The 53,125-nt window shown below is 71.5% G+C and carries 71 protein-coding genes and 1 tRNA gene (1 of these 72 cut by a window edge); 58 read left to right on the forward strand and 14 right to left on the reverse strand.

Going from position 1 to position 53,125, the window contains the following annotated elements; translation table 11 throughout:
• Window positions 1-223: 223 nt before the first annotated feature.
• Window positions 224-928, reverse strand: coding sequence for a dienelactone hydrolase family protein (locus P3X83_RS38575; protein WP_277310342.1), 705 nt, complete (start codon window positions 926-928; stop codon window positions 224-226).
• A gap of 126 nt (window positions 929-1,054) precedes the next feature.
• On the opposite strand from P3X83_RS38575, the gene P3X83_RS38580 reads away from it, so the two are divergent.
• The 5 genes from P3X83_RS38580 to kynU are packed head-to-tail and all read left to right on the forward strand — an operon-like array spanning window position 1,055 to window position 5,613.
• A complete protein-coding gene (locus P3X83_RS38580; protein WP_277310343.1) occupies window positions 1,055-2,473 on the forward strand; it encodes an aldehyde dehydrogenase family protein in 1,419 nt (472 codons plus the stop codon).
• Complete coding sequence (locus P3X83_RS38585) at window positions 2,466-2,894, forward strand: RidA family protein (RefSeq protein ID WP_277310344.1); 429 nt, start codon at window positions 2,466-2,468, stop codon at window positions 2,892-2,894. Before P3X83_RS38580 ends, P3X83_RS38585 begins: the two co-directional genes overlap by 8 nt.
• The gene (locus P3X83_RS38590) at window positions 2,891-3,406 is read left to right on the forward strand and encodes a 3-hydroxyanthranilate 3,4-dioxygenase (RefSeq protein ID WP_277310345.1); all 516 of its coding nucleotides are present in this window, start codon (window positions 2,891-2,893) and stop codon (window positions 3,404-3,406) included. The genes P3X83_RS38585 and P3X83_RS38590 overlap by 4 nt, the downstream gene beginning before the upstream one ends.
• A gap of 8 nt (window positions 3,407-3,414) precedes the next feature.
• Complete coding sequence (locus P3X83_RS38595) at window positions 3,415-4,404, forward strand: amidohydrolase family protein (RefSeq protein ID WP_277310346.1); 990 nt, start codon at window positions 3,415-3,417, stop codon at window positions 4,402-4,404.
• A gap of 3 nt (window positions 4,405-4,407) precedes the next feature.
• The gene (kynU, locus tag P3X83_RS38600) at window positions 4,408-5,613 is read left to right on the forward strand and encodes a kynureninase (protein ID WP_277310347.1); all 1,206 of its coding nucleotides are present in this window, start codon (window positions 4,408-4,410) and stop codon (window positions 5,611-5,613) included.
• 24 nt (window positions 5,614-5,637) lie between these two features.
• Here the strand turns inward: kynU and P3X83_RS38605 are convergent, their stop codons facing one another.
• The 4 genes from P3X83_RS38605 to P3X83_RS38620 all read right to left on the reverse strand — a co-directional run bounded on the left by P3X83_RS38605 (window position 5,638) and on the right by P3X83_RS38620 (window position 9,184).
• Entirely contained in the window at window positions 5,638-6,018 is a 381-nt protein-coding gene (locus P3X83_RS38605; RefSeq protein ID WP_277310348.1) for an MmcQ/YjbR family DNA-binding protein, read from the reverse strand.
• Between the two features lie 29 nt (window positions 6,019-6,047).
• Entirely contained in the window at window positions 6,048-7,709 is a 1,662-nt protein-coding gene (locus tag P3X83_RS38610; protein WP_277310349.1) for a serine/threonine-protein kinase, read from the reverse strand.
• Window positions 7,710-7,790: 81 nt separating this feature from the next.
• Window positions 7,791-8,897 (reverse strand): ATP-binding protein, encoded by a 1,107-nt coding sequence (locus tag P3X83_RS38615; RefSeq protein WP_277310350.1) that lies wholly within the window; start codon window positions 8,895-8,897, stop codon window positions 7,791-7,793.
• Window positions 8,898-9,010: 113 nt separating this feature from the next.
• Entirely contained in the window at window positions 9,011-9,184 is a 174-nt protein-coding gene (locus P3X83_RS38620) for a hypothetical protein (protein WP_277310351.1), read from the reverse strand.
• A gap of 93 nt (window positions 9,185-9,277) precedes the next feature.
• Between P3X83_RS38620 and P3X83_RS38625 the strand changes: the two genes are divergently transcribed.
• Entirely contained in the window at window positions 9,278-10,243 is a 966-nt protein-coding gene (locus P3X83_RS38625; protein ID WP_277310352.1) for a D-glycerate dehydrogenase, read from the forward strand.
• Between the two features lie 44 nt (window positions 10,244-10,287).
• The gene (locus P3X83_RS38630; RefSeq protein ID WP_277310353.1) at window positions 10,288-10,440 is read left to right on the forward strand and encodes a hypothetical protein; all 153 of its coding nucleotides are present in this window, start codon (window positions 10,288-10,290) and stop codon (window positions 10,438-10,440) included.
• Window positions 10,441-10,465: 25 nt separating this feature from the next.
• Here the strand turns inward: P3X83_RS38630 and P3X83_RS38635 are convergent, their stop codons facing one another.
• Entirely contained in the window at window positions 10,466-11,068 is a 603-nt protein-coding gene (locus P3X83_RS38635) for a hypothetical protein (protein WP_277310354.1), read from the reverse strand.
• A gap of 680 nt (window positions 11,069-11,748) precedes the next feature.
• On the opposite strand from P3X83_RS38635, the gene P3X83_RS38640 reads away from it, so the two are divergent.
• Genes P3X83_RS38640 through ispH form a run of 5 tightly spaced genes read left to right on the forward strand, consistent with a single transcriptional unit; the run spans window position 11,749 to window position 19,226 of the window.
• On the forward strand, window positions 11,749-13,182 hold the full coding sequence (locus P3X83_RS38640; protein WP_277310355.1) for a family 2B encapsulin nanocompartment shell protein: 1,434 nt from the start codon (window positions 11,749-11,751) through the stop codon (window positions 13,180-13,182).
• 12 nt (window positions 13,183-13,194) lie between these two features.
• A complete protein-coding gene (locus P3X83_RS38645; RefSeq protein ID WP_277310356.1) occupies window positions 13,195-15,435 on the forward strand; it encodes a germacradienol/geosmin synthase in 2,241 nt (746 codons plus the stop codon).
• Window positions 15,436-15,485: 50 nt separating this feature from the next.
• A complete protein-coding gene (locus P3X83_RS38650; RefSeq protein WP_277310357.1) occupies window positions 15,486-16,883 on the forward strand; it encodes a family 2B encapsulin nanocompartment shell protein in 1,398 nt (465 codons plus the stop codon).
• Window positions 16,884-16,914: 31 nt separating this feature from the next.
• On the forward strand, window positions 16,915-17,961 hold the full coding sequence (locus tag P3X83_RS38655; RefSeq protein WP_277310358.1) for a family 2 encapsulin nanocompartment cargo protein polyprenyl transferase: 1,047 nt from the start codon (window positions 16,915-16,917) through the stop codon (window positions 17,959-17,961).
• A 23-nt stretch (window positions 17,962-17,984) separates the two neighbouring features.
• A complete protein-coding gene (ispH, locus tag P3X83_RS38660; RefSeq protein WP_277310359.1) occupies window positions 17,985-19,226 on the forward strand; it encodes a 4-hydroxy-3-methylbut-2-enyl diphosphate reductase in 1,242 nt (413 codons plus the stop codon).
• Between the two features lie 5 nt (window positions 19,227-19,231).
• On the opposite strand, the gene P3X83_RS38665 is transcribed toward ispH, so the two are convergent.
• From P3X83_RS38665 to P3X83_RS38680, 4 genes are all read right to left on the reverse strand, one after another.
• Window positions 19,232-20,281 (reverse strand): polysaccharide deacetylase family protein, encoded by a 1,050-nt coding sequence (locus P3X83_RS38665; protein ID WP_277310360.1) that lies wholly within the window; start codon window positions 20,279-20,281, stop codon window positions 19,232-19,234.
• A gap of 112 nt (window positions 20,282-20,393) precedes the next feature.
• Complete coding sequence (locus P3X83_RS38670) at window positions 20,394-20,618, reverse strand: hypothetical protein (protein WP_277310361.1); 225 nt, start codon at window positions 20,616-20,618, stop codon at window positions 20,394-20,396.
• A gap of 108 nt (window positions 20,619-20,726) precedes the next feature.
• Window positions 20,727-21,899 carry a cytochrome P450 gene (locus P3X83_RS38675; RefSeq protein WP_277310362.1) on the reverse strand — a complete coding sequence of 391 codons (1,173 nt, stop codon included), beginning with the start codon at window positions 21,897-21,899 and terminating at the stop codon, window positions 20,727-20,729.
• A 153-nt stretch (window positions 21,900-22,052) separates the two neighbouring features.
• Complete coding sequence (locus P3X83_RS38680) at window positions 22,053-22,409, reverse strand: STAS domain-containing protein (protein WP_277310363.1); 357 nt, start codon at window positions 22,407-22,409, stop codon at window positions 22,053-22,055.
• Between the two features lie 215 nt (window positions 22,410-22,624).
• Here P3X83_RS38680 and P3X83_RS38685 point away from each other — a divergent pair, with 215 nt between their 5' ends.
• The 3 genes from P3X83_RS38685 to folP all read left to right on the forward strand — a co-directional run bounded on the left by P3X83_RS38685 (window position 22,625) and on the right by folP (window position 25,177).
• Window positions 22,625-23,266, forward strand: coding sequence for a helix-turn-helix domain-containing protein (locus P3X83_RS38685; RefSeq protein WP_277310364.1), 642 nt, complete (start codon window positions 22,625-22,627; stop codon window positions 23,264-23,266).
• Window positions 23,267-23,853: 587 nt separating this feature from the next.
• Window positions 23,854-24,018 carry a DUF3073 family protein gene (locus tag P3X83_RS38690; protein WP_277310365.1) on the forward strand — a complete coding sequence of 55 codons (165 nt, stop codon included), beginning with the start codon at window positions 23,854-23,856 and terminating at the stop codon, window positions 24,016-24,018.
• 250 nt (window positions 24,019-24,268) lie between these two features.
• The gene (gene folP / locus P3X83_RS38695) at window positions 24,269-25,177 is read left to right on the forward strand and encodes a dihydropteroate synthase (RefSeq protein WP_277310366.1); all 909 of its coding nucleotides are present in this window, start codon (window positions 24,269-24,271) and stop codon (window positions 25,175-25,177) included.
• Between the two features lie 8 nt (window positions 25,178-25,185).
• Here the strand turns inward: folP and P3X83_RS38700 are convergent, their stop codons facing one another.
• Complete coding sequence (locus P3X83_RS38700) at window positions 25,186-26,442, reverse strand: sigma-70 family RNA polymerase sigma factor (protein ID WP_277310367.1); 1,257 nt, start codon at window positions 26,440-26,442, stop codon at window positions 25,186-25,188.
• Between the two features lie 244 nt (window positions 26,443-26,686).
• Between P3X83_RS38700 and P3X83_RS38705 the strand changes: the two genes are divergently transcribed.
• From P3X83_RS38705 to P3X83_RS38720, 4 genes are all read left to right on the forward strand, one after another.
• Window positions 26,687-27,376, forward strand: coding sequence for a hypothetical protein (locus P3X83_RS38705; RefSeq protein WP_277310368.1), 690 nt, complete (start codon window positions 26,687-26,689; stop codon window positions 27,374-27,376).
• Window positions 27,377-27,417: 41 nt separating this feature from the next.
• Window positions 27,418-30,570, forward strand: coding sequence for a BTAD domain-containing putative transcriptional regulator (locus P3X83_RS38710; RefSeq protein ID WP_277310369.1), 3,153 nt, complete (start codon window positions 27,418-27,420; stop codon window positions 30,568-30,570).
• A 24-nt stretch (window positions 30,571-30,594) separates the two neighbouring features.
• On the forward strand, window positions 30,595-31,794 hold the full coding sequence (locus tag P3X83_RS38715) for an FAD-dependent monooxygenase (protein ID WP_277310370.1): 1,200 nt from the start codon (window positions 30,595-30,597) through the stop codon (window positions 31,792-31,794).
• 107 nt (window positions 31,795-31,901) lie between these two features.
• Window positions 31,902-31,976 (forward strand) — tRNA-Lys (locus P3X83_RS38720).
• 81 nt (window positions 31,977-32,057) lie between these two features.
• Here the strand turns inward: P3X83_RS38720 and P3X83_RS38725 are convergent.
• The 3 genes from P3X83_RS38725 to P3X83_RS38735 form a co-directional block, all read right to left on the reverse strand.
• Entirely contained in the window at window positions 32,058-33,458 is a 1,401-nt protein-coding gene (locus P3X83_RS38725) for a site-specific integrase (RefSeq protein WP_277310371.1), read from the reverse strand.
• The gene (locus P3X83_RS38730; RefSeq protein WP_277310372.1) at window positions 33,421-33,888 is read right to left on the reverse strand and encodes a hypothetical protein; all 468 of its coding nucleotides are present in this window, start codon (window positions 33,886-33,888) and stop codon (window positions 33,421-33,423) included. Before P3X83_RS38730 ends, P3X83_RS38725 begins: the two co-directional genes overlap by 38 nt.
• Before the next feature lie 86 nt (window positions 33,889-33,974).
• Window positions 33,975-34,367, reverse strand: a complete 393-nt coding sequence (locus P3X83_RS38735; protein WP_277310373.1) for a hypothetical protein — start codon at window positions 34,365-34,367, stop codon at window positions 33,975-33,977.
• A 533-nt stretch (window positions 34,368-34,900) separates the two neighbouring features.
• Between P3X83_RS38735 and P3X83_RS38740 the strand changes: the two genes are divergently transcribed.
• The 39 genes from P3X83_RS38740 to P3X83_RS38930 all read left to right on the forward strand — a co-directional run.
• Complete coding sequence (locus P3X83_RS38740) at window positions 34,901-35,098, forward strand: helix-turn-helix domain-containing protein (RefSeq protein WP_277310374.1); 198 nt, start codon at window positions 34,901-34,903, stop codon at window positions 35,096-35,098.
• A 93-nt stretch (window positions 35,099-35,191) separates the two neighbouring features.
• Window positions 35,192-35,893: a hypothetical protein gene (locus tag P3X83_RS38745; RefSeq protein WP_277310375.1), complete on the forward strand. Its 702-nt coding sequence runs from the start codon at window positions 35,192-35,194 to the stop codon at window positions 35,891-35,893.
• Entirely contained in the window at window positions 35,893-36,186 is a 294-nt protein-coding gene (locus tag P3X83_RS38750) for a hypothetical protein (RefSeq protein WP_277310376.1), read from the forward strand. Before P3X83_RS38745 ends, P3X83_RS38750 begins: the two co-directional genes overlap by 1 nt.
• Window positions 36,183-36,512, forward strand: coding sequence for a hypothetical protein (locus P3X83_RS38755; RefSeq protein WP_277310377.1), 330 nt, complete (start codon window positions 36,183-36,185; stop codon window positions 36,510-36,512). The genes P3X83_RS38750 and P3X83_RS38755 overlap by 4 nt, the downstream gene beginning before the upstream one ends.
• Complete coding sequence (locus P3X83_RS38760) at window positions 36,509-37,525, forward strand: lambda-exonuclease family protein (RefSeq protein ID WP_277310378.1); 1,017 nt, start codon at window positions 36,509-36,511, stop codon at window positions 37,523-37,525. The genes P3X83_RS38755 and P3X83_RS38760 overlap by 4 nt, the downstream gene beginning before the upstream one ends.
• Complete coding sequence (gene recT, locus P3X83_RS38765; protein WP_277310379.1) at window positions 37,525-38,484, forward strand: recombination protein RecT; 960 nt, start codon at window positions 37,525-37,527, stop codon at window positions 38,482-38,484. The genes P3X83_RS38760 and recT overlap by 1 nt, the downstream gene beginning before the upstream one ends.
• Window positions 38,484-38,768 (forward strand): hypothetical protein, encoded by a 285-nt coding sequence (locus P3X83_RS38770; RefSeq protein WP_277310380.1) that lies wholly within the window; start codon window positions 38,484-38,486, stop codon window positions 38,766-38,768. Before recT ends, P3X83_RS38770 begins: the two co-directional genes overlap by 1 nt.
• Window positions 38,769-38,851: 83 nt before the next feature.
• Window positions 38,852-39,031 (forward strand): hypothetical protein, encoded by a 180-nt coding sequence (locus tag P3X83_RS38775; protein ID WP_277310381.1) that lies wholly within the window; start codon window positions 38,852-38,854, stop codon window positions 39,029-39,031.
• Window positions 39,028-39,180 carry a hypothetical protein gene (locus P3X83_RS38780; protein ID WP_277310382.1) on the forward strand — a complete coding sequence of 51 codons (153 nt, stop codon included), beginning with the start codon at window positions 39,028-39,030 and terminating at the stop codon, window positions 39,178-39,180. The genes P3X83_RS38775 and P3X83_RS38780 overlap by 4 nt, the downstream gene beginning before the upstream one ends.
• The gene (locus P3X83_RS38785; protein WP_277310383.1) at window positions 39,177-39,551 is read left to right on the forward strand and encodes a hypothetical protein; all 375 of its coding nucleotides are present in this window, start codon (window positions 39,177-39,179) and stop codon (window positions 39,549-39,551) included. The genes P3X83_RS38780 and P3X83_RS38785 overlap by 4 nt, the downstream gene beginning before the upstream one ends.
• A complete protein-coding gene (locus P3X83_RS38790) occupies window positions 39,548-40,660 on the forward strand; it encodes a phage Gp37/Gp68 family protein (protein ID WP_277310384.1) in 1,113 nt (370 codons plus the stop codon). Before P3X83_RS38785 ends, P3X83_RS38790 begins: the two co-directional genes overlap by 4 nt.
• The gene (locus P3X83_RS38795; RefSeq protein ID WP_277310385.1) at window positions 40,653-41,060 is read left to right on the forward strand and encodes a hypothetical protein; all 408 of its coding nucleotides are present in this window, start codon (window positions 40,653-40,655) and stop codon (window positions 41,058-41,060) included. The genes P3X83_RS38790 and P3X83_RS38795 overlap by 8 nt, the downstream gene beginning before the upstream one ends.
• 80 nt (window positions 41,061-41,140) lie before the next feature.
• Window positions 41,141-41,668, forward strand: coding sequence for a hypothetical protein (locus tag P3X83_RS38800; RefSeq protein ID WP_277310386.1), 528 nt, complete (start codon window positions 41,141-41,143; stop codon window positions 41,666-41,668).
• Window positions 41,665-41,844: a hypothetical protein gene (locus tag P3X83_RS38805; RefSeq protein ID WP_277310387.1), complete on the forward strand. Its 180-nt coding sequence runs from the start codon at window positions 41,665-41,667 to the stop codon at window positions 41,842-41,844. Before P3X83_RS38800 ends, P3X83_RS38805 begins: the two co-directional genes overlap by 4 nt.
• Window positions 41,841-42,104 (forward strand): hypothetical protein, encoded by a 264-nt coding sequence (locus tag P3X83_RS38810; RefSeq protein ID WP_277310388.1) that lies wholly within the window; start codon window positions 41,841-41,843, stop codon window positions 42,102-42,104. Before P3X83_RS38805 ends, P3X83_RS38810 begins: the two co-directional genes overlap by 4 nt.
• Entirely contained in the window at window positions 42,101-42,385 is a 285-nt protein-coding gene (locus P3X83_RS38815) for a hypothetical protein (RefSeq protein WP_277310389.1), read from the forward strand. The genes P3X83_RS38810 and P3X83_RS38815 overlap by 4 nt, the downstream gene beginning before the upstream one ends.
• A gap of 67 nt (window positions 42,386-42,452) precedes the next feature.
• Entirely contained in the window at window positions 42,453-42,935 is a 483-nt protein-coding gene (locus P3X83_RS38820) for a hypothetical protein (protein ID WP_277310390.1), read from the forward strand.
• On the forward strand, window positions 42,932-43,294 hold the full coding sequence (locus tag P3X83_RS38825) for a hypothetical protein (RefSeq protein WP_277310391.1): 363 nt from the start codon (window positions 42,932-42,934) through the stop codon (window positions 43,292-43,294). The genes P3X83_RS38820 and P3X83_RS38825 overlap by 4 nt, the downstream gene beginning before the upstream one ends.
• Window positions 43,287-43,952 (forward strand): hypothetical protein, encoded by a 666-nt coding sequence (locus tag P3X83_RS38830; RefSeq protein WP_277310392.1) that lies wholly within the window; start codon window positions 43,287-43,289, stop codon window positions 43,950-43,952. Before P3X83_RS38825 ends, P3X83_RS38830 begins: the two co-directional genes overlap by 8 nt.
• Entirely contained in the window at window positions 43,945-44,280 is a 336-nt protein-coding gene (locus tag P3X83_RS38835) for a hypothetical protein (protein WP_277310393.1), read from the forward strand. Before P3X83_RS38830 ends, P3X83_RS38835 begins: the two co-directional genes overlap by 8 nt.
• Complete coding sequence (locus P3X83_RS38840) at window positions 44,273-44,494, forward strand: hypothetical protein (RefSeq protein ID WP_277310394.1); 222 nt, start codon at window positions 44,273-44,275, stop codon at window positions 44,492-44,494. Before P3X83_RS38835 ends, P3X83_RS38840 begins: the two co-directional genes overlap by 8 nt.
• Entirely contained in the window at window positions 44,491-44,886 is a 396-nt protein-coding gene (locus P3X83_RS38845) for a hypothetical protein (protein ID WP_277310395.1), read from the forward strand. Before P3X83_RS38840 ends, P3X83_RS38845 begins: the two co-directional genes overlap by 4 nt.
• Window positions 44,883-45,086, forward strand: coding sequence for a hypothetical protein (locus P3X83_RS38850; RefSeq protein WP_277310396.1), 204 nt, complete (start codon window positions 44,883-44,885; stop codon window positions 45,084-45,086). The genes P3X83_RS38845 and P3X83_RS38850 overlap by 4 nt, the downstream gene beginning before the upstream one ends.
• A gap of 32 nt (window positions 45,087-45,118) precedes the next feature.
• On the forward strand, window positions 45,119-46,006 hold the full coding sequence (locus P3X83_RS38855) for a hypothetical protein (RefSeq protein WP_277310397.1): 888 nt from the start codon (window positions 45,119-45,121) through the stop codon (window positions 46,004-46,006).
• Complete coding sequence (locus P3X83_RS38860; RefSeq protein WP_277310398.1) at window positions 46,003-46,992, forward strand: DciA family protein; 990 nt, start codon at window positions 46,003-46,005, stop codon at window positions 46,990-46,992. Before P3X83_RS38855 ends, P3X83_RS38860 begins: the two co-directional genes overlap by 4 nt.
• The gene (locus P3X83_RS38865) at window positions 46,989-47,294 is read left to right on the forward strand and encodes a hypothetical protein (RefSeq protein WP_277310399.1); all 306 of its coding nucleotides are present in this window, start codon (window positions 46,989-46,991) and stop codon (window positions 47,292-47,294) included. The genes P3X83_RS38860 and P3X83_RS38865 overlap by 4 nt, the downstream gene beginning before the upstream one ends.
• On the forward strand, window positions 47,294-47,605 hold the full coding sequence (locus P3X83_RS38870) for a hypothetical protein (RefSeq protein ID WP_277310400.1): 312 nt from the start codon (window positions 47,294-47,296) through the stop codon (window positions 47,603-47,605). The genes P3X83_RS38865 and P3X83_RS38870 overlap by 1 nt, the downstream gene beginning before the upstream one ends.
• Window positions 47,602-48,477, forward strand: coding sequence for a hypothetical protein (locus tag P3X83_RS38875; RefSeq protein WP_277310401.1), 876 nt, complete (start codon window positions 47,602-47,604; stop codon window positions 48,475-48,477). Before P3X83_RS38870 ends, P3X83_RS38875 begins: the two co-directional genes overlap by 4 nt.
• Window positions 48,474-48,932, forward strand: coding sequence for a DUF6248 family natural product biosynthesis protein (locus P3X83_RS38880; RefSeq protein WP_277310402.1), 459 nt, complete (start codon window positions 48,474-48,476; stop codon window positions 48,930-48,932). Before P3X83_RS38875 ends, P3X83_RS38880 begins: the two co-directional genes overlap by 4 nt.
• Window positions 48,929-49,195 carry a hypothetical protein gene (locus tag P3X83_RS38885; protein WP_277310403.1) on the forward strand — a complete coding sequence of 89 codons (267 nt, stop codon included), beginning with the start codon at window positions 48,929-48,931 and terminating at the stop codon, window positions 49,193-49,195. The genes P3X83_RS38880 and P3X83_RS38885 overlap by 4 nt, the downstream gene beginning before the upstream one ends.
• Before the next feature lie 103 nt (window positions 49,196-49,298).
• Window positions 49,299-49,970 carry a hypothetical protein gene (locus P3X83_RS38890; RefSeq protein WP_277310404.1) on the forward strand — a complete coding sequence of 224 codons (672 nt, stop codon included), beginning with the start codon at window positions 49,299-49,301 and terminating at the stop codon, window positions 49,968-49,970.
• Entirely contained in the window at window positions 49,963-50,283 is a 321-nt protein-coding gene (locus P3X83_RS38895) for a DUF4326 domain-containing protein (protein ID WP_277310405.1), read from the forward strand. Before P3X83_RS38890 ends, P3X83_RS38895 begins: the two co-directional genes overlap by 8 nt.
• Window positions 50,280-50,582, forward strand: coding sequence for a hypothetical protein (locus P3X83_RS38900; protein ID WP_277310406.1), 303 nt, complete (start codon window positions 50,280-50,282; stop codon window positions 50,580-50,582). Before P3X83_RS38895 ends, P3X83_RS38900 begins: the two co-directional genes overlap by 4 nt.
• A 286-nt stretch (window positions 50,583-50,868) precedes the next feature.
• Window positions 50,869-51,423: a hypothetical protein gene (locus tag P3X83_RS38905; RefSeq protein ID WP_277310407.1), complete on the forward strand. Its 555-nt coding sequence runs from the start codon at window positions 50,869-50,871 to the stop codon at window positions 51,421-51,423.
• The gene (locus tag P3X83_RS38910) at window positions 51,420-51,677 is read left to right on the forward strand and encodes a hypothetical protein (RefSeq protein ID WP_277310408.1); all 258 of its coding nucleotides are present in this window, start codon (window positions 51,420-51,422) and stop codon (window positions 51,675-51,677) included. Before P3X83_RS38905 ends, P3X83_RS38910 begins: the two co-directional genes overlap by 4 nt.
• Window positions 51,674-51,862, forward strand: a complete 189-nt coding sequence (locus tag P3X83_RS38915; protein WP_277310409.1) for a hypothetical protein — start codon at window positions 51,674-51,676, stop codon at window positions 51,860-51,862. Before P3X83_RS38910 ends, P3X83_RS38915 begins: the two co-directional genes overlap by 4 nt.
• A complete protein-coding gene (locus tag P3X83_RS38920; RefSeq protein WP_277310410.1) occupies window positions 51,859-52,185 on the forward strand; it encodes a hypothetical protein in 327 nt (108 codons plus the stop codon). The genes P3X83_RS38915 and P3X83_RS38920 overlap by 4 nt, the downstream gene beginning before the upstream one ends.
• A complete protein-coding gene (locus P3X83_RS38925; protein ID WP_277310411.1) occupies window positions 52,182-52,877 on the forward strand; it encodes a hypothetical protein in 696 nt (231 codons plus the stop codon). Before P3X83_RS38920 ends, P3X83_RS38925 begins: the two co-directional genes overlap by 4 nt.
• A protein-coding gene (locus tag P3X83_RS38930) for a hypothetical protein (protein WP_277310412.1) crosses the window boundary here: on the forward strand, window positions 52,874-53,125 show its beginning. Its footprint extends 462 nt past the window's final position; the window shows 252 of its 714 coding nt (coding positions 1-252); it begins with the start codon at window positions 52,874-52,876; the stop codon falls past the right edge of the window. The genes P3X83_RS38925 and P3X83_RS38930 overlap by 4 nt, the downstream gene beginning before the upstream one ends.

Raw genomic sequence — 53,125 nt, forward strand, 5'->3', positions numbered from 1 at the left:
CCGCGGAATCTCTACGAATCGTGAACGCACGTATTCACCCAGCCCTTTGGCCTGCGGATCGGGACGCGTCGTCGCGGGGGGGGCGGCGGGGGGCCCCCCCCCCCCCCCGCGACCGCCGCCGCGCCAGGGCCACGACGGCGAGCGCGGCGAGCGGAATGGCCACCGCGACGGTGACGATCACGTGACCCCAGAGGAGCCAGACCTGACTCATCAGAGAGGGGGATCAGGGTACGGGAAGGTGGCGGGAAAGAAAGGTCGTGGAGAGGTCCCAGAGGACCGGCCCGGCCTCCGGATCGTGGAAGCGCGGCGCGAACCGGTTGTGGAACGCGTGACCCGCCTCCTCGAAGACGCGGACCTCGACTCCGGGACGCCCCTCTGCCGCCCGCTCGACCTCGGCCACCCGATCGCGCGGGATGTAGGAGTCGCGGCCCCCGAAGGCGCACAGGAGCGGCGTGGAGATCGAGTCCAGCCGATCGGTGAGGTCGGGCACGGCCGAGCCGTACCAGGACACCACGGCCTCGGGCGCGTCCCGCGCCGCCAGCAGGAAGCCGATCGAGCCGCCCAGGCAGATGCCGAAGACGCCCGCCCCGCCGGTGACCTCCGGCAGGCCGCGCAGGCGGGCCAGGGCCGCCGAGGCGTCGGCGACGCCCTGCTTGAAGTCGAACCGCCCGACCAGTTCGATCGACCTGGCCAGCCCCTCGTCGTCGTGGTCGGCCTGCCAGTGCGGCTGGAGCCGCCAGAACAGGTCGGGAGCGCCCACGACGTAGCCGAGCGCGGCGAGATCGGCGGCCACATCACGGATGTAGGGGCCGACGCCCCAGACCTCCTGGAGCAGCAGGAGCGCGGGCCCGCGGCCCGCCTCCGGCAGCCACAGGGGCATGTCCATCGACCCGCCCGTCAGGGGCACCGTCTCGTCTCGCGTGTCCATGACGATCCAGGATGGCACGCGCGCCGAAGATCGCCAATCGGTCTGGCGCGCGCCGCCGTCCGGAGAGACGATGCGGGGGACATTAAGGGAGATGTGTTGTCCGAGAGTCACGAAAGCCAGCAAAGAGTGATACGTCACTTCATTGACGGCGAGTGGGTCGCCGAGGGCGAAACCTTCCCGGGATACGACCCGCGTACCGGCGCGGAGAACGCCCGCGTCCACGAGGCGGGCCCCGGCGTCGTGGACCGGGCCGTCACGGCCGCCAGACGCGCGCTGCCGGGCTGGGCGGGCCTTCCGGTGGCAGAGCGCTCGGCGTGGCTCCGCAGGCTCGCCGACGCCATGGAGGAGCGTTTCGAGGACCTTGTGGACGCCGAGGTGGCCGACACCGGCAAACCCCGCGCCCAGGCCCGCACCCTCGACATCCCGCGCGGCGCCGCCAACTTCCGCACCTTCGCCGACATCGCCGCCCAGCGGCCGGACAACGCCTACCACCTGCCGGGCACGCTGAGCTACACCGTGCGCCGCCCGCTGGGGGTGGTGGCGGTGGTCGTGCCGTGGAACCTGCCGTTCCTCCTGACCACCTGGAAGGTCGGCGCGGCGCTGGTGGCGGGCAACGCGGTGGTGCTCAAGCCGTCGGAGCTGACGCCGGGGTCGGCGGCGGTGCTCGCGGACATCGCGGCGCGGGCGGGCCTGCCGTCCGGGGTGCTCAACGTGGTCAACGGCTTCGGCGCGGGGTCGGCGGGGGAGTTCCTGACCACGCATCCGGGCGTGGACGGTGTCACGTTCACCGGCGAGAGCCGTACCGGGTCGGCGATCATGCGCGGGGTGGCCGACCGGGTCAAGCCGGTCTCCTTCGAGCTGGGCGGCAAGAACGCCGGGCTGGTGTTCGCCGACGCCGACCTTGACGCGGCCGTGGCGGGCGCGGTCCGCTCGGTGTTCACCAACGGCGGCCAGGTGTGCCTGTGCACCGAGCGGCTCTACGTGCAGCGGCCGGTGTTCGAGGAGTTCGCCGGACGGCTGGCCAAGCGGGCCGCCGAACTGGCCCACGACGGCGACCTGATGCCGATGATCTCCGCGGAGCACCGCGACAAGGTGCTCTCCTACTACCGCCTCGCCCTCTCTGAGGGGGCCACGGTGCTCGCGGGCGGGGGAGTGCCGTCCGGCCGTGGGAAGGGGTACCACGTGGAGCCGACCGTGCTCACCGGGCTGCCGCACTCCTCGCGGGTGAACCGCGAGGAGATGTTCGGCCCGGTCTGCCACATCGCGCCCTTCGACACCGAGGCCGAGGCGGTCTCGCTGGCCAACGACAGCGAGTACGGCCTGGCCGCCACGCTGTGGACCCGCGACCTGTCCCGCGCCCACCGGGTGGCGGGGGCGATCGAGGCCGGGCTCGTCTGGGTCAACACCTGGTTCCTGCGCGACCTGCGCACGCCGTTCGGCGGGCTGCGACTGTCCGGGATCGGCCGGGAGGGCGGGGTCCACTCGCTGGACTTCTACTCCGAGCCGACCACCGTCACGATCAGCCTGGAGCCCGCGAGTGAATGACCGCGACGGCGGCACACCGTCCGATGACAACGGGGTGCTGGCCGCGGGGAAGGCGCCCCCGCTGGGCCGTTATCCGCACGCCCGCCGCGCGGGCGGCTTCGTCTTCGTGTCCGGCACCAGCGCCCGCAGGCCCGATGGCGTCGTCGAGGGCGGGGCCGACATCCGCCTCCAGACCGCCGCCGTGATCGAGAACGTCCGCGACATCCTCGCCGCCGCCGGAGGCGGCCTGCGGGATCTCGTCCAGGTCACCGTCTACCTGACCGATATGGCCGACTTCGGTGGGTACAACGAGGTCTACGCCCGCTACTTCGATCAGGAGACCGGCCCGGCCCGCACCACCGTCGAGGTCTCCCGGCTGCCCCACCCCGGCCTGCTCATCGAGATGCAGGCCGTGGCCCACCCCCGAGCGGAGGAACCATGATCCCGCCCATCGACTTCACCAAGTGGATCGACGAGCACGCCCACCTGCTCAAGCCTCCGGTGGGCAACAAAGTGATCTTCGAGGGCGCCGACGACCTGATCGTGATGGTCGTCGGCGGGCCGAACGCCCGCACCGACTACCACGTGGACCCCTACGAGGAGCTGTTCTACCAGGTGCGCGGCAACATGCACGTCAACGTGATCACCCCGGACGGCCCCGACACCGTGCACATCCGCGAAGGGCAGATGTGGCTGCTGCCGCGCGGCCTGCCGCACTCCCCGCAGCGCCCCGAGCCCGGGTCGATCGGCTTCCTGGTGGAGCGGGTCAGGCCCGAGGGCACCCTGGAGCGGTTCCAGTGGTACTGCCCGGACTGCTCGGCCCTGGTCTACGAAGTGGAGTTGCAGGTCCGCGACATCGTGCTGGACCTGCCGCCGGTGTTCGAGGCGTTCTACGCCGACGAGAAGGCCCGCACCTGCGACTCCTGCGGGGCGCTTCACCCCGGAAAGGGCTGATCGCGCCGATGGCGGCGGTCATCGACGTCCACACCCACCAGGTGCCGCGCGGCTGGCCCGGCCTCGGCTGGCCGGGTGCGCCCCGGCTGCGGATCGAGTCCGAGCGGGAGGCGATGATCCTGCTCGGCGACCGCGAGTTCCGGCGGATCACCGACGAGTGCTGGAACCCGGACAGACGCCTGGCGATCATGGACGAGGAGGGCGTGGACGTCCAGGTGGTGTCGCCGACGCCGGTGTTCTTCGGGTACGACCGGCCGGCGGCGCAGGCCGTACGGGTGTGCGAGGTGTTCAACGACCTGGCCCTGACGATCTGCCGGGGGGAACGGCTGGTGCCGTTCTGCCAGGTGCCGCTGCAGGACCCGGACCTCGCCTGCGCCGAGCTGGACCGCTGCCTGGCCGCCGGGCACGCCGGGGTCGAGATCGGCAACCACGTGGGCGACCGCGACCTCGACGACGCGGGCGTGGTCCAGTTCCTCGCGCACTGCGCGTCGGCCGGGGCGCCGGTGTTCGTCCACCCGTGGGACCTGCCGGGCGGGCCCCGGATCGAGCGCTGGATGGCGCAGTGGCTGGTCGGCATGCCCGCCGAGACCCACCTGTCGGTGCTGGCGCTGATCCTGGGCGGCGCGTTCGACCGGCTCCCGCGCTCGCTGCGGCTGTGCTTCGCGCACGGCGGCGGGTCGTTCGCGTTCTGGCTGGGCCGGTTCGAGAACGCCTGGCACCGCCGTCGCGACGTGGTAGGGGTGTCCGAGCATCCGCCGTCCCACTACCTCGACCGGTTCAGCGTGGACTCCGTGGTGTTCGACGAGCGCGCGCTGCGCCTGCTCGTGGACACCCTCGGCGAGGACCGCGTGCTGCTCGGCTCCGACTTCCCCTACCCGCTCGGCGAGTCGCCGGTGGGCGGGGTCATCCGTGACGCGGGCTTCCTTTCGGAGACGGCCCGCGCCAAGCTCCTCGGCGGCAACGCCGCCGCGTTCCTCGCCGGCCCCCACGGAGGATGACCGATGCCGACCACCCGCGACGACTGCCTGGCCATGGACGCCGCCGACCCGCTCGCCCGGTTCCGGGACGAGTTCGACCTCCCCGGCGACCGCATCTACCTGGCGGGCAACTCGCTGGGCGCCCCACCGAGGACGGCCGCCGACCGGGTGTCGCGCACGGTGCGGGCCGAGTGGGGCGGTGAGCTGGTCGGCGGGTGGAACACCGCGGGCTGGTTCGAGCTGCCGTTCCGGACGGGAGACCGGATCGCCCCGCTGATCGGCGCGGACCCCGGCCAGGTGGTCGTCGGCAACAGCACCTCCGTCGTGATCTTCCAGGCCCTCGCCGCCGCGCTCGGGCTGCGCCCCGGCCGCCGGGTGGTCGTCGCCGACCCGGGGGAGTTCCCCACCGACCGCTACGTGGCGCAGGGCCTCGCCGCGCTGCTGCCGGGCGCCGAGGTGCGCGACGGCACGCACGGCGGCGACGACGTCGCCGCCGTGCTCTTGTCACAGGTTCACTACCGCACCGGCGAGCGCCGCGACGTGGCCGAGGTGACCCGGCGGGTCCAGGAGTCGGGCGCGCTGATGATCTGGGACCTGTGCCACAGCGTGGGCGCGCTCCAGGTGGACGTCTCGGCGGCCGACTTCGCGGTCGGCTGCACCTACAAGTACCTCAACGGCGGGCCGGGCGCCCCGGCCTTCCTCTACGTGAACCCGCGCCACCACCGCGCCGCCCGCAACCCGCTGTCCGGCTGGTACGCCCACGCCGAGCCGTTCGCCTTCGAGCCGGGCTTCCGCCCCGCCGACGGCGTCCGCCGCTTCGCCGTGAGCACCCCTCACGTGCTGTCGTTCGCCGGGCTTGAGGCCGCGCTGGACATCTGGGAGCGCGTGGACCTCGCCCAGGTGCGGGCCAAGAGCGTGGCGATGACCGAGCTGTTCGTCGAGCTGGCCGAGGCGTCCTGCCCGGACCTGAGCCTGGTCACCCCGCGCGATCCGGAGCGGCGGGGCAGCCAGGTGAGCTTCCGCCACCCGCACGGCTACCCGGTGGTGCGCGCGCTGGCCGAGCGCGGCGTGCAGGGCGACTTCCGCGCGCCGGACGTGCTCCGCTTCGGGTTCGCCCCGCTCTACCTGCGCTACCAGGACGTGTTCGACGCCGTGGCCGTCCTCGCCGAGGTCATGGCGGCCGAGCCGTGGCGCGACGAGCGGTACACCCGCCGCCTCGCGGTGACCTGAACCCGCGGGCTCAGTCTGTTCCGCTCAATCCGGTGGGCGCTCGGCGTCGAGCCTGGCCACCAGCCGCTTGGGCGCGACCGCGCGGTAGCTCTCCTCCACCCAGTCGGTCAGCACGTCGATCTCGGGCAGCTCGGTCTCGAACGGCACCCGCACCCACCCGGACCTGCCCAGGTTGTAGCCCGCGAGCGCGGCCCCCGGCACCGAGAGCGCGTGATCACCCGACAGCGGGAGCTTCACGGTGAGCCCGGGGGACCACTTCTCGGTCGGCTCGGGTATGCCCAGGAAGACGAAGACCTTCTTGCCGACCTTGATCACACAGTCGCCCCACGGGAAGTCCTCCCACGCCTCGGGGAGGGCGAGGCCGAAGTCGCGCACCTGCGCGCGCACCGCGCGCCAGTCGTCCATGGCCCCATTCTCCCCATGGCGGGCCGGGATCACCACCGCAGGCTGGTGGACTGCGCCCCGCCGTTGAAGTCGCCGCTTCCGGTCAGCCGCCAGCGCTGCCTGGACTGGTACAGCGCGCCGTCCGGTGGGTCCACCCGGAACCAGCCGCAGGTCTTGATCTCGCCGTCGCGGGTGAACCGCAGCCCGTTGCACACGAACGGACCGGCCATGGTGCCGACGCCCGGCCGCCACAGCTCGACGCTGGCGTCGGCGTTGACGCCCTTGTTGCCGCGCACCTCGCCGACCACGGCGAGCACGCCGTCCTTGATCCGGATGCAGGGACGCATCGCGATGCCGGTCTTGCCGACCACCAGCCACGGCTGGCGGCACCGGATGGCGTCCGGCAGGGGTGGCGGCTGCTGGATGACCGACGGTTTGCCGCTGGGCTCGACCTTGGGCTTGGTCGGCTTCGGCGTGGGGGCGGGCTTCTTGGCCGCGGGCTTCCTGGTCGGCTCGGACGTCGAGGCGGGGTTCGACGTGGCCGGGTTCTTGGCCGAAGGGGTTTTTACCGGCTTGCGCGTTGTCGCGGAGGGGGCCTCGGTCGGCTCCGCGTCCACCACCTGCGGCGTGAGCGTGGCCAGCGGGTGCCTGGTGGGCTTCGGGGTGGGCGTGATCGACTGCTCGGCCGCCGCGTTGACCGGCCCCGTGGGGTCGCCCGTCCGGGCGAGCTGCACCGCGATCAGGGCCAGGACGGTGGCCGCGGCGGCGCTGGTCACCGCGATGACCGCCCGGCGCCCTCGTCCCCTGGGCCGCGCCACGGGCCGCGCGGCCTGGGAGACCGGCACGGCGGTGATCGTCAGTGGCGCGTCGCGGTGCACCGGGGTGATCGGCGGAGCAGCCGCGAGGGCGGGCAGGGCGGCCTGCAGCCGCGCCGCGAGCTCGGGCACGGCCGGGCGCTTCGCGGGGTCCTTGGCCGTGGCGTCCTTGATGATCGACCACACGTCGTCGGTCATGCCGGCCAGCCGCCGGGGCTCGCTGTTGAAGGCGCAGTTCAGCGCGGTCAGGTGGTTGCCCGCCGCGAACGGCGCGCGTCCGGCCAGCAGCTCGTAGAGGACCATGCCGAGCGCGTACGCGTCGGCGGCCGGGGCGGCGCTGGCCCCCTCGATCGCCTCCGGCGCCATGTAGATCGGCGTACCGACGACGGCGGTCGCGGCGGCGGCCGGGCCCTGCAGGATGCGGGCCACGCCGAAGTCGGTCAGCATCGCGGTACGGCCGAGCAGCACGTTCGCGGGCTTGACGTCGCGGTGGACCACTCCGGCGGCGTGGGCGACGGTCAGCGCCCCCGCCAGCTCGATGGCGATGCCAACGGCCTGGGCGGGCGGGAGCGTGCCCCGCTCGCGCAGATGGCGGCCGAGGTCGCTGCCCTCGATCAGGTCCATCACGATCGCGACGCGTGAGCCTTCGATCACGAAGTCGCGGATGGCCACGATTCCGGGATGGCGCAGGCGCAGCAGGACATTGCGCTCCTGTACGAAGCGCCCGACGATATCGGGGTCGTCAAGGAGCCGGCCGTGCAACAGCTTGGCGGCGACGTGTTCCCCCGTCCGCCGGTCCACGGCGCGCCATACGGCGCCCATGGCCCCTTCCCCGATCTTGTCGAGGAGCCGGTAGTTGCTGCCGAGCGAGTCGTGCTGGTGGTCTCCCGGTGGCATAGCGTGATGATCCTACCGGTATCGGGCATGGTGCGGATGAGAAATGCGCGATTTGTGTGATTAGTGAGCCCTGTTCGGGTTTTAGCGACTCGCCCGGCGGCGGGTTCCGGGCTCACGCGCGGTCTCCTCATCGGGCAGCGCCCGGGGCGAGGGCGGCGAGGGCGGGGCCATCGGCAGGCGCAGCACCATCCGCGTTCCGCTGCCGCGCGGCGGGTCCTCGACGCGCAGTCGTCCGCCGTGCGCCGTGGCGATGTCCCTGGCGATGGACAGCCCGAGCCCGGTGCCGCCCATGGACCGGCTGCGGGCGGTGTCCAGGCGGGTGAAGCGCTGGAAGACCCGCTCCCGGTCGGCGGGCGGGATGCCGCCGCCGTCGTCGCTGACCTCCAGGACGGCCCGGCCGTCCGAGGCGGTGACGGAGACCGCCACCTCGCTGTTCGCGTGCCGGTCGGCGTTGGTCAGCAGGTTGGACACGAGCTGCTTGAGCTGCTCCGCCTCGCCGGGGACGGGCACGCTGCGCCCGAGGTCGGCCGACACCCGCATCTTGAGCGACGTCTCCGTCAGCACCGCGCGGGTCAGCGCGGCCAGGTCCACCCGGCTCTTGTGCGGACGGTATCCCGAGTCCATCCGCGAAAGGGTGTGCAGGTCCTCCACGATCGCCTGGATCCGGTCGGCGTCGCCCAGGACCTCCCTGAGCGTCTGCCAGGGGTCGGTGTCCTCCTGGTCGGCGAGCGCGAACTCGATGCGGGTGCGCAGACCGGTCAGCGGCGTGCGCAGCTCGTGCGACGCGTCGGAGGCGAACTGACGCTCGTGCTCCACCGCGCGCTCCAGCCGGTCGAGCGTGCGGTTGACGGTCTCGGCCAGGCGATCCACCTCGTTGGAGGGCTCGCCTTCGGCGGGCACCGGCATCCTGCGAGTGAGATCCGAAGCCGTGATCTCCGTCATCTCCCTTCTGATCCGTTCGATGGAGGCGAGCGAGTGACCCACCGCGCGCCAGATGCTCCAGCCCGCGAGCGCGATCAGCACGACGGCGAGGACCATGAGCCCGATCTCGGGTCCCAGAGTCCCGGTGGGGACGGGGGTCCGTGTCGCCGCGTGCACCACGAGGTAGCTGATCAGCTCCACGGCGATCAGCAGCACGCCGAACACCAGCAGTGCCGTGATCGTTATCCGCGCGCGAAGGGATCGCATGCCAGGTGATCTCTTGATGGCCATCGCTCCCCCGGTGGTCCGCCCGATGTCCCAATTAGGGCTATCTGCCCATGTATAGGCGACGGCGCCTCACGGGAGGGCAAACCGGTGTTCTATACCTGCACCAGATCGGCCAGGTTCACGTGCCGTGCCACGTCGCGGACGTCCGCGTAGTAGCCGATGAGGGTACGGCGGTCGTCGCGCCAGCGGCAGATGCGCAGGCACGGCCTATCGTTCACGACGACGACCTTGACCTCGGTCCCGTCGGATGCACGCCAGGTACTCATGGCCTCGACGCTACGAGAGGCACCGTAACGGGCGAGTAACCGCAATCTAGACATTTGCCGTGCGTTACGGCGGCTGCGCCAAAATGAGGGAACATGAGCATGCCTTACATCTATGTGACCCGCACGCTGACGGACTCGGCCATGGCCGACGTTCGCGGGTTGGGGCGGCCCGTCGTCACCGGCGGTGACGAACCGCCGGGGCGCGACGATCTGCTGCGGCACGCCCAGGGGGCGGTGGCGGTCGTCTGCACGCTCACCGAGCGGATCGACGCGGAGTTCCTCGACGCCGCCGGGCCCGGGCTCCGGATCGTCGCCAACACCGCCGTCGGGTACGACAACATCGACGTGCCCGCCGCCACCGAGCGCGGCGTACGGGTGACCAACACCCCCGGCGTCCTGGACGGCGCGACCGCCGACCTCACCATGGCGCTGATCCTCGCCGCCGCCCGCAGGGTGCTGGACGGCGACCGGCTCATCCGCGAGCGCACGCCATGGATCTGGGGCCCGAGGATGATGCTCGGCCTCGACCTCAGCGCGGGCGCGACGCTCGGCATCGTCGGATACGGCAGGATCGGCAGGGCCGTCGCCCGGCGTGCCCGGGCCTTCGACATGCCGATCCTGGCCACGCCCACCTCCACGCCCCTCACCGGCGACGACGGCCAGGGCGTCACCTTCGTGGAGCTTCCCGAACTGCTCTCCCGCAGCGACGTCGTCACCCTGCACTGCCCGCTCACGCCCGCCACGCGCCACCTGATCGACGCCCAGGCGCTGGCGCGGATGAAGTCGACCGCCGTCCTGGTCAACACCGCCAGGGGCGGCATCGTGGACGAGTCCGCCCTGGTCGAGGCGCTGCGGTCAGGTGGCATCGCGAGCGCGGCGCTCGACGTCTTCGAGGGGGAGCCGCGGGTCGATCCGGCACTGGCCGACCTCCCCAACACCGTGCTGACCCCGCACATCGGCAGCGCGGGCACCGCGACGCGCGAGCGGATGTGCGGCCTCTCGGTCGCCAACGTGGCCGAGGTGCTCGCCGGGCGAGACCCGGTCACGCCGGTGAATTGAGCACCGGTGCGGGGTAGGGGTCCGGGTGACCCAAGGAGGAGATCATGGCATCGCTGGTAGACAAGCTCCGCCGCTACCTCAGCAGCCCGAAGGGGCGCCAGGTCGTGGACAAGGCCAAGCGCGCCGCCAACGACCCCCGCAACCAGCGCAAGGCCCGCGAGCTGCTCGACCGCCTGCGTTCGCGAGGCCGGCGGTAGGGGCCGGTCGGCGGCCGGGCGGGGCTCAGACCAGGCCGACCATGAACCCCTCGTCGCGGATCCCCTGATAGACCGCCGGGCAGAATCTCCCCATGGCGCCCTCGATGATCGGGATGTAGCCGGGCGAGTCGCCGAGGGGCAGGCGGTAGCCGTTCTTGACCGTGTGGAACTCCCACAGGTGCTCCATCTCCGGGTGCCGGCTCCGGAAGCCGGGGTCGGCCGGATGGAGGTCGAGGCGGACCATCACCTTGCGCATGATGTAGTCGGCGAGCTTGACGCGGCGCTGCTTGGTCCGTGAGATCACCACTGCCGACAGCTCCCGCCACGGCACGGCCCAGGGCTTGCCCTGCGGGTCGTCCCAGCGCACGCCGTCGGCGTCGAAGATCAGCTTGCGCGGGCGCGACAGCTTGCCCCAGGTGAGGACCGGCAGCAGGCCGATCGCCAGGAAGACCAGGCCGAACACGAACCCCACGATGGTCGCCCCGGTGCCGCCCGTCACCCCGCCGGTGAGCGACGACACCACGGCGATCAGGCCGACGGCCCCGGCGACGGCTCCGCCGATGATCGCCTTGGTCTTGGCCCGCGTGGCCACGTCGATCACCACGGGCGGGGGAGGCTGGTGCGGCATGTGCCCGGGCGGAGGGTAAGCAGGGGGAGGGTAACCGGGCTGCTGGTAGGCCGGCGGCTGGGGCGGCTGGGGCGGCTGGGGCGCCTGCTGTACGCCGTACGGCGGCTGGTGGTGACCGGGTGGCCGGTAGTGGCCGTTCGCTTGGGGGTTCGGTGGGGGGCCTTGGTGCTGAGGCGCGCCGTACGTCATAGGCGGCCAGGCTACTGGGCGCTACTGGGCCTTCCTCCCATTTCATCCCATTGCGAAGTGTCAGTCCGGTCTCGACAACTCGGGCAAATGCTGACAAATGCCTGCAATTAAGGATTGATGCCGTAGTATATGAAATGTGGGGTGCGGCGAGAATTTTCATGAAGGCAATATTTAGTATGAGAATCCGGTAATTCTCGTTGCGCTAAGTGACGGATTGACTTCAGAATGGCGCGGAAGCATACTGGTGAGGTCCAGCAAAATCAGTGTGAATCCGGAGGTGATTCACCCGTAGGCCCCGGTATGGTAAACGCCCGTTCGATTCGCCATGGTCAACCGCGTGTACACGTGATAGCCCGGCGGTCCTGAAATCCCCCCGTATTCCCCCCTTATCACACCTGGCCGCGCGCGGGCCGCCGTACTGACGTGCCCTAATTTCCGGTGGTTTCCGCCTGGCCGCTCCATTCTGACCAGCTCTGTATTCCATCCCCCCGATGGAGATTGGTGGTGCCATCGTGACCGAGACGGTGGAGAACATCCCGGTTGCCGACGAGCCGGAATCCTCCCAGTTGAGCCTGAGCACGGCCGCCGCGCGCAATCTCGCGACGACGACCAAGTCCGTGCCGCAGATGCAGGGCATCACCTCGCGGTGGCTCCTGCGCGTGCTTCCCTGGGTTCAGGTCAACGGCGGCACCTACCGGGTCAACCGTCGCCTGAGTTACGCCGTGGGTGACGGGCGGGTCAGTTTCAGTACCACCGGTGCCGAGATCAGGGTCATCCCCGCCGAGCTGACCGAACTCGCGGTGCTGCGTGGGTTCGACGACGCCGAGGTGCTGACGGCCCTGGCCGGGCGCTTCGAGCAACGCGAGTTCGCGCCGGGCGACGTGCTGGTCACCACGGGGGCCCCGGTCGACGAGCTGTACGTGATCGCACACGGCAAGGTCAACAAGATCGGCGCCGGCCAGTACGGCGACGACACCGTCCTCGGCGTGCTGGCCGACGGCGACTACTTCGGCGACCACGAGGTCGTCGAGCCGCAGGGCGACTGGGACTATACGATCCGGGCGATCACCGCCGGCACCGTCCTGGTGCTGCCCCGCGCGGCCTTTCAGGAGCACATCGACCAGTCCGACGCGCTGCGCTCGCACGTCGCCCGCTTCCTGGCCGCCCCCGGCAAGCCGCAGAACACCCACGGCGAGTCGGCCATCGAGCTGTCCTCCGGCCACGACGGCGAGCCCGTGCTGCCCGGCACCTTCGTCGACTACGAGCTCGCCCCGCGCGAGTACCAGCTCAGCGTCGCGCAGACCGTCCTGCGGGTGCACACCCGCGTGGCCGACCTGTACAACCAGCCGATGAACCAGGTCGAGCAGCAGCTCCGGCTGACCATCGAGGCGCTGCGCGAGCGCCAGGAACACGAGATGATCAACAACCGCGAGTTCGGCCTGCTGCACAACGCCGACCTCAAGCAGCGCATCCACACCCGCACCGGCCCGCCCACCCCGGACGACTTCGACGAACTGCTCGCCCTGGTCTGGAAGGAGCCCGCGATCTTCCTGGCCCACCCCCAGGCCATCGCCGCCTTCGGCCGCGAGTGCAGCAGGCGCGGCGTCTACCCCGACAGCGTCGACATCGCCGGTCACAAGGTGCCCGCCTGGCGCGGCGTCCCGGTGCTGCCCTGCGACAAGCTCCCGATCAGCAAGGCGCGCACCACCTCCGTCATGCTGATGCGCACCGGCGAGGCGAGCCAGGGCGTCGTCGGCCTGCACCAGACCGGCCTCCCCGACGAGTACCAGCCCAGCCTCTCCGTCAGGTTCATGGGCATCAACGAGCAGGCCGTGATGTCTTACCTGGTCAGCGCCTACTACTCGGCGGCCGTACTGGTCCCCGACGCGCTGGCCATCCTGGACAACGCCGAGATCGGTCACTGAGAAGGTCCAGCCGTGCCACCCTTTCGGCTGCCCGAGTTCTATGTTCCCCACCCGGCGAGGCTGAGTCCCCATCTCGACACGACGCGGGCCCACACCAAGGAGTGGTCCCGCGCCATGGGCATCCTCGCCGGGGGGCGGGGCGGCGGTCCATCCGGCGAGTCGCCCATTTGGGCAGAAGCCGACTTCGACGCGATGGACTACGCCCTGCTCACCGCCTACACCCACCCCGACGCCTCAGCCACCCGGCTCGACGTCGTCACCGACTGGTACGTGTGGGTGTTCGCCTTCGACGACAAATTCCTCGACGCCTACAAACGCACCCGTGACACCGCGGGGGCCGAACGCCACCTGGCCAGGCTCCGCGCCTTCATGCCGCTCCACCCCGGCACGCCCGTGCCGGAACCGGCCGACCCGGTCGAGCGGGGGCTGGCCGACCTCTGGGCCCGCACCACGCCCGACATGTCGGCCGCCTGGCGGCTCCGCTTCACCGAGCGCACCAGGGCGCTGCTCGAAGAGTCGCTCTGGGAACTCGACAACATCCGCCGCGACCGCGTGCCCAACCCGGTGGAGTACATCCAGATGCGCCGCAAGGTCGGCGGCGCCCCCTGGTCGGCCAACCTGGTCGAATACTCCCTCGGGCTGGAGATCCCGCCGTCCGTGGCCGCCACCCGGCCGCTACGCGTGCTCGAAGACACCTTCTCCGACGGCGTCCACCTGCGCAATGACCTGTTCTCCTACCAGCGCGAGACCGAGCAGGAGGGCGAGGTCAACAACAGCGTGCTGGTCATGGAGCGGTTCTTCGGCCACGACCCGCAGCGGGCCGCCGACATGGTCAACGACCTGCTCTGCTCCCGGCTCGACCAGTTCGAGAACACCGCGCTGGCCGAACTGCCCACGCTCTGCGCGGAGCACGGCCTCGGCCCCGCCGAGCAACTCGCCCTGTTCGGCTACGTCAAGGGCCTGGCCGACTGGCAGTCCGGCGGCCACGAGTGGCACCTTCGCTCCAGCCGCTACATGAAGGACGAAAGCGGCGGGCGGGCGTATACACCGCTCGGCGGTCCGGCGGGCCCGGCCGTGCTCGGGCACCAATGGCTCGGGCCGGGCGGCCTCGGCACCTCGGGCGTCCACGTGGCCCCGGGCCACCTGGCCGGCAAGGTCCGGCGAGGCGCCGCCCACCTCCCGGCCGCCGCGGTGCCGGTGGAAGCGGAGTTCGGCGTGCCGTACCAGGTGCGTCCCAATCCGCAGCGGGAGGCGGTGCGGGCCCACACCGGGCGGTGGGCGCGGGAGATGGGCATCGTCTCGCCGTACGGCGGGCCGCCCGGCTGGACTCCCGCCGCGTTCGACGCCGCCGACTACCCCGGGTTCGCCGCCCTCACCCACCCCGATGTCCCCGCCGACCGGCTCGCCGTGCTGTCCGACTGGCACACCTGGGGCTTCTACTACGACGACCTCTTCCATCACGTCCACAAACGCGCCCGCGACCTCGCCGGGGCCAGGGCACAGACCGACCGGCTGGCCGCCATCGTGTCGCCCGCCCCCGGCGTCGCGCCGCTCCCGGCCAACCCGCTGGAACGAGGGCTGCGCGACCTGTGGCGGCGCACCGCCGCCACGATGCCGCCGGCCGTCCGTGACCGGTTCGCCGAAGGGCTGGCCGACCTCTCCCGGAGCCGGCTCTGGGAGCTGGGCAACATCGTCCAGGGACGCCTGCCCGATCCGGTCGACTACGTTGAGATGCGCAGGAAGACCTCCGGCGCCGACTTCTCCACGGCCCTGCTCGGCCACGCGATCGGCGTCGAACTCCCCGACGAGGTGCTGTGGTCGGCGCCGGTCAGGGCGCTGACCGAGTGCTTCGCCGACGTCGTGGGCCTGGGCAACGACCTGGTGTCCTACCGCAAGGAGATCACCGAGGAGGGGGAGTTCCACAACGGTGTGGTGATCGCCGGGCGGTTCTTCGACTGCGGCCCCGGTCCGGCCGCGGCCGTCGTCGCCGACCTCGCCGCCGCCCGGCTCGCGCAGTTCGAGCGGATCGCGGCCGACGACCTGCCGCCGCTGTCCGACCGGCTCGGCCTCGACGCGCGGGCCCGCGCCGGGCTGGCGGCGTTCACCGAGGCACTGCGGCGGTGGATGGCGGGCGAGCGCGTCTGGTCGCGCACCACCGCCCGCTACCACCCGCGCGGGCGGGCGGCGCCGTACACCCTCGGCCGGCCGTCCCTGGCCGCCCAGTCCGCCCAGTCCGCACTGGCCGTGAGATGAACCAGACCCCCCTCCGCGATACGCACACGAACGAACGGAAACGGTGAATCGTGACGGAGACGCTGCAGGAGGCGCCGGATGACGTGGCGAGGCTCAGCCTCGGCACGGCGGCCGCGCGCAACCTCGCGACCACGACCAAGTCCGAGCCGCAGGCGCAGGGCATCACCCCGCGCTGGCTGCTGCGGGCGCTGCCCTGGGTGGAGGCCGTGGGCGGGGCCTACCGGGTCAACCGGCGGCTGACCTACGCCGTCGGCGACGGCCGGGTCAGCTTCATCACGGCGGCCGGGCGGGTCTCGGTGATCCCGCCCGAGTTGCGCGAGCTGCCGCTGCTGCGCGGCCTCGCCGATGACGCCGTGCTGGCCGAACTGGCCGAACGCTTCGAACAGCGCGAGTTCGAGGCGGGCGCCGAGATCGCCGCCGCGGGCGAGCCCGCCGAGGGCCTGTACCTGGTCGCGCACGGCAAGCTGCGCCGCACCACAGCCGGCCCGTACGGCGAGCCCGCCGAGACCGGCATGCTCGCCGACGGCGACCACTTCGGCGACGAGGCGCTGACCCGCGCCGACCCCACCTGGGACGCCTCGGTGACGGCCGTGACCGGCACGACCGTGCTCGTCCTGCCGAGGTCCGCCTTCGACGCGCTGGCGACGCGCGCGCCCGCGCTGCGCGAGCACGTGGACCGCTACCTGGCCACCCCCGAGCGGGCCACCGACAAGCACGGCGAGGCCGCCGTCGCGCTGTCGTCCGGCCACACGGGCGAGCCGGCGCTGCCGGGCACGTTCGTCGACTACGAGCTGTCACCCCGCGAGTACGAATTGAGCGTGGCGCAGACGCTGCTTCGGGTTCACACTCGGGTGACCGACCTGTTCAACGATCCGATGGACCAGCTCGGGCAGCAGCTTCGGCTGACCGTCGAGGCGCTGCGCGAGCGCCAGGAACACGAAATGATCAACAACCCCGGGTTCGGCCTGTTGCACAACGCCGACCTGCGCCAGCGGGTGCAGACCCGCACCGGTCCTCCCACCCCCGACGACCTCGACGCCATCCTGTGCCGCCGCAGGAAGTCCCGCTTCTTCCTGGCCCACCCGCGCGCCATCGCGGCCTTCCGCCGCGAGTGCACCCGCCTGGGCGTCTACCCCGAGCACGCCGACCACGAGGGCACCCGGATCACCACGTGGCGCGGGGTCCCGCTGCTGCCCTCCGACAAGATCCCGATCACTCGATCCGGCACCACCTCCATCCTGGTCATGCGGACCGGCGTGGACGACGAGGGGGTGGTCGGCCTGCGCGAGACCGGCCTGCCCGACGAGCACCAGCCCGGTCTCACGGTCCGGTTCACCGGTATCGACGAGCGGGCGGTGGCCTCGTATCTGGTGAGCGCCTATTACTCCGTGGCCGTACTGGTTCCCGACGCCCTCGGCGTGCTGGAGAACGTGGAGATCGCGCGCTGACCGTGGGGCAGGAGCCGATAGGGAGGACACCATGTCCACTGTCCAGGAGATGACCCAGCCCAGACCAGCCACGGAGGTGCTCGCCTGGGGGCGTGGCGTGACCGAACCCGCCATGCGTGAGGCCGTGGACACGCTGCCCGACACCGTGCGGCGCATCGTGGGCTACCACTTCGGGTGGCTCGACGAGCGCGGCGAGCCCGTCCACGCCAACGCGGGCAAGGCGATCCGCCCGGTGATCGCCCTGCTGGCGGCCGAGGCCGTCGGCGGAACCCTCGCCGAGGCGGTCCCGGCGGCCGTCGCCGTCGAGCTGACCCACAACTTCTCGCTGCTGCACGACGACGTGATGGACGGCGACGCCACCCGCCGGCACCGTCCCACCGCCTGGGCCGTCTTCGGGCGCGGCCCGGCGATCCTCGCGGGCGACGCGCTGATGACCCTGGCCTTCGACGTGCTCGCCGCCGCCGGGCGTCCCGCCGCCCGGCGGGCCGCGCGGATCCTCGGCTCGGCGGTGCTGGAACTGATCGACGGCCAGTACGCCGACGTCGCCTTCGAGGCGCGTCACGACGTCGGCCTGGCCGAGTGCCGCCGGATGTCGGAGGCCAAGACCGGCGCGCTGCTCGGCGGGGCGTGCGCCATCGGCGCCCTGTACGGCGGCGGCACCGACGAGGACGTCGAACGCCTGACCGCCTTCGGACGCCGGATCGGCCTGGCCTTCCAACACGTGGACGACCTGCTCGGCATCTGGGGCGACCCCGCGACGACCGGCAAGCCCGTCCACTCCGACCTGCGCAACCGCAAGAAGTCGCTGCCAGTGGTGTTCGCGCTGAACTCGGGCACGCCCGCCGGTCACGAGCTGGCCGCGCTCTACGCCGCGGACGGGCCGCTGACCGGCCCCGACCTCGCCCGCGCCGCCGAACTGGTGGAACTTGCGGACGGCCGGGCGTGGAGCCAGGCCGAGGCCGACGCCCTGCTGGCCGGGGCGCTGCGCGAACTGGCCGGCACGCGTCCGGGCGTCCCGTCGCGGGCCGTGGCCGAACTGGAGGGCCTGGCCCGCCTGGTCACCCGTCGAGACCACTGAACCACCGGCACCCGGAGGATCCAATGCCGCAGGACGACAACGCCGTGTCACCGGCTCGGGGCACCGTGCTCGTCGCCGACGAGCTGATCATTCCTGGTGGGACGGCGGTGGCCTGCCCCGCGGCCGACGTCGTCGCCGGTGAGCTGCGCAGGAAGGGCGTGCCCGCCGTCCGCGGGCCGCTCGCCTCCGGCGACGGGCTCGACTTCCTCGCCGTCACCCTCTCCGGGGCCGGCGGGCCGTCCGGGCTCGGCGTCGGGGCCGTCCGCGGCGACCACGACACCTGGCCCGCCGCCCGCGACGCCCTCGGGGCGTGCCTGGCCGTGGTCCGGCCCCGCAGGGTGCTGCTCGCCGCGCCGCGTTCGTTCTGCGCCGGCGTGGAACGGGCCATCGAGGTCGTCGAGGAGGTGCTGCGGCAGCGCGGTGGCCCGATCTACGTTCGCAAACAGATCGTGCACAACGCCCACGTGGTGGCGGACCTGGCGGACCGGGGCGCGGTGTTCGTGGAGGAACTCGACGAGGTCCCCGCCGGGGCGACGGTCGTGTTCTCGGCGCACGGGGTGTCGCCCGCCGTGCGCGAGGAGGCCGAACGGCGGGAGATGGAGGTGATCGACGCCACCTGCCCACTGGTCACCAAGGTGCACGCCGAGGCCCGCAGGTTCGCGGCCAGGGGCGACACGGTGCTGCTGATCGGGCACGAGGGCCACGAGGAGGTCGAGGGCACCCTCGGCGAGGCCCCGGACGCGACGCTCCTGGTGGCCGACGCCGCCGAGGCCGCACGAGTGCGGGTGCCCGACCCCGCCAGGGTGTCCTACCTGACGCAGACCACGCTGGCCGTGGACGAGACCCGCGACGTCATCGACACCCTGCGCGCCCGGTTCCCCGACCTGCGCGGGCCGGGGTCCGACGACATCTGCTACGCCACCACCAACCGCCAGGAGGCGGTGAGCGCCATCGCGCTGGAGGCCGACGTGGTCCTCGTGGTCGGCTCGGCCAACTCCTCCAACTCGATGCGGATGGTGGAGCTGGCCCGCCGTCACGACACGCCGAGCCATCTGATCGACGACGCGGGCGACATCCGCCCCGAGTGGCTGGCCGGGGCGGCGGTGGTCGGCCTGAGCGCCGGGGCCTCCGCCCCGCCGTGGCTGGTCAACGGGGTGATCGCCGCTCTGTCCGGGCTGGGCGGGGTGGCGGTCGAGGAGCGGAGGGTCACCGACGAGACCATCCGCTTCACCCTGCCCTCAGCGCTCAGACATCGGGATCAGTAGGACGATCAGTAGGACAGGGCGTACGCCGAGTACCGCTTGGCGCCGAAGGCCGCCTTGAACTTCGGATAGGCCACGGTCCTGATGTCGCCGTCGGAGGTGAACCGCTCGTCCGGGTGCGCCTTGAGCCAGTCGAGCCATGCCGTCGAGCAGAACTTCACGCAGTCGCCCTTCTTCTCCTGCGACTTGATCCGCGGGATGCCCATCGGGTCGAAGTCCGTGGAGAACGGCGAGGCGGCGGGCGTGTACCCGGCGAGGAAGACCCCGCCGTAGCTGTAGCGGGTGCCGTTCGCGGCCCCGCGCAGCGCCCACGCCTTGGTGTTCGGCTGGTTGCCGTACGGCAGGGCGAGGGTCACCGGGTCGAACGGGATCCGCCCCTTGACCACCTGGTGTCCGGCCGCGATCTCCTTGTTCACCTGTTCCTTGGACTTCCCGCGCAGGTTGAGGTGATCGCGGGTGTGGTTGCCGAGGTCGAAGCCGTGCTCGTGCAGCCAGGTCATGATCTGCGTCTGCTCGTCCGGGCGTTCCTTGCCGAACATGTCCCCGGTGACGTAGAACGTGGCGACCGGTCGGAAGCCGGGCTTCTTGGCGGCCACGTCGAGCAGGATCCCCAGCGCGGTGTCCGGAGCCGGGACGCCCATGCCGTCCAGGGTCACCTGGGAGGGGGAGGAGTCGTCGAAGGTGAGCACCACCGGGTGCTTGCCCGCCGGGATGCCGATCTTGCCGGTGGCGTACTCCGCGGCGGTGATGGGAACGTAGTCCTCACTTGCGAGGCGCTCCAGTTCGGCGCGGAACTGGGCGGGGGTGCGGTCGTCGCTGGTTTCCGGCTTGGGCACGACGCGGTGGTACATGAGCACCGGGACCTGGCCCAGTTCGTTGGCCTTCACCTTGGCCGCGGCGGCGGCCTTGGCCTGCTTCGCCTCCTGGGGCGACACGGCCTTCACCGCGCCCTTGGGAGCGGCGACCTTGGCGGTGTCCTCGCCGCTCGACATGCACCCGGCCAGGGCCAGCACGCTCAGTGCGGCGGCCCCCGTCCGGCAAACCCCGAAGCCCCCCATTGGGCCCTCCAGACAGATGAGAAAAGATAGTGATCTCCTCCCCCTCGGTCTGGCAGGGAATACGGCGCTACCGGCAAAGAGTCGCCCTAGGTAACGTCGCGGGCGTGTCGCGTCACCGGCCGGGTACGGAGGTGCGGCCACCAGCCCGGTACGGCCGCGCTGTATTCGTCGTAGGCCGCGCCGAACCTGCGGCGCGGCACCGGTTCCTCGCGCAGCCGGCCGGCAGCGGGTCGGCGAACCGCCAGTGGGTCATCAGCCACGGCAGCAGGTCCGCCACCACGCCGGGACCGATCGCGAAGAAGGTGGCACTGCCCATCGCGGCTGGGGTTCTGCGCATCGAGCCACGCTCTCTCGGTTTAATTCCTCCCTTGTTGAGTTCAGGATGCCGGCGGTGGAGTGACAACGACGGACAGGAGATGGGGGGCGGTTACCGGGGGAGGGGCGCTTACCAGGCGACGGGCAGCGCGTCCACGCCGTAGACGATCGAGATGCCCCGGTAGGGGATCTCGCTCTCGGGCACCGCCAGCCGCAGCCCCGGGAAGCGGCGCAGCAGCGCCGGGTAAGCGATCTTCATCTCCATCCGGGCCAGCGGGGCGCCGATGCAGTGGTGGATGCCGTGCCCGAAGGCCAGGTGCGGGGCGACCTCGCGGCCGGGCCGTACCGTGTCCATCTCCTCGCCGAGCGCCGCGTCGCGGTTGGCCGCCGCCAGCGAGCAGAGCACCATCTCGCCCTTGGCGATCGACTGGCCGCCCAGAATGAGATCCTCCTTGGCGAACCGGGGGAAGGCCACCTGCACCACGGTCAGGTAGCGCAGCAGCTCCTCCACCACCAGCGTCACGTAACCCTCTTCGTCACGGACCCTGGCCGGCTCCTCCGGGTGCTGCAGCAGCCACAGCGTGCCCAGCGCGAACATGCTGGTGCTGGTGTCGTGCCCGCCGGTCAGCAGGCCGTCGGCGAGGCTCGCCAGCTCCCGGTCGGCGATCTCGTCGCCGTGCTCGCGCAGCAGCATGCCGAGCAGCCCGTCGCCCGGGTCGGCACGTTCCCTGGCCACCAGCTCGGTGAGGTACGCCATGGCGTCGTTGATCGCCTTCAGCGACGCCTCGGGGCCTGCGGAGAAGTCGAAGCGGTCGGCGCCCAGCCGTACGAAGTCGGCCTGGTCCTGTCGTGGCACGCCCAGCAGCTCGCCCACCACCAGGGAGGGGATGGGCAGCGCGAACTTCTCCACGAAGTCGACCGGGGAGCCCGCCTGCTCCATGCCGTCGAGGTGCTCGGCCACGATCGCGTGGATGCGCGGCTCCAGCCTGCGCAGCCGCCGCATGGTGAACTCCGGGGTCAGCAGGCGGCGCAGCCTGGTGTGCTCCGGCGGGTCGCGGAACCCGAGACCGCCCGGGTCCTCCTGCTGCACGGCCCCCGACACGTTGGCGAAGTCGTTGCTGAACCGCCCGGCGTCGCCGAGCACGGCGCGGACGTCCTCGTAGCGGGTCACCAGCCACACGGTGGAGCCGTCGGGGACCTTGAGTGGGAATATCGGCTGCTCGGCGCGTATCCGCGCCATCTCGGCAACCGGATCCAGCCCATCGCGCATGAACTGCACGAGGGGGAAGTCGGTATCGGACATCTGTCGTGTTCCTCGTCCTAAGTCGGGAGTTGCCATGTTTTCGGACATGGCATGGAGGCACTGCGGACGCGCCAGTTCAATATTGGCGAACAAGGCGGCGCGCGCGTGGCCGACCCCCCGCATTCCTCCTGGTGACGATGGCCTTACCGGGAGCTAGAACAGGTCGTCCGGACGCCCCGTGATCAAGGTCAGCAGCCGGCGGACGAACGGCGGCACGTTGCGGACCCGCACGGCCGGCATCGGCCCCTCGCAGGGCACCAGTTCGAGCACCCGCAGGCCGGAGAGGTCGATGAACGACAGATCGGTCAGATCGACCAGCACGACGCCACCCGGCGACAGCGCGTCGGCCATGATCGCGCCGAGGCGTTCGCTGTTGCTCAGGTCGATCTCGCCGCAGAGCAGCAGAGCGGACTCGCCGTTGCGGATGACGCGAAGGCGGCCGTCGTCGAACAGAACACGCCGCGCCTCCACCCGGCCGCCCCCGATGGGAGGACCCTCACGCGCGGGCAACGCCTGATCACCGCAACGATCGTGGCCGCGTAGGCAGGACGTTGGTCATGATTCCACCCATCCTTCGATGCGAGCCGTGCCGGCCATCTGTAGAGATGCCGATCGATTCCTCAGCGTGCTCCGCGCCGACAATACCTGTCAACTGATGCACGAAAGAATATTCGTCCTTGGGGGTGCCGGGCTTGACCCGGCGTTCACGAACGTATGATGCGGAGATGGCGCGGGGTTCAGACGACGGTGCGAAGGCCGGTCGCTGGACGTTCCTTACCAACCACGCCCGCGTGCTCGTCGGGATCGCCCGCAACCCCGAAGTGCGGCTGCGCGACGTCGCCGTGACGGCCGGCATAACCGAACGCGCGGCCCAGGCCATCGTCTCCGACCTGGTCTCCGCCGGCTACCTCAACCGCACCCGCGTCGGCCGCCGCAACCACTACACGATCAACGACGACCAGGGCTTCCGCCACCCCGCCGAAGCCGACCAGAACCTCACCGAATTCCTCACCCTCTTCACCGGCCGCTCCCCAACCCCACCCCCCACTCCCTCTCCGACCAAGCCGCCTTCCACCGCGCCCCGCGCCCCGGCAGACGCCTCCCCGGCGATTCCCCGCCCGCCCACCTCCGCTTCGCCGGCCTCAGCGGGAGCGATCGGCTCGGCCTCGTCCGCCGAGGCGGCGTCGGGTCCGCCTTCTTCTGTGGCCGTCACCGTTAGCGGGGTGCCTCCTGCCGGTCCCGCCGCGATCTCCATCGATCCGGCCGCCGAATCCGGGGAGCCTGCGGTCCCGGAGCCCACTCTCACCATCGTGGGCAATCTGGACCCACCGCCCGAAGCCGAGGAGACCGAACCGGCAGAGGGGTAGCCGCGCCGGGCCGTACAGCCTCGCGGCCTGTGGCCCACGCGAGGCCGATCCCGCCCCAGAGGGGGGACGGCGTGCGTCCCCTCGCCTCGCCGTGGCCGTGAGGGCGCAGCGGTGGGTGGGGCCTGCCGCCTGGGGCCCTTCGCGGGCGTGCGACTTCCGCCGGCCGAGGCCGCCTGTGGGGCCGCACCGCCGTCCGAACCTCGTTTCAGAGTCGGCGGATGGTGATCGGTATCACGGTGTCCTGGCGGGGGTTGGGGGTGACCCGGGCGGCGGGGGAGTGGGGTGGGGTGTCAGAGTGGGGGGCCGGAGGGGCGGCGCAGGGGGTCTGACCAGGGAATCTGGCGGGCCGCGGCTGCATGTCGCGAAATCGGGAACCACGACCTTGTCCAGCGGATCGGCGGCCGGATTGGATGCTACGCACGAGACCAGGGGTTGCCGGGAGCCCTCCAGCGGTACCTTTGCGTTCCCGGGTGATACCGGTTCGCCGTACTTGGCGCGGGAGGTTAGCGCGTCATGGCACTTGCATATTTTCGCAAATAGTAAGGTTGATAGGGAGATGCCGGGACAGGGCGAGGGAGTGGAGCCCCATGGGAAGAGGCCGCGCCAAGGCGAAGCAGAAGAAGGTCGCACGGCAGCTCAAGTACCGCACTCACAGCATGGACATCGACCGCCTGCGCGCCGAGCTGGCCGGTGTCGAGGATGATGAGCGCGACGATGACACGGCGCAGGAGACGGATCCCGCCGCCGGCTAGCCCGGCGGCGGTGATCCGCCAAGTCGTTCCGGCCGTCCCGGTCGCGCCCGCTCATCCGCGCGCGTCCGGGCCTGTCCGGGCTTTCCGCGTTGGTCGGTGCCGATCCGCACCGATCCGCACCGATCCGCACCGATCCGCACCGATCCGCACCGACCCGTGCCGCCTTCGTGCAGTGCTCCCCGTCCATGCCCGCCCGGTCGCGGGTAGGCTCGAACCTCGGTAAGGACATCACCGGGAGGACGCGAGCGCCGTGGTCGGTGGGGGCAAGGGCAACTTCCTGCCGGAGATCATCTCTCCGGTGCGGAGGATCGGACGCAGGGAGTTCGATTTCTCCCGCCAAGTCGCGGTGATGGCGATCGTCAACCGCACCCCCAACTCCATGCACGACCGGGGGCGTACCTTCGCGCTTGAGTCGGCGGTCGAGGCGGCCGAGCGCGCCGTCGCCGACGGCGCGGACTGGGTCGACATCGGTGGGCTCGCGTTCCGGGCCGATCAGGCCGATCTGGGCATCGACGCCGAGATCGAGCGGGTGGCGCCGGTCATCGAGGCGGTGCGGGCGCGCACCGACGTGGTCATCTCGGTCGATACCCACCGCGCCGAGGTGGCGCGGGCCGCCCTCGCGGCGGGCGCCGACGTGGTCAACGACACGAACGGCATTCGCGATCCGGCCATGGCCAAGGCAGTCGTGGAGGCGGGCGCGGGCGTGGTGATCACGCACAGCGTCGGCGGGCCGCGCAAGGTGATAGAGCGCCCGCAGTACCAGGACGTCGTGACGGAGGTGGCCGCCTTCTTGCGCGAGCGGGTACGGCACGCGCTGGACTCCGGCGTCGCCCCCGAGCAGATCATCATCGACCCCGGCCACGACCTTAACAAGAACACCTACCACTCGCTGGAGCTGACCCGCCGGTTGGGCGAGATCGCCGAGATCGGCTACCCGACCCTGGCGGCGGTGTCCAACAAGGACTTCATCGGCGAGACCCTCGACCTGCCGCAGAACGCCCGGGTGGAGGGCACGATCGTGGCCAACGTGGTGTGCGTGCTGCAGGGCGCGAGGATCCTGCGCGTCCACGACGTGCGCCAGGCGGTGACGGCGGTGCGGATGACCGAGGCCATCCTCGGCTGGCGCGCCCCGCTCACCCCTCGCCACAACCTCGTCTGACCCGCGAACTACTCCGGCCGGAGCCGTGTTGCGCGGGCCTCCAGGTAGCGCTGTTCGGGCAGGCTGGTCGTGCGCCGCGCCGCCGTCCGGTAACTGTCGCGCGCGGCCTCAAGGTCGCCCGCCATCTCCAGCAGGTGCGCCCGCACCGCGTGCAGGCGGTGGTGCCCCGCCATCCGGTCGTCGGAGTCGAGTTCGGCGAGCATGTCGAGCCCGGCCCTCGGCCCCTCGACCATGGCGACGGCGACCGCGTGGTTGAGCGTGACCATCGGGTTGGGCGAGATCCGCTCCAGCAGCCGGTAGAGCGCGAGGATCTGCTTCCAGTCGGTGTCCTCGTCGCGCGCGGCCTCGTCGTGGACGGCGGCGATGGCGGCTTGGAGCTGGTACGACCCGATCGGCGCCCAGGAGAGCGTGTCGCTGATCAGCTCGACGCCCTCCTTGATGTGGGCGGCGTTCCACAGCGCGCGGTCCTGCTCGGCCAGCGGCACCAGCGAGCCGTCCGGACGGGTGCGGGCGGGCCGCCGGGCGTCGGTGAGCAGCATCAGCGCGAGCAGCCCGGCCACCTCTCCCTCGCGCGGCAGCAGCCGGTGGACCTCGCGGACGAGCCGGATCGCCTCGGCGGTCAGCTCCGCCTGGTGCAGGTCGGGGCCGGAGGTGGCGGTGTAGCCCTCGTTGAAGATCAGGTAGAGCACATGCAGGACCACCCGGAGCCGGTCGGACCGCTCCCGCTCGGGGGGCATGGCGAACGTGGCTCCGGTGGACTTGATCCGCTGCTTCGCCCGGCTGATCCGCTGCGCCATGGTCGCCTCGGGGACCATGAAGGCGTGGGCGATCTGCGCCGTCGTGAGGCCGCCGACGGCCCGCAGCGTCAGCGCGACCTGCGACGGCTCAGACAGCCCCGGGTGGCAGCACATGAACAGCAGGGTGAGCGTGTCGTCGTGCTCGGCCGCGCCGCTCTCCTCGCCGGGCGGGGCGGCGACGAGCTCGTCGGACGGGGCCTGCGTGGCGGCCGTGACCTCTCGGCGTCTGCGGGCCGACTCACTGCGGATCTGGTCGGTCAGCCGGCGTGACGCGACGGTGATCAGCCAGGCCCTGGCGTTGCCGGGCACGCCCTCCTGCGGCCACTGCAGGCTGGCCGCGAGCAGCGCCTCCTGGACGGCGTCCTCGCAGGCGTCGAACGCGCCGTAGCGACGGATCAGCGCGCCGAGCACCTGCGGCGCGAGCTGGCGCAGCAGGTCGTCGAAACCTGCGCCGGTGGCAGCGGACATGGCCATTTCCCCCGGTCTGAAGGAGCGGAGCGGGTGAATCTCACGCTACCCGGCCGCCCCGACATCTCCGGCCCTCTCGGGCCGGTGGCCGGAGACCGACGCGAACGGCAGGCGTGGTATCGCCGGTGATTGGACAATAAGAAATAGGGGTGTCCCGGAAGAAAGGATGGCCGTGAGAGCGCTGCGACGGATATTCCGGGACCTGAGAGCTCGCCGAAACCTCGACGCATATGTGGTCAGTCTCGTGGCCTGCGCATTCGCCGTGATCACGGTCGTCGGAGACGTCGTCGCGCCCAATCTGAAATGGGCCGCGCTGCTGGCCGGAGTGGGTCTGCTGGTGTACCGGATCACGCTTCCCACCGAGATTCCGGCGCGGGCCGACACCGGGTTGCCCGCCGATCGGGCCGCGCTCGACGCGGTGCCGGTGGCCGACGTGTTCGCGGGCGCGCAGGACATCCGGATCTTCGCGCCGTCGGCCGTCAACCTGCTGTCCGCCACGGCGTGTGAGGCGCTGCGCACGGGAGTGCTGAGCCGCAAGGGGGGCTCGGTCCGGGTGGCCGTGCTGGATCCCGGCCAGTCCGACGGCATCCGGATCGCCTCGCGTCAGCTCGACGAGGCGGTCGCCTTTCACGTGCAGAGCCTGGCCATCGACCTCGCGGTGATGTCCAAGCGGCTGGAATCGATGCGGCAATGGCCGAGCTCGGGGGAATTCGAGTATCGGTTATTTCCCTATAATCCGGGATTCAGCCTGGTCCTTATCGACCCCGACACCGCGCACGGCCGGATCATCGTGGAAATACACGGCGTCAGCAACCAGTCCACGTTCTCCCGCATGCACGTGGAGCTGACCCGGCAGTACAACGAGCGGTGGTACACCTACTGGATCGCCCAGTTCGAGCAGATCTGGCGGGGAGCGGTCACCCAGAGCCCCTGACTCCCGCGCCCGGCCCGCCCGCACGATGGAGAATGTCCGCTATGCGGTTCGGGATCCTGGGCGCCACACGGGCTTGGCGGGACGGCGGCGGCGAGGTGCCGCTCGGCGGTCCCGCCCGGCGAGCCCTGCTCGCCCTGCTGCTGGTCGAACCGGGCGTGACGGTGACCGTCGATCGCCTCATCGAGGCCCTGTACGGCGAAGCGGGCGGCTCCGCCCACGCCCTCCAGTCCCAGGTCTCCCGCCTCCGCCGGATCCTCGGCCCCGAAGCCCCGATCGAGCGCGTGGCCACCGGCTACCGCATCACCGCCGGCCCCGACGACGTGGACGCGGGGCGGTTCGAACGCCTGGCCGTGGCGGGCGGGCGGGCACTGCGCGACGGCGATCCGCACCAGGCGGGCTCGCTGCTGCGCGCCGCGCTGGAACTGTGGCGGGGGCCGGCCCTGGCCGACGTCGCCGACCTGGCGGGGGCGGAGGCGGCGCGGGCGCGGGGGGAGCGGCTGGAGGAGCGGCGGCTCGCCGTCCTGGAGGACCGGGCCGAGGCCGACCTGCTGCTCGGCGAATCCCGGACGGTCGCCGCCGAACTACGCGAACTGGTCACCGCCCACCCGCTCAGAGAACGCGCCCACGGCCTGCTCATGCGCGCGCTGGCGGCCGACGGCAGGCAGGCGGAGGCGCTGACCGCCTTCGAACGGGCCCGCCGCCACCTGGCCGACGAACTGGGCGCCGACCCCTCGCCGGAACTGGCGGCGATCCACACGGGGCTGCTGCGCGGCGATCCCGGCCCGGCGGCGCCGGTCGCCACCGGACCGCCCGCGCAGCTCACCACCTTCGTCGGCCGCGAGGGCGATGTCGCGGGGATCACCACGCTCCTCCGCACCGCCCGCCTGGTCACCCTGCACGGCCCTGGCGGCGTCGGCAAGACCCGCCTCTCTGTCGAGGCCGCCACCACCGTGGACGCCGTGTCGCACTCGGACGAGGTCTTCTTCGTACGGCTCGCCCCGGTACGTGACGGGGCCGATGTGGCCCAGGCCGTCGCGGGCGCGCTCGGCCTCCGCGAGACCGGCCTGTCCGCCGCCCCGGCGCTACCGCCGGCCGCCCGCCTGACCGCCGCGCTGACCGATCGCTCCACCCTGCTCGTCCTCGACAACTGCGAGCACGTCATCGACGGCGTCGCCGCGCTGGCCGAGCACCTGCTCGCCGCCTGCCCCCGGCTGCGCGTGCTGGCCACCAGCCGCGAGCCGCTCGGCCTGCCAGGCGAGCACCTGTGGCAGGTCCGCCCGCTGGCCGACGGCGACGCGGCGCGCATGTTCGCCGACCGGGCCGCCGCCGCGCGCCGGGGCTTCACCCTCGACGACGTCAGCGCCGCCGACGTGGCCCGGATCTGCGCCGCCCTGGACGGCCTGCCGCTGGCCATCGAACTCGCCGCCGCCCGCCTGCGCACCCACGACCTCGCCGACCTCGCCGCCCGCCTGGCCGGGCCCTTCCGGCTCCCCGCATGGGCCAGCCGCACGACCGAGGTGCGGCACCAGACCCTGCGCGCCGTGGTCGCCTGGAGCTGGGACCTGCTGCCCGCCGCCGAGCAGGAGATCGCCCGGCGTTTCACGGTCTTCGCCGGTGGAGCGACCGCCGAGTCGGTGGCCCAAGTCTGTGGCGGCACCACGCGCGAAGCGGTGGACACGGTGCTCGACTCACTCACGGACAAGTCGCTGATCGAGTTTTCGGGCGGCCGATACCGGATGCTGGAGACCATCCGCGCCTACGGGGCCGAGCGCCTGGAGGCCGCGGGCGAGGCCGACGCCGTACGGCGCGCGCACGCCGCGCACCTCCTCGGCCTCGCGCGGACCGCCGACTCGGCCGTGCGGGGCGTCGGGCAGCTCGACTGGCTGCGGGTGTTCGGCGACGAGCACGAGAACCTGCGCGCGGCGCTGCGCCGGGCGATCGCCGTCCGGGATCTGCCGACGGCCTTCGGGCTGCTCGGCGCGATGTGCGTGTTCCTGTGGATACGCGGGCTGCGGCCATCCGTCGAGGCGCAGGCGGTCGCGCTGCTCGACCTGGTCGAGCCCGGGCGCGTGCCGTCCGAGGTGGAGGCCGACTACCCGCTCTGCGTCCTGCTCGCCGGGGACGGCGGAGCCCGGCATCACGAGGCCGCGCAGCGGGCCGCGACCAGCGCGCACCGCCACTCGGCCGCCGCCTTCCTGTGGCTGCTGACGGGGGCTTCCACGATGGAGCCCGAGGCCGCGCTGGCGCTGGTCGCCGAGACCCGCGCCAGTCCCGACCCATGGGAACGCGCCGGAAGCGACCTGATCTGGGGGTATTCGGAGTACGGCGGCGGCGACCACGCCCAGGCCGAAGCACGGTACGCCGCCGCGGTGGACGGGTTCCGGACGCTCGGCGACCGGTGGGGCACCGCGCTCGCCCTGGACGCCCAGGCGTGGCTGGCGGGGGCGCGCGGCGACCACGAGCGGGCGATCGAGCTGACCGATCAGGCGCTGCGGCTCACCGAACAGCTCGGCGCGACCGAGGACATCGCCGACCTGCTGTGCAACCGCGGCGACTACCGGCAGAGCACCGACCGGGCCGCCGCCCGCGCCGACTATGAGCAGGCGTCGGCCCTCGCCCGGCACTCGGGCAGCCCGACGTACCAGGCGGCGGCCCTGCGCGGGCTCGCCGACGTCGCCTACCTCGACGGCGACCTGGAGACGGCCGAACGCCACTACCTGGACGCGCTCGACCGCTTCGACCTTCAGGCGATCCGGAGCGTGGGCAGCCTGGCGCGGGCCCTCGTCGGCCTCGGACGCATCGCCGAGCGCCGTGGCGACCTGGCCGCCGCCCGTGAGCACCACCGCCAGGCGGCGGAGGCCACCGTGGCCAGGGGCGCCGTACCGGAGTGCGCGCGCCCCATGGAGGCCCTGGCGGGAATCGCCTTGGGGGAGGGCGACCCGGAGACGGCCGCCGTCCTGCTGGGTGCGGCACGCACCCTCCGGGGCCGCGCGGCACCTCCCGATTCGGACGGGCCGGAACTGGCTGAGCGCGCCCGGCAGGCACTGGGCGCCGCCCCCTATGACGAGGCCCACGCCCGGGGCGCGGCGCTGAGCCGGGCCGAGGCGCTGTTCCGGGTGGGGGTGCCGAGCGAGATCATCCTGGCCTCACCGCTGCACACCATGTTCGGTGAGTCGCCGGTGAGTGAGCGGTGAGCGGTTCCTCGGATGCTCGGGGACATGACACAGACGAAGATTCTCATCTCGGGGGCGTCCGTGGCGGGCCCGGCCCTGGCGTACTGGCTGCACCGGTACGGCTACCGCGTGACGGTGGTCGAGAAGGCCCCTGACCTGCGTGGGGGTGGCTACGCCGTCGACTTCCGGGGCGACGTTCACATGACCATGCTGCGGCGGATGGGAGTGCTCGCCGACATCGAACGGCTGCGCACCCGCATGGGCGCGACCTGGTACGTCAACAGCGCGGGCAAGCGCCTGGTGAAGATGCCGGACGACCTCTTCGCCGGCGATGTCGAGATCCTGCGCGGCGACCTGGCCCAGGTCCTCTACCAGGCGACGCGGGACGACACCGAGTACATCTTCGGCGACTCCATCAGCTCGGCCGAGGAGGACGCCGACGGCGTCACCGTCCACTTCGAACGCGGCGACCCCCGCCGCTTCGACCTGGTGATCGGCGCGGACGGCGTGCACTCCAAGGTCAGATCCGTCGCCTTCGGCCCCGAGGACCGCTACGTCAAGCACCTCGGCCTGCACTGCGCCATCTTCACCGCCCCCAACCACCTGGGGCTCTCGTACTCCGGTCTCGCCTACAGCACCCCGGGCAAGGTCGTCTCCGTCTACAGCGCCCGGGACAACACCGAGACCAAGGCCCTCTTCTACTTCGCCTCCCCGGCCGCCGACTACCACCGCCACGACGTGGCCCGCCAGAAGAAGATCCTGGCCGAGACCTTCCGCGGCAACGGCTGGGAGACCGACCCCCTCCTGGTGACGATGTGGGACTCCCCGGACTTCTACTTCGACTCCGTCAGCCAGGTCCACATGGACACCTGGACCCGAGGCCGCTTCGCCCTCCTCGGCGACGCCGCCTGGTGCCCGTCCTCCCTCTCCGGCATGGGCACCGGCCTCGCCATGGTCGGCGCCTACGTCCTCGCCGGCGAACTCGCCACCGCCGAAGGCGACCACCGCACGGCCTTCGCGGCCTACGAGCGGGAACTCCGTGCGTACGTGCGCGGCTGCCAGAAACAGGGCGAGGGCGTCAGCAGGCTGATGGTCCCGGAAAGCCCCGTACTCGCCTGGTTCCTCCGCCTGAACTTCAAACTGATCCCCTACCTGCCCTGGAAGGGCCTGATGGCCAAAAGCGTCCGCAAAACCGCCAGCGCCTACACCCTCAAGCCCTACACCACCCCCACCCGCCGCCCCTGACCCCTCTTGGTCGGCGACCGCCCCGCCCCGCCATCCCGGTACGGTAAGTTATCCTCGCGACAGGAACCCCGTCGCCGACCACGGGGTTCACTCTGTAGTCTTCGCAAGGGGCGTTAGCTCAATGGTAGAGCTGCAGACTTTTAATCTGTAGGTTCAGGGTTCGAGCCCCTGGCGCCCCACCAGCACATCCCTTGATCCACTAGCTGATCGGGATGTCCGGTTTGATCTCCTGCCAGACCAATGCCGGACCATCCGGTAAACGATCACGATCTGCGGGCGGCGCGAGGGATGATCGACACTGCGGCCTCGGCCGCCGCCTCGGCGAGCTCCGGCACGACCGACGCGTACGTGTCCGCCGTGAACCAGAACTGCCGGTGACCGAGGGTCGCGGAGACGACCTTCATGTCCACTCCGGCCGCGAGCATCAGGGTGGCCGCGCAGTGCCGAAGGTCGTGCAGCCGCACGGGCGGCTGCTTCGCCCACCGGACCAGGCGCTGCCACCGATCCGTCAGATAGTCGAGATCGAGCGGTTCGCCCGTCTTGGTCGTGAACACCCGGCCGGAGTCCACCCAGGCCGCGCCTGCGGCCAGTTGTTCGGTCTTCTGCCGCGTCCGCCAGGCCTTGAGCAACAGGACGTTTGTCTTGTCCAGCAACACGACCCGGCGCGAGCTGTCGGACTTGATGCCCTGCTCGGCCTCGGCGTCCTCATCCTCCAGCACACTGATCGTGTGCGCACCGTCCAGGTCGGTGTCGCTCCACTCCAGTCGCCCGGCCTCGCCGCGCCGCAAGCCGCGGGTCATCACCAGGTGGTACAGCGGGTACAGCCGGTCGCCGACGTCTTCCAGCCAGTCCAGCATCGCCCCGGCCTGCGCTGGCGTCCACACCATCACCGGCCCCGGGCGCGGGGCCACCTCGATGCCCTTCTTCTTGTCCCCCCAGCCGCCGGCCTTCTCCCAGTGCCGGACTCGCTCGGCGGTCCACACCAGCGGTCGCCGCCGACGCGCGGGCGCCAGCTCGACGTTCTTCGACGGGTCGTGCTGGATGAGCCCTTGCCGCCTGGCGGTCGTCAGCGCACTGGACAGCGTGGCGTGGACGCGTCGGATCGTCGTCGGCCCGATCGCACGTCGCTGCCACAGCCCCGGTTCTTCTTCGCCATCACGTGTCCACGTCGCCACCGCCCGCGCGGACAGCAGCCGTCGCAGCAGTTCCGTGGGTTCCCCGTCCACCGGCCGGTTGATCTGCGTCATCGCGGCGTACAACTCGGTGAGGTGGTACTCGCGTAGATCGGTCATGTGCAGGTGCCCCAGGCCGGGCTCCAGATACAGGTCGATGTGCTCGGTGTAGGTGCCCCGAGTGGACGCGGCCAGCGACTGCTTCCCGGCGATCCACCGCCGCAGGTACGGCCCGACCTTGACCTTCCGATCGGGGATGGGCTTGCCAGAGCCGGCATCGGCCTGCAGCCTCGGCATGTCCTTCTCGGCCAGGGTCTTGTTCGGGTACGGCCCGGCCCAGGGGCGGCGCCGTTTGCCATCCGACCCGGGCGGCGCCTCGTAGCGGAACCACCATGCCCCGTGGTCCCTCTTGGACAGCAGGGGGCATTTCTGACCGAGCTTCTTACTCGTGATCTCATCCCGGCAGTTGCACATCTTGATCGGGCGGGCCATTGATCGCCTTCCAGGTGGGGTCGTGCCCTGGGAGATTCGACATCTCTGGAGATATTTGGGCCGGATCGAGGAACCGGCTGAATCGCGTCAGCAATACCGATAGGGCGCTGGCCATATCGTCGGACATGGCCCCGGTCGGGATCCCCACATCGACGAGATCCTGTGTGATCTCGACGGTGAACGTCGTCCCCTCAGGTAATGCCTGAATCAGGTGTATCCGCACGTTCAGGAGTGGTGTGAGGCGAGGGGCGTCCAGTGGGCGGAGCGAGTAGGGGGCGGTGATGATCTGCGTGACGGTCGCGAGGTCATCGAGAACGCCGGGTTCGACGTCGGCCCCGCGCACCTTGATCTTCATGCGGCCGGGGCCCCAAACCAGGCAGGCCGGCCAATCCGGGTGGCCGTCAAGGACGTATTCGACCATTTCGTGCATGAGGCTTGTCTACGTGACCTTGTGCAACCCTAAATGCACTCAATACGGTCGAACCGGACAACCTGTAACCCGTTGTTGTTCAACCGTTATTCATCTGCCGCCGCCTCCTCGCGCGCCATGGCCTCAGCGAGCCGCTTGATCCTTCGCCGCTTCTCCTCGCTGAGCGATCGGGGGACGGCGATCATGAGCAGTTCGCCGTCCGAGAGAACCTCTGCGACGTCGTACTCCAGCCACTGCTTGGCGGCCATCTGCTTCAGCTGATCCAGGGAAGTGTTCGTTCCGGCGGCCAGCGCCCGCAGCCGCCACAGCTCGGGCGCCGGCGCCCGAGCCCCTTGCAGGGCCTCCAGCCACTGGGGGTAGATCACATTGCGAGGATTCTCGGGATCGACGGAGCGCTTGGACAGTTGGTGGCGGGTGATCTGGGTGCGCTCCAGGTAGGCGTTGACGTAGTCGCTGAGCGGCGTCCGAGACGCCTTCATGGATCCTTCGCCGGTCGGCACGTAGTCACCTCTCAGTGTCCCCGAGTGACGTGTCACATCGCTCACCTCGTATCGGTGCTGATGATTCACATCTCAATGCCGCTTCTGTCTGCATAGCGCATCTCGTGGCAGACAACAAGACGTCATCATCCAACCAGATCAAGGCCGCTTGTCGTGCAGGGGTAGACAGCCGTCCAGTGCATACTTATGATGAATCATCAACAGCAACGAAAGATCGCGGACGGCCGGGGGTATCCCCGACTCTCGCCCCGGAAGGCACCACATGACTTCACCCGAGATGATCCTTCGTAGCGGTGACCTGCTGCGAAGGCTCATGGAGGGCCGCCACTCCTGCAACACCCTGGGGCCTGCGGTAGGCGTGTCGCGGCAGATGATCGCGCATCTGACGTCCGGGCGGCGTACATCGTGTCGCCGCATGACCGCCGAACGCATCGCCCTCGAACTAGATGTGCAGGTCGGGGATCTTTTTCGGCCCGGTAGTGATGATGAATCATCAACAGACAGGAACTGACATGTCGCCCACGCAGATGACCAATGACCCCATCCTCAACTTCGACGAGTTCTGCGCGTTCGCGAACTTGAAGCACACGTCCGTACGCAGCAAGCGTGCCCGGGGCGAGGGCCCGCCCTTCTTTCGGCTCGGCCGCCTCCTCATGATCCGCAAGTCGGCGGCGGAAGCGTGGATTCGCTCGTTCGAGAACGCCAGCTGACATGCCGCGAGGCCCCGCCGCTCCTACCCGGCCGGACCTCGCATCGATCCCGCATCTCACCGTCTGAAAGGACGCGAGGACCTGATGTCCATCATGCCTCCTGCCGCCCCTGTGGCGGTCACACCCGACCAGATCCGCGAGCGCCTCACCGCGCACGCGCACCACCTGGCCGGCCTGTCCCCGTACGTGTACGGCCCGGTCCAGCAGGCGTGGACCTCGACGCGCACGCTGGTCGAGCAGGCCGCCGCCCACGCCCCGGACCTGCCCCTGGCCGTGGCCGACCTCACCGTCGCCGCCACGGGCGCCTCCGAGGAGCTGCTCCCCCTCTCCGTCGAGGGCGGCCCCTGGTACGACACCTCGCGGGAGCTGATCCGGCTGTGCCGCCAGCTCGTCAACGCCGCCCGGGACGCCCTGGCCAGGCGGTGCCTCATGAACGAGCGCGCCGAGTACATCGCCGGCCTGCGGGCCCTGGCCGATCTCCTGGAGAGGCACTCCGAGGTGCCCCTGCCTCACCATGGTCAGCGGCTCGGCGGCAGCCACATCGTCGAGGAACTGATCTTCATCGACGGGCCGTCCGCCGTCGCCACCGCCCTGACCCTCATCGGCGCGATGGACCAGCCCCCCACCATCCTCGTCGAGGACGGCGTGCACCACCCGATCCGCATCACCGGGCACCTCCGCGGCTACCACGTCCAGCTGTGCGTGAGGACGGGCGACACGCCGCCCGAGGCGCCCGTGGCGTTGGAGATCCCCGCCGAGCTGCGGAACGCATGCGCTCTCCTGGCGGGTGCGTGATGACCACCGAAACCATGACCGTCCGCGTCCGCGACCGCGCGTCCGAGTCCCCGTGGGGCTCCGGGCCGACCAACCCGATCGTCCGCACGGTCACCATCTCCGCCCACTGCCCGAAGTGCGGCGGACCGCGCGGCGTCCCCCGCAACCTCAACACCTGCGACGACGGGGAGCACTACTCCGTCGACGTCTGGGAGAACCCCTGCCGCCACGTCGACTTCTACGCCGACATCGTCGTCGAGGCTCGCGCGCTGGTCGACGGCCCGCAGCAGGGCGGGGGCGGTGGGCTCCAGTGACCGCCGACCGTCCCTCGCTCGTGTCGCTCCACGAGGCGCTGCAGATCCTGGCCGCCCCCCTCGCTGGCTGTCTGTCCAGTGCCACGGTGGACTCGCTCGTCAAGGCACTGCTCACGTCCACCGTGGAGTCCGGCGACCTCAAGCCCTTCACGATCGGTGGCCGCCGCCTGTTCCGCCGCGCGGACATCGACGCCCTCGCCGGCCGGATCGTCGAGTACGCCCGCGCGCCCCGTCCGGTGCCCGGAGGCGAGGTCCGCGCCGACCACGACCGCGACACCGCGTACCAGGCCGAGCAGCACGAGCAGCCCACCGGGGAGGACCTGTGACGGCTCTTCTGTCTGAGACGGTCACTCCGACCGGCTTGATGGTGCTGCCCGCCGACGCGCCGCGCGAGGAATGGCTGGCCGCGCGGCGGCGGGGCATCGGCGGGTCGGATGCGCTGGCCGTGCTCGGTCTGTCGCCCTACAGCAGCCGGTACAGCGTGTGGGCCGACAAGCGGGGCCTGCTCGCCGAGCAGGACGACCGCGAGGCGATGCGGTGGGGCCGCCTGCTGGAGCCGGTCATCGCCGCGGAGTTCACCGAGCGGACCGGCATCGAGGCCGTGTCGTGCGGGCTGATGCGGCACGCCGAACGGGACTGGCAGCTCGCGAGCGTGGACCGGCTCACCGCCGACGGCGGCGTGCTGGAGATCAAGACGACGTCGCAGTTCCGCGCCGGGGACTGGGACGACGAGCAGCTCGCCGACGCGGCCGAGGCCCAGCTGCAGCACTACCTGGCGGTGACCGGCCTGGAGCACGGCTATGCCGCCGCGCTGATCGGCGGGCAACGGCTGGAGATCCGCCACGTCGTCCGGGACGACCGGCTGATCCGGGTGCTGGTGGAGGCCGAGGCCGAGCTGTGGCAGATGGTGTGCGATGGCACCGCCCCGGCGCTGGACGGGTCCGAGGCCACCGCTCGCGCGCTGGCCGAGCTGTACCCGCACGCCGGCGGCCACGCCGTCGAGCTGGACGCCCAGGCGGTGACGCTGCTGCGCGCCTCCCTCGGCTGGGCCGAGGAGATCGCCACCCTCAAGGCGCAGCGTGACGCCGTCAAGAACACGGTCACCGGCCGGATGCGTGCCGCCGCCGTCGCCACCTACGCCAACGAGACCGTCGCCACCTGGCGCAACACCGGCCAGTTCGACGAGGCCGCGTTCACCGCCGACCACCCCGACCTGACCGCCGAGTTCGCTGCCACCGTCACCCGGCTCGACACCGCGGCCCTCAAGGCCGCCCACCCCGACCTGTACGCGGCCTACCGGTCCCGCGTCTTCCGCCCCGTCAAGAAGGGACTCATCTGATGGGACGCGACCTCGCCTCCCGCGCCGAGCAGGCGCGCGGCCAGATCGAGCAGCAGCCGCAGACCCTGGGGCAGCAGATCCAGGCCATGCAGGCCCAGTTCCAGCTCGCCATGCCCCGAGGGGCCGAGGCCGGGCAGCTCGTCCGGGACGCGATGACCTGTCTGCGCACGACGAAGGACCTCGCCAAGGCCGACGCGGCCAGCGTCCTCGGTGCGCTCATGACCTGCGCCCAGCTCGGGCTGCGGCCCGGCGTCGGCGCGCTCGGCCACGCGTGGATCCTGCCGTTCTGGGACAAGAACGCCGGACCCGAGCGGAACGGCAAGCCGATGGGTGGCCACGTCGCCCAGCTCATCATCGGCTACCAGGGCTACGCCGAGCTGGCCTACCGCACCGGGCGCGTGCTGAACATCGCCGCCCGCACCGTCTACACCAACGACCATTTCGAGCTGGCCTACCACCTCAGCACGGACGACATGGTGCACCGGCCCTACCTCGACGGCCCCCGCGGCGAGGCCCGGCTGTACTACGCCGTGGCTCGGCTCAAGGACGACGGGTACGCCGTCACCGACCCCATGACGCACGCCGACATGGAAACCCACCGCGACCGCTTCGCCATGGCCAAGGCCAAGGAGTGGGTCGGCGGCAAGGAGACCGGGCGGCGCATCGTGGTCGGGCCGTGGCGGGACCATTTCGAGGCGATGGCCCACAAGACCATGGTCCGCCGCCTGGCCAAGCTGCTGCCCAAGTCCACCGAGTTCGCCTACGCCCTCGCCGTCGACGAAGGCGTCCGCGTCGACATCACCCCCGACGTCGCCCCCGACGAGGTCACCGAACGTCCCGTCATCGACGGCCAGGTCGAGCCGGACGCCATCGAACCGCCGTCCGGAGACTCCCCGCCGGAGCCGCCGGCCGAGGGAGACGGCTGGCCGCCGGTCACCAAGCCTGGCCAGGGGGCGTGATGACCACCCTGCGCGGCAAGACACTGGCCTACCTGCGCGGCGGCCACGTCCGCATCGCCGCCGCCCTCACCTGCCCGGGTGACGCCCGGCCCCGCTTCGTCGAGGCGTTCGTCGCCTCCACCAACCCGGCCGCGACCGGGCTGTCCTACCGGGTGCGGCTCGACGCGGGCCGCTGGGAGTGCTCCTGCACCGGCGATGCCTGCGCCCACCTGGCCGCCGTCCAGCTCGTCACCGGGCACCCGTCACAGGTCACCCCAAACGCAGCCACGGCGGGCGCCCGATGACCCCTCACGACACGCTTCTCTGTCAGCCCGGCGCGGTCGTCGGCATCTGTCCGACATGCGGAACCTGCCCCACGTGCGGCTCGGTGCCGGACCCGGATGAGGGGCCCGGCACGAGCTTCCCGTGGACGGCCGTCGGCACCGCGCTGGCCGTCGCGGTCGGGGCCGGGCTGATGGTCCTCGCCTACCTCCTCGGCTCCGCCTACGCCGAGGAGGAGCCCATCCCGGCGGCCCCGGTCCTCTACGCCTCCTGGAGCACCTCGTGACCGGCACGTGGGCGCGGCTGCTCGCCCCGTTCACCGACCGTCGCGCTGCCGAGATCGACCAGGCCGCCGACGACTGGCTCGCCCCTATCCGCCCCACCACACCGGCCGAACCCCGGCCCTACGACCAGACCAAGAGCGAGGACCGATGAGCGAGATCACCTTGAAGGCGGTCGCCCCGTACCCGGCGACCGAGGATGACGCCACAGCCGAGGTGATGGCCCGGGCCTACGCCATCTACGCGCGGCTCAACCACCGGCTGTGGCTCAACGCCACCGGCCGCGACGAGGCAGACGAGGCGCGGTTGGCGTTCGTGACCTACTACAGCCTCACCTGCCTGCTGCGCGAGCTGATCGGTCGGGCCGGGACTCGGCAGGCCGACGAGGTCGCCCGGCGACTGTGGAGCGACTTGGAGACCCCGGAGGCACTGTGCCTGACGCTGCACGAGTGGCTGATCGAGTACGAGATCACCCCGCAGGCCATCGACGAGATCGCTCAGGCGGAATCGGAGGCCAGGCGATGATGGCCACGACCAGCATCGAGTGGGCCACCGACGTGTGGACCCCCGTCACCGGATGCGACCGCGTCAGCCCCGGATGCGACCACTGCTACGCGCTGACGCTGGCCAAGCGGCTCAAGGCCATGGGATCCGCGAAGTACCAGCGGGACGGCGACCCCCGCACGTCGGGGCCGGGCTTCGGGGTGTCCCTGCACGCCGACGTGCTCACCGAGCCGTTCCGCTGGCGCAAGCCGCGCCGGATCTTCGTCAACTCCATGGGCGACCTGTTCCACAAAGACGTCCCCGACCTGTTCATCACGCAGGTCTTCGACGTGATGGAGCAGGCCACGCAGCACACCTTCCAGGTGCTCACGAAGCGGCACGACCGGATGCGCGCCTTCGTGCAGCGCCGAGAGCAGCAGAACCGGGAGTACGCGAAAAAGTTCGACGAGTGCCCGACCGAGGCGATGCGTCACAGCCCGGCCGCGCGGGCCGCGCGGCAGCGATCTACGGCTCCCCCCGCGAACGTCTGGCTCGGCGTGTCAGTCGAGGATCAGAAGCGGGCCGACCTCCGGATCCCGAGTCTGCTGGAGACCCCCGCTGCCGTCCGCTGGATCTCGGCGGAGCCGCTGCTCGGGCCAATTCGGCTGCCGGTCTGCGAGAGTTGCGACGGCACCGGTGACCACCCGGACGAATGGCTCCCCGAAGGCGTCGCGGACGGTGGCGACTGTCCAGCCTGCAACGGCTCTGGATGGCCGACACCGGGCCTCGACTGGGTCGTGGCCGGGGGCGAGTCCGGACCCGGCGCGCGGCCCATGCACCCGGACTGGGTGCGCGGGCTCCGTGACCAGTGCGTGAGCGCGGGGGTCGCCTTCCACTTCAAGCAGTGGGGCGATTGGGTCCCTGAGTCGCTGTGGCTGCATCGCGACACGGCACCCGCGGGCTTCTTGGCGACCGACGGCACCCACCGGCCCCTGGTCAGCGGCAAGCCAGTCGCTGCGCCGATGAGCCGCGGCCGAGACATCACGATCCGCCGCGTCGGCAAGGGCCGTGCCGGACGCGAGTTGGACGGCCGCACCTGGGATCAGTACCCCACCCCGGTGAGCGTGGGAAGCGAGGCCCGCCATGGCTGACCTCGACTTCCCGCTCGACCTGGACGAGGTGTCTCGGCACTACCACCTGGCGCTCGGCGAGGACATGAGCGGCGTTCCCGAGCACTCGCGGGAGTGCCTGGCCGCCGTGCCGTTGCTGCTGGCAGAACTGCGGGAGACCCTCGCGCAGCGGGAGGGCGACGCCGACGAGCTGGGCGTCCTGCACGTCCAGATGTCCAAGCTCCGCGCCGCGCTGGATCGGGCGCGCGCTGACGAGCGCGCCCGGTGCGTCGCCGAGCTCCGCGCCTACGCCAAGCCGCGGATGGACGCCGCCGTCACCGAGGTCGCCGGAGGCGACGACGACGGGCTCGGCGGAGTCTTCCGCGCTGCCGCCATCGAGTCGGCGGCGCGGCTCTTGGAGTCCGGTCAGCTGACCACCTGATCTTCCCTCCCTCCGCGCTTCGGGGGCGCGCGGAGGGAGCCCATCAAGGCACTACCGGCACCACCGAAAGGGCAAGGATCATGACCCATCCCGGGGGGGACCTCCTCACAACAGCCCCTGCCACCGCCGACCCACACCCCGTCCTCGTCTACGCCGCCGACCGGCACGCCTCACCAGACGACATGCGCGTCGAGGTCACCGACACCACGATCATGCTCTGGATCGGTGGCGCGATGATCGGCGTCAACCGGCTGGGCGACGACACCCAGCTCCGCGCCGCCCTCAACACCGCCTGGAGCATCAGCACCAACGCCCAGCGGTTCGCCGCGCTCCTCAACGAGGAACTCCACCGCCGCGACGAGACCCGCTGCGACGCCCCCGCACAGGCCGCGATGCAGGCGGCCGGGCACCACCGGCCACCACCGGCCCAGCCGCCCGATCACGAACCGATGATCCACTGCAACGGCTGCGGCCACGCCCTGCGCCCAGTCACCGCTGAAGACCACGCCCGCGCTCAGGCCGGCGTCTGCGCTCCGGACAACCGCGGCGACTGCCCGGCCTGCTCGCAAATGCAGCCCGCCGACCAGCCCGCGGCCGGTGCCGCGTGAACGCCGTGGCGCAGGCCGCCTGCTGGGCGTGTGTCCTGGCCGCGTCGTGGCTGTACTGGCGTCCCGGCTACCGGCGCGAGGTGGCGCAGTCGGCCGTGGCGTGTTGGCGCGCCGCATGCCGCGCCGCGCGGGCCGCCACCTACCGGTCGCAGCACATCCCCGGCAGGCGGCCATGACCACCCCGCAGGTCGTCATCACCGGCTACGTCCTGCTCGTCGCCTGCGGCGTCGTCATCGGACTCAGCCTGCGCCAGCGGCGCCGTACCCGGCCCCGGCCGGCGATCGCGCCGGGCGACCTCCAGCTCCCCGACCGCGAGTGGTGGCTGTACCTGCCAGTCGGCGACGACGAGGCCATGTCGGACGAGGACTGGGCCGCCTGGCTGGCCGAGCACGACATCCGGCTCCACGACGTCCGCGACCTCATGGAGGAGCCGTGAACGGCCTGCTGGCCGCGCTCGCCCTGGTCGCCGCCATGGCGGTCCTCGCCGCCATCGGCGCGGCCTTGACGCTCTGGCTCCACGGCCTGGTAGAAGGCCGCCGTGCCCGCCAGATCGAGCGCCCCGAGCATGTGCTCCAGCTCGTCGCGCACCTGCGAGCCGTCGACTCGCTGCCTGTCCCGGACGGGCTGCCCGCCATCCAGCGCCGTATCGCCGCCCGCCCCAGCGGCCACTCCTGGCTGCGGCTGCTCCACCACGGAGCCCACGGTGCTCCCCGCTGAGCGTGCCGGGCGGGCGGCGCGGCCCGCCCGGCACACCCCACGCCCACACCGACCTGACGAGGAACCGATGACCACCACCACCCCGACCGTCCTCTGCGGCAACGAGGACCACGACGAGGAAACCCCCGCCGTCGCCCGCCTCACCTACCCGAACGCCCGCTTCCGCCCGGTCGCGGTCTGCGCCGACGACCTCGAAGACGTGGCAGAGCAGGCGCTCGGAGAGGGCGCGAGCGTGCTCATCGAGCCGATCGAGCACGGCCACACGCCCATCACCCGCGCGATGAAGGCGGCGGCCAGGATCCACCTCCGCGAGCGCGGACAGCCGGTCCGGGCGATCCTGCTGGAGGCTCCGGACATGCCGGGGTACGACGAGCTGCCCGACACGCTGGAGGAGCGCAGGGCACTTCCCGCCCGGTTCCACATCCCCCGGTGGACCGAGACCGGGCGCCCGGCGCTGTGGGTGTGCGCGGTCTGCTGGGAAGACGGGGTCGTCTACCAGTGGCCGTGCAAGACCGCATGCGCCCAGGGCGGCGAGGTGTTCGCCCGATGACGGAGTACAGCACCACCCAGTTGCTCGCCGCCGTCCTGGGCGACTTCCGCCCTGACCCGGCCGACATCACTCCCACGGTGGCCGCCCACGTCCTGTGGTGCTACGGCGAACACGGCGGCCGCGAACCCGGAAGCTTCACCAAGGCCCTGATCGCGTTGATCGCCGAGGCCGACCAGGACAACCGACGCATGCTCGCCGCCCCCTACCCGGCCTACGCCGCCGCCGTACACGTCATCGAGGCCCACCACGACGGCGCAGACCGGCTCCGCATCATGGTGGGCACCTCGTCCTGCGCCTGTTCCGAGCACGGCCCATGCCCCGCCCACGGCGGACCGCTCGGGGGTGAGCGGCATGGGTGAGCCAGCCTCCACGCCCGCCCCCGGCCCGGCGGCCGGCCACCTGGCCGTCGTCATGAGCGCCGACGGCGCCCAGGTCCTGCGCCTCCTCGCCGACGGGAAGACCACCCAGCAGGTCGCCGACCTCACCAGCTGGCCACGCGACCGCGTGATCGGCCTCGCCCGCGCGCAGAAGGGCTGGCTGCTTTCCCCGGACACCGACACCGTCTACGACCCGGGTGCCAAGAACGGCAAGGTCCGCGTGCCTGACACCCTCGCCGCCGCCGTACCATCCGACGCCGCCGCCCTGATCGCCCGGGCCGAGGCGTCGGAGGATCCGCGGCTGCGGCGGCTCGCCACTCAGGTGCGCGACGCTCTCGGCGAGATCCGGGACCGGCTCACCCGAGCACGGGAAGCCGCCGCCCTCGCCCAGGAGATCGCCACCCTGGAAGAGCAGCTCGCGGCGAAGAAGGCCCGCCAGCGGCAGCTCAGCTCCTCCCGCCGAAAGGGTCCCGCCCGGACACCGGCCGCCCCTCGCACGGTCCGGCCCACTGCCCGCAGCAAACGGCCCGGCATCCGCGCCTGGGCCGCAGCGCAGGGCATGGACTGCCCACCCCAGGGGCGCGTCCCGAGGTCGGTCGAAACGGCGTGGGACGAAGCCCACGGAGGCGACCGTGGCTGACGCCTGCTGGGTCCTCACCGACGAATACGGCGGCGGCCGAGACGAGCCCGTCGTCGCCCACTACCTGACCGAGACGCGGGCCAAGGACGCGGCGCGACCGGACGGCTACCGGCCCCGCCAGCTCGATGCCCCCTGCCTGACCCTGACGTGCTCCTGCTGCGAGGAGCCCCTCCAAGACGACGACTACGGCCACGCGATCCACCTCGCCGACCAGGCCGAGGCCACCGAGATCGCCTCGGCCTACGACTGGACCCTCACCGACGGCGTCGCCACCTGCCCCACCTGCGTGACCGGCCCCTGTGACCGGGAGGCGGACACCCATGGCTGACCCCACGATGCTCCCGGGCCGCACGATGCAGGCGGCCCGGCGGGGCAAGGACTGCCGCACCAAGCGGCCCCGGCCGGCGGCCCGCGCGGTCGTCGACGAGCACGGCGTCCAGCTCGCCACGCTCGGCGGCAAGTACCGCAGTGACGAAGAGGTCGCCCAGGCGCTCGCGCTCGCCAAGTGGATGCCGGACTACACCGCGGCGGTGACCCAGTGACGTCCCTGTTCCGCCGGTATCTGCTGTCCCTGGTCGGCATGCGCGTCTCGCGGGACGCGCCGGCCTCCCCGGCTCTCTGCCGGTGCGCCGAGCTACAGGCCGAGTTGGACCACGCCCAGGAAGCGCGAGAGCAGCTGCAGAAGGACCTCGCTCAGGCCCGCACCGACTACGAGCGGCTCCGCGCCGCCCGTCACCTCAGCGTGGACCCGGCTGCGGTTCGCAGCCTCCTCGACCGCCTGACGGCCATCGAGGTCCCGGACGCCCACCTCCAGGCCACCGGCCACGGCCCCCGCGCCGAGCTGATGCGTGAGCGGGCCACGAACTGGCGGCTCACAGAGGAGCTCCTCCGGCGCACTCACGCCGACATCGATGCCGAGCGGAGGTGGAGATGACCCCGCAGGAACTCCACGCCCTCCTGGACGAACGACGCCGCGAGCTGGGCCTGCGCTGGTGGCAGATCGCCGTCCAGGCCGACGTGACCCAGCAGCGCCTCCGACTGCTCCGGCACGGCACGTGCAGCCCACGGATGCGCGCCCGAGCCGAGGAGTGGCTGCGGCACCACCGAAAACAGGACCCGCCTCCGCAGGGGTGACGACGGCGACAAGGCAAGGACGAAGCACTCAGATGACCTGGTTCAAGGTGGACGACTCGCTCCACTCCCACCCGAAGGCGATGGCTGCTTCGCTGGCCGCGCTCGGACTGTGGACCGTGGCCGGATCTTGGTCTGGTGACCATCTCACCGATGGCTTCATCCCCGACCACATGATCCCGTCGCTGTCGCGAGGTCAGAGCGAGCTGGCGAAGGAGCTCTGCGCCGCCGGGCTGTGGAGAAGGAGCAAGGGCGGCTACCAGTTCCACCAGTGGCATGAAGACGGCGATGGAACGGCGCGCAATCCCAGCCGCGAAGTGGTTGAGAACACGCGCGCCAAGCGTGCCGCCGCAGGCCGTAAAGGTGGTCTGGCCAGCGGAAAGACTCGAAGCAAACCGCGAAGCAACACTGAAGCAAATGCTTCAGCACGTGCTTCGCGAATCGTTGAACCCCCGTCCCGTCCCGTCCAGTCCCCGAAGGGGACTAGGACGGATACAGGTTCTGTCGTCCCTTCAGGTCCGTACCGCGCGCGCGACGCAGACGACGACTCCGACGACACCGTCGATCTCGCCATCGTCCAGCTCCTGACGGAGCTGACCGGGCGAGACGTCGGCATCCTGCACGCCGCATCGGTGCGCCATCGCATCCTCGACGGCCACACGATCCGCACCAGCCGCCTGGCCTACGTCGCGAAGTCGATCCACAACGACCCGGCCAAGTTCCTCCCGGCCTGGCCCGACGAAGAACCCTTTGGACGGGCACATCTGCAGGTTGTCCCGGAACCCTCCGAGGAGCCGGAGTGGTGCGGCCACTGCAACCCGCTCGACCGCACCAACGAACTCGCCGACGGCAGCATCTCCCGCTGCCAGGAGTGCAACCCCCGCGCTACCAGCCCCTACCGACATCACCGGGAGATCTCTTGAGCGTCTCCAAGATCCTGCGCTACCAGATCCTGCGCCGCGACAACTTCGCCTGCCGCTTCTGCGGGAGGACCGCCCCCGACGTCGAGCTCCAGGTCGACCACGTCATCCCCGAAGCGCTCGGTGGCCCCACCGAGCCGCCGAACCTGGTCACCGCCTGCGCCGACTGCAACTCGGGCAAGGCCGCCACGCCCCCGGACGCCGCGATCGTCGCCGACGTCGAGGCGTCCGCGCTGCGCTGGACCGAAGCGATGAAGGCCGCCCGCGACCGGCTGCACGCCGACCGGCAGCACCGCGACGGCATCCGGCAGGCGTTCCTCGACGCCTGGGACACGCGGCGACCGCCCCTGCCGACACGGCGCAGCTTCGCTCTGCCGGACAGCTGGCCCAAGACCATCGACCAACTCGCCGCTGCGGGCCTGGCCGTCGATGACATCACCGACGCCGTGGCCATCGCGGTCCACGCCGAGCAGGTCAACGAGGTCTTCCGGTACTTCTGCGGCGTCGCGTGGCGCACAGCCCGCCAGCTCCAGGAGACCGCGCGGACCCTGCTCGACAGCGAGGGAAGCACGCCCACCTTCAGCGGTCTGCGTGACCGGAATCTGCTGCTGGCGTGCCCCCATTGCCACGGCGACGTGGTCGCGGAACTGCCGTTCGACGCCTTCGCGCCCCGCGTCGTCGAGCTGCCGGCCGATCCCGCGTACATCGAGGTCGTGATCGAGCAGGCGCGCGTGAAGCTCGACCTGGACTACGACGAGTCCAGCCGCTACGCGTTCATCGCCATGAACTGGGAGACGCTGGTCGGCCCTGAACTGGCCGCGCGCCTCTTCCCGGACCACCTGCACGACGGCGAACTGCTGCTGTTCTGCGACCACCCCGGATGGGCCGAACGGATCCGACAGCACCTGCTCGACGTGCTGATCCGCAACATCAACCACAACGCCGGCGAAGGCACGGTGTCCCGGATCGTGATCGAGGTACTGCCGTGAGCGCCATCCCTTTCCCGGCGGCCGCACTGCGCGCCACTCAGGACGCCCTCGCTGATGCCGAGCGCGCCCTGGTGTCCGCTCGCACCGGCCTGGACACCGCCACCGCCGTCTATGACTCGCGGCGCAGCGACTCGCCGTCCGGGATCGAAACCTGCACGGCCCACACCGCATGGACGATCGCACTGCGGGAGTGGACGCACGCGCTGATCGCTCGCGAAGCCGCCAAGGACGCCGCGGCCGGCGAGCAGCGCAGCGCTGACCGAGGCGGACCGCAAGACCCCACCGCCACCTGGAGGGCCTGATGACCACGTCCCGTGTCCCCGACCAGCCGAGCGGCCACACCGATCCGGAGATCGACGCCGCCTGGCAGCGCGCCGCGAAAGAGCTGTCCCGCCGCCTGGCCCCGTACGTGCAGGACCACGTCCGCTGGCCACTGGCACTGGCGTTCATCAAGGCGATGGCCTCGGAGGGGTTCCGGCCGCCGCTGCGCCCGCCCCGGCCGGTGGATCGGCGGCCGGTGGAGGACCAGCAGGAGATCAACCGGCGCGGCTTGCAGCAGTTGCGTGAGCAGCTGAACGGCGACGACCACGAGCAGAGCGGGGCCTCGCGATGACCGCCACGAACCCGGTACGCGAGCATGGCACCCCCGCCCGCTACCGGCACGGCCCCGACATCAACGATCGGCCCGGCAAAGGCTGCCGATGCCCCCAATGCCGGGCGGCGAACGCCGCCGACCTGGCCGCCTGGCGCCGCCGCAAAGCGCTGGAGCAGTGGGGCGCTACCCCGGCCGCGCTCGTGGACGCCGCCCCGGCCCGCGCCCACGTTCGCCGCCTGATGGCCTACGGCATCGGCTGGGAACGCGTCGCCGAACTCGCCGGAGTCGGCAACGGCACCGTCGGCCGCCTGCTGTACGGCGCCGGCGGTGAAGCGCCGACCGTCCGGGTACGCCGGGAGACCGCCGCCCGGCTGCTGGCCGTCCAGCCGTCCCCGGACCTGCTGTGCGACGGGCGGCGCGTCGATGCGGCGGGGACCCGCCGCCGCGTCCAGGCGCTGGCCGCGATCGGGTGGACGCTTAGCGACCAGGCGCGGCGGCTGGGGTGGGAGCCGCGGAACCTGTGGGGGCTGGCCAACACCCGCACCCGGGTGGCCGCGGCCACCGCCCGCGCGGTCTGCGGCCTGTACGCGGAACTGTCGATGCGGCCGGGCGAGGGTCCGACGGCCGCCAGGGCCAAGCGGATGGCGACGGCCCGCGGCTGGCTGCCGCCGCTGGCGTGGGACGACGAGCTGATCGACCTGCCCGACGCCGAGATGGAGGCCGCGCTCGCACGGCGGGCGGCGGCGATGGACGAGGAGGAACTGAGCCGCTGCTGGACCGCCCGGTACCGGCACGGCGAGACCTCCCCGCTGATCGTGGCGGGTGTGCGGGAACGGCTGCGCCGCCGCAAGCAGTTGGAGAAGACCGCCAAGCTCGGAGTGCCGGCGTGACCCCCGAGCAGGCCGCCTGGGTGCGCGAACACGCCTGGACGACGCCGATGCGGAAGAACCTCCGCGACACCCCCGCGTTCTACACGACCTGCCACTGTCAGGCCGGGCTCAGCCACTGGTGCAGTCCCGAGGTCGACCAGCACGCCCGGTGCCACCGGGGCTCGCCGCTCACCACGTGGGAGGGCCTGATCTGCGACCGGACCGGTGTTCACCCCGTCCGCTTCGCCGAGCCGTTCGACCACCCCACCGCGCCGGGGGCGGCCGGTGAGCCGCGCCGGGAACGGCTGGCCGTGGTGTGGCTGGCCGACCGGGTGTGCCGGTGGATCTGCCCGTGCACCTGCCACCAGGCCGCGCGCCGAGTGGCGAGGAAGGTCCGCTACGAGGTGGTCGAGCTACCCGACATGGATCTCCCTGGTCTACCCCGGAACGATTCGGAACGGATCGGCGCGCGATGACGCAGACCGCCCTGTGGGACGTCGATCGGCCGACACGCGCCTACGCCCGCCGCTGGACCGCCCGCTGTGACGACTGCGAGCGCCGCGTGTGGGCCGAGGACTCCCTGCGGATGTGCCCCGACGGCCGCCGACGCGGGGAGCACTGCCGCCGGGCGTGGATGCGCGCCCACCGCCGCCTGCACATTCCCCAGCACATTCCGGTACGCCCGCCCGGCGACATTCCCGGCCAGCTCGACCTCACCGCGGCGGATCCTCCGCCGTGATCCACATCCACCGGTGGGAGCTGGTCGAGCGGATCGGCCGGGTCGTCACCTACCGCTGCCGTCTCTGCGGCAAGACCAAGACCCGAATCAGATGAGGAGACCCATGGACAGCACGATCGTCATCCCCCGCCGCATGGCCGGCCTGCCCCGCGACCGGCACGGCCGCCCCGCGCCCTGGTTCGTCGCCTGGATCGGGGGCGAGCCCGACCACCGCGTGGTCGCCCCCGGCAAGGTGCAGGACGCCGTCCGGTTCGGCTGCTGCTGGCTGTGCGGCGAACCCCTCGGCGCGAACCGGGCGTTCGTCATCGGCCCGATGTGCGCCATCACCCGCACCACCTCCGAGCCGCCGTCGCACCGGGAATGCGCCGTGTACGCCGCGCGGGCGTGCCCGTTCCTGACGACGCCGCGCATGGTCCGCCGGCCGAACCGCCTCCCGGACGGGTACACCGAGCCGCCGGGCGTCATGCTCAAGCGCAACCCCGGGGTGGCGCTGGTGTGCGTGACCCGCTCCTACCTGCCGGAGCGGCACCCAGGTCACGGCTACCTGTTCCGCCTCGATCTGGCCGCCCCGACCGCGGCGCTGTGGTTCGCGCAGGGCCGCGAGGCGACCCGCGCGGAGGCCATCGAGTCGCTCGACTCCGGCATGCCGCTCCTGCGCGAGGTGGCCGAAGCCGAAGGCGAGTGGGCGGTACGCGACCTGGAGGACGCGCGCGCCGACGTCCAGCGCTTCCTGCCGCAGCCCGCGCCCCAGCAGGAGGGGACGCGTCATGCCTGAGCGGATCCACCGCCGCCGCACCCGAGGCTGGCGCATGCCCCCGGGCGCGGTGTACGTCGGGCGCCCCGGCTACTGGCGCAACCCCTTCAAGGTCGGCGAGCCGGTCGGCGACGCGGACGGCGGTGGCATCGTCCGCGACCGGGCCCACGCCGTCGAGCTGTACCGGGCGTACCTCGAACGGGTGCCGACCGTCGCCGAAGACGTCCGAAGCGCACTGGCCGGCCGGGACCTGGCCTGCTGGTGCCCGCCCGACGAGCCGTGTCACGCGGATGTGCTCCTGGAACTCGCCAACAGCACGGGGGAAGCGCCGTGAGCCCGGCAGCACCCGCCCCCATCCCCGACGCGGCCGTGCACGCCGCCGTCGAGGCCATGTCCCTGCTGTCCCGCGACCCGCGCATCAACAGCGACGAGTCCATCGCCCGCACGCCGCTGCCCGCCGACGCCGCGCTGTTCGCCGCCGTCGTGGTCGCCCTGTGCGGCGTGGTCGAGCAGCGGACCGGCCGGGCGCTCACCACCGCGCACATGGCGCAGGTGGAGGACTCGCCGTGGGGCCGCGCCGTGGTGATCCACCTGCCCGCAGGTGACGACGTGAACACCTCAGCGCCGCCATGAGCGCTACAAGACCCGGTCAGGACCCCGAACCTCATCCCGCCTCCCACATCGCCCCCAGGGGCCTCACAGCCCCCTCCAGGCCCATCCCAGAGGAGCCCCCGTGTACGTCGTCCTCACCATCCGCAGACCGGCGGACAGCCGGACCTGGCCACGTACGGCATCTACGACGACCTTGACGACGCCAAGGCAGAACGTGACACCCAGCGCGCTGCCACGGCCAAGGTCGGGCGCCGCGAGCGGCACGTCATCGCCGAAGTCACCGTGCTCGACGAGGAGGAGGACGACCGTGGCTGACTACCTCCTCAAGGCGGCCAGCACCGATGCGCGGGCCGCCGCCTGCACCTCGGAGCGTGGACGGTCCATCCTGCGCGCGGTCGCCGACGCCTACCGGGCCGTCGCCGAGATCTACGCCCTGGACCCGACGCTGAAGGGCTGTCCGGCGAGGCGGGAGCGTGACCTGGATCTGGTGGTCGAGCTGTGCCGCCAGATCCCGGTTCTCGTCCGCCGCGCCGTCGAGGGACGCGACGCCGACCGGTGGCCGATCGACGACCGCTGGGCCGAGGCCGAGGCGATGGCGGGACGCCTGCCCGAGATCCTGGACCGGGCACGGGCCGTGGCCCGCCCGGACCACGCCACCCCGGCAGGATCACAGGCGATCTCCCGCACGTGGTTGGTCGCCGCCTCCGACCGGGTCGCCGCCGCCGGGGAGGACCTTCATGACGCACTGGCCAAAGCCAGGAGCCTGCCCCACCCGGCGCAGGAAATCGCCGAGCTGTCCGCCCTCGCCGACCAGATCATTCAACGCGCCGCCGCCCTCGACGGCACCAGGGAGGGTTCGTGAAGGAGACCTACACGAAGAACGAGGACGGCGGGCTGACCATCACCTGGGAGGCGGAGACCCCCGAGGACATGGCCGAACTCAAGAAGCACGCCCTGCGCCTGGTGACCGCGGCCGAGACCAGGGACGACCTCGCGGACCTGATGCCCGACCCGATGCCATGCCCGCAGGGCTGCGGGCAGGCCACCGAGGACCCGTACGGCGGGCCGTGCCGGGCGTGCTGGGACGCCATATCGATGTGGGGGGAGGGCGGGTGACAGTCCGGTACGTCGCCGCAGCCCGCCGCCTGTACCTCGCCGAGCACATCGCCGACGGCGACACCACAGCGTGCGGCCTTGACCTGACCGACCAGGCCGAACTGTGGCAGGACATCCCCGCCGAGCAGGCCCGCAGGATCTGCCCCGAATGCACCGGAACCGAACGACAGGAGCAGTTGCTGTGAGCTACGACATCCACCTGCAAGCCGACACCGGCACCGAGTGGCCCGACGTCGTGGAGATCGGGAACTACACCAGCAACGTCGCGGGGATGTGGGTGAAGGCGCTGAATGGCGTCCGTCTGGCCGAGTTCCACGGCGCGCCGTGCTCAGAGGCGGCCGGTCCGCTCGCCGAGGCGGTGAAGCGGATGGAGTCCGACCCGGACGCCTACCGGGAGATGAACCCGCCGAACGGTCATGGCAACTACGAGGGTGCCCTCGGCTATCTGCGCCGATTGGCCGAGGCGTGCGCGAAGCACCCCAAGTGCCGCATCGGTATCTCCGCATGAGCCGCCGCGCCGATCCCCTCCTGTGCGAGGCCACCCACCGGCGTGACCCCGACCGGCCGCGCCAGGCCGCCCCCGGCCTGCGCCTGTGCCCCGGCTGCCACGCCGCCCTCGGCCGCCACCTCGCCGCCCTGCCGGAGCTGTACGCCGACGTCACCGACTCCCTCCCCACCGGTGGCACCGGCACCGGCCCGGCCGTCTCCGGCAGCCACGGCACGCCCCTGCCGTACAACCCGCGCGCCGGCGACTGGCTGTCCCAGGTCGAGCACGACGTGGACCACCTCGTCCGCCGCGTCGTCACCGAACGGGGCCTCACCCCGCCCCGGCCGACCGTCCCCACGATGTGTGGCTGGCTTGCCCCGCACACCGACTGGCTCGCCGCCCACCCCGACGCCGGACCTGTGCGTGACATCCTCGCCGAGCTCGTCGGCCAGGCGTACGCCATACTCGACCCCGCCCGACGCCCTCTCACCATCGGACCGTGCGTCGAGCAACTCGACGACGGCCCATGTGACGGAACACTGCGGGCCACGGTTCGCCGCGACGACGACGTGCGCCAGTCGGAGATCTACTGCGACAGCTGCGATCTCACGCTGGATACGACGCAGTGGCACAAGTTCGGAAGGCGATACGGCCGGGCGCGAGAGAAGATGGCGGTAAACCCAGTAAGTCTCCCTGCCGTCTCACGAGCGTGACACCGACCCCAACGCCAACTAGCGTCCCGTCGGGCATCGATGGCGTTAACTGGGACGCCGTCTCCGGCATCGCCGACTCCGTCATGGCCGTCGGTACCGTCCTGACGCTGGTCCTCATCGCATGGACTGTCCGTCAACAAGGCAAAGCCCTGTCATTGCAGATCAAACAACTGCAGGAATTACAGGCAAGCAAAAAGGAAGATCGTGCCGCCGCAGAGCGATCTCGGCAGGAGCACAAGGTGCGGCGG

The organism is Spongiactinospora sp. TRM90649, assembly GCF_029382225.1.
In the GTDB taxonomy this organism is placed as follows: Bacteria; Actinomycetota; Actinomycetes; order Streptosporangiales; family Streptosporangiaceae; genus Spongiactinospora.

What these genes read in the sequence shown, in the direction of transcription:
- P3X83_RS38735 (WP_277310373.1), bottom strand. Translation starts at nt 34,367, where the DNA reads ATGAAGGCGTCTCGGACGCCGCTCAGCGACTACGTCAACGCCTACCTG.
- P3X83_RS38875 (WP_277310401.1), top strand. Translation starts at nt 47,602, where the DNA reads ATGACCGCCACGAACCCGGTACGCGAGCATGGCACCCCCGCCCGCTAC.
- P3X83_RS38885 (WP_277310403.1), top strand. Translation starts at nt 48,929, where the DNA reads ATGACGCAGACCGCCCTGTGGGACGTCGATCGGCCGACACGCGCCTAC.
- P3X83_RS38620 (WP_277310351.1), bottom strand. Translation starts at nt 9,184, where the DNA reads ATGAGTACCTGGCGTGCATCCGACGGGACCGAGGTCAAGGTCGTCGTC.
- P3X83_RS38575 (WP_277310342.1), bottom strand. Translation starts at nt 928, where the DNA reads ATGGACACGCGAGACGAGACGGTGCCCCTGACGGGCGGGTCGATGGAC.
- P3X83_RS38710 (WP_277310369.1), top strand. Translation starts at nt 27,418, where the DNA reads ATGCGGTTCGGGATCCTGGGCGCCACACGGGCTTGGCGGGACGGCGGC.
- P3X83_RS38855 (WP_277310397.1), top strand. Translation starts at nt 45,119, where the DNA reads ATGACCTGGTTCAAGGTGGACGACTCGCTCCACTCCCACCCGAAGGCG.
- P3X83_RS38795 (WP_277310385.1), top strand. Translation starts at nt 40,653, where the DNA reads ATGGCTGACCTCGACTTCCCGCTCGACCTGGACGAGGTGTCTCGGCAC.
- P3X83_RS38730 (WP_277310372.1), bottom strand. Translation starts at nt 33,888, where the DNA reads ATGCACGAAATGGTCGAATACGTCCTTGACGGCCACCCGGATTGGCCG.
- P3X83_RS38890 (WP_277310404.1), top strand. Translation starts at nt 49,299, where the DNA reads ATGGACAGCACGATCGTCATCCCCCGCCGCATGGCCGGCCTGCCCCGC.
- P3X83_RS38715 (WP_277310370.1), top strand. Translation starts at nt 30,595, where the DNA reads ATGACACAGACGAAGATTCTCATCTCGGGGGCGTCCGTGGCGGGCCCG.
- P3X83_RS38690 (WP_277310365.1), top strand. Translation starts at nt 23,854, where the DNA reads ATGGGAAGAGGCCGCGCCAAGGCGAAGCAGAAGAAGGTCGCACGGCAG.
- P3X83_RS38640 (WP_277310355.1), top strand. Translation starts at nt 11,749, where the DNA reads ATGGAGATTGGTGGTGCCATCGTGACCGAGACGGTGGAGAACATCCCG.
- ispH (WP_277310359.1), top strand. Translation starts at nt 17,985, where the DNA reads ATGCCGCAGGACGACAACGCCGTGTCACCGGCTCGGGGCACCGTGCTC.
- P3X83_RS38825 (WP_277310391.1), top strand. Translation starts at nt 42,932, where the DNA reads ATGACGGAGTACAGCACCACCCAGTTGCTCGCCGCCGTCCTGGGCGAC.
- P3X83_RS38625 (WP_277310352.1), top strand. Translation starts at nt 9,278, where the DNA reads ATGAGCATGCCTTACATCTATGTGACCCGCACGCTGACGGACTCGGCC.
- P3X83_RS38685 (WP_277310364.1), top strand. Translation starts at nt 22,625, where the DNA reads ATGGCGCGGGGTTCAGACGACGGTGCGAAGGCCGGTCGCTGGACGTTC.
- P3X83_RS38820 (WP_277310390.1), top strand. Translation starts at nt 42,453, where the DNA reads ATGACCACCACCACCCCGACCGTCCTCTGCGGCAACGAGGACCACGAC.
- P3X83_RS38785 (WP_277310383.1), top strand. Translation starts at nt 39,177, where the DNA reads ATGAGCGAGATCACCTTGAAGGCGGTCGCCCCGTACCCGGCGACCGAG.
- P3X83_RS38700 (WP_277310367.1), bottom strand. Translation starts at nt 26,442, where the DNA reads ATGTCCGCTGCCACCGGCGCAGGTTTCGACGACCTGCTGCGCCAGCTC.
- P3X83_RS38750 (WP_277310376.1), top strand. Translation starts at nt 35,893, where the DNA reads ATGACCACCGAAACCATGACCGTCCGCGTCCGCGACCGCGCGTCCGAG.
- P3X83_RS38725 (WP_277310371.1), bottom strand. Translation starts at nt 33,458, where the DNA reads ATGGCCCGCCCGATCAAGATGTGCAACTGCCGGGATGAGATCACGAGT.
- P3X83_RS38630 (WP_277310353.1), top strand. Translation starts at nt 10,288, where the DNA reads ATGGCATCGCTGGTAGACAAGCTCCGCCGCTACCTCAGCAGCCCGAAG.
- recT (WP_277310379.1), top strand. Translation starts at nt 37,525, where the DNA reads ATGGGACGCGACCTCGCCTCCCGCGCCGAGCAGGCGCGCGGCCAGATC.
- P3X83_RS38745 (WP_277310375.1), top strand. Translation starts at nt 35,192, where the DNA reads ATGCCTCCTGCCGCCCCTGTGGCGGTCACACCCGACCAGATCCGCGAG.
- P3X83_RS38770 (WP_277310380.1), top strand. Translation starts at nt 38,484, where the DNA reads ATGACCACCCTGCGCGGCAAGACACTGGCCTACCTGCGCGGCGGCCAC.
- P3X83_RS38790 (WP_277310384.1), top strand. Translation starts at nt 39,548, where the DNA reads ATGATGGCCACGACCAGCATCGAGTGGGCCACCGACGTGTGGACCCCC.
- P3X83_RS38595 (WP_277310346.1), top strand. Translation starts at nt 3,415, where the DNA reads ATGGCGGCGGTCATCGACGTCCACACCCACCAGGTGCCGCGCGGCTGG.
- P3X83_RS38610 (WP_277310349.1), bottom strand. Translation starts at nt 7,709, where the DNA reads ATGCCACCGGGAGACCACCAGCACGACTCGCTCGGCAGCAACTACCGG.
- P3X83_RS38665 (WP_277310360.1), bottom strand. Translation starts at nt 20,281, where the DNA reads ATGGGGGGCTTCGGGGTTTGCCGGACGGGGGCCGCCGCACTGAGCGTG.
- kynU (WP_277310347.1), top strand. Translation starts at nt 4,408, where the DNA reads ATGCCGACCACCCGCGACGACTGCCTGGCCATGGACGCCGCCGACCCG.
- P3X83_RS38895 (WP_277310405.1), top strand. Translation starts at nt 49,963, where the DNA reads ATGCCTGAGCGGATCCACCGCCGCCGCACCCGAGGCTGGCGCATGCCC.
- P3X83_RS38590 (WP_277310345.1), top strand. Translation starts at nt 2,891, where the DNA reads ATGATCCCGCCCATCGACTTCACCAAGTGGATCGACGAGCACGCCCAC.
- P3X83_RS38635 (WP_277310354.1), bottom strand. Translation starts at nt 11,068, where the DNA reads ATGCCGCACCAGCCTCCCCCGCCCGTGGTGATCGACGTGGCCACGCGG.
- P3X83_RS38870 (WP_277310400.1), top strand. Translation starts at nt 47,294, where the DNA reads ATGACCACGTCCCGTGTCCCCGACCAGCCGAGCGGCCACACCGATCCG.
- P3X83_RS38655 (WP_277310358.1), top strand. Translation starts at nt 16,915, where the DNA reads ATGTCCACTGTCCAGGAGATGACCCAGCCCAGACCAGCCACGGAGGTG.
- P3X83_RS38800 (WP_277310386.1), top strand. Translation starts at nt 41,141, where the DNA reads ATGACCCATCCCGGGGGGGACCTCCTCACAACAGCCCCTGCCACCGCC.
- P3X83_RS38605 (WP_277310348.1), bottom strand. Translation starts at nt 6,018, where the DNA reads ATGGACGACTGGCGCGCGGTGCGCGCGCAGGTGCGCGACTTCGGCCTC.
- P3X83_RS38670 (WP_277310361.1), bottom strand. Translation starts at nt 20,618, where the DNA reads ATGCGCAGAACCCCAGCCGCGATGGGCAGTGCCACCTTCTTCGCGATC.
- P3X83_RS38810 (WP_277310388.1), top strand. Translation starts at nt 41,841, where the DNA reads ATGACCACCCCGCAGGTCGTCATCACCGGCTACGTCCTGCTCGTCGCC.
- P3X83_RS38830 (WP_277310392.1), top strand. Translation starts at nt 43,287, where the DNA reads ATGGGTGAGCCAGCCTCCACGCCCGCCCCCGGCCCGGCGGCCGGCCAC.
- P3X83_RS38615 (WP_277310350.1), bottom strand. Translation starts at nt 8,897, where the DNA reads ATGCGATCCCTTCGCGCGCGGATAACGATCACGGCACTGCTGGTGTTC.
- P3X83_RS38675 (WP_277310362.1), bottom strand. Translation starts at nt 21,899, where the DNA reads ATGTCCGATACCGACTTCCCCCTCGTGCAGTTCATGCGCGATGGGCTG.
- P3X83_RS38925 (WP_277310411.1), top strand. Translation starts at nt 52,182, where the DNA reads ATGAGCCGCCGCGCCGATCCCCTCCTGTGCGAGGCCACCCACCGGCGT.
- P3X83_RS38740 (WP_277310374.1), top strand. Translation starts at nt 34,901, where the DNA reads ATGTCGCCCACGCAGATGACCAATGACCCCATCCTCAACTTCGACGAG.
- P3X83_RS38850 (WP_277310396.1), top strand. Translation starts at nt 44,883, where the DNA reads ATGACCCCGCAGGAACTCCACGCCCTCCTGGACGAACGACGCCGCGAG.
- P3X83_RS38840 (WP_277310394.1), top strand. Translation starts at nt 44,273, where the DNA reads ATGGCTGACCCCACGATGCTCCCGGGCCGCACGATGCAGGCGGCCCGG.